At 59.6% G+C, this 55,902-nt stretch carries 53 protein-coding genes and 5 pseudogenes (1 of these 58 only partly in view); 24 read left to right on the top strand and 34 right to left on the bottom strand.

The genetic code is table 11. From position 1 onward, the window contains the following. Nucleotides 1-140 precede the first annotated feature (140 nt). The 11 genes and pseudogenes from JBE38_RS24170 to oxdA form a co-directional block, all read right to left on the bottom strand. Nucleotides 141-704, bottom strand: a complete 564-nt coding sequence (locus JBE38_RS24170) for a TetR/AcrR family transcriptional regulator (protein ID WP_090372384.1) — start codon at nt 702-704, stop codon at nt 141-143. Nucleotides 705-726: 22 nt separating this feature from the next. Then, complete coding sequence (locus tag JBE38_RS24175) at nt 727-2,367, bottom strand: AMP-binding protein (RefSeq protein WP_205345305.1); 1,641 nt, start codon at nt 2,365-2,367, stop codon at nt 727-729. A 77-nt stretch (nt 2,368-2,444) separates the two neighbouring features. Next, nucleotides 2,445-2,729, bottom strand: a pseudogene (locus JBE38_RS28095) (methyl-accepting chemotaxis protein); the annotation flags it as partial. Further along, nucleotides 2,730-3,728: pseudogene (locus JBE38_RS27845) on the bottom strand (PAS domain-containing protein); the annotation flags it as partial. It lies immediately after the preceding pseudogene. Nucleotides 3,729-3,745: 17 nt separating this feature from the next. Beyond that, a complete protein-coding gene (locus JBE38_RS24185; protein ID WP_090370429.1) occupies nt 3,746-4,990 on the bottom strand; it encodes a GTP-binding protein in 1,245 nt (414 codons plus the stop codon). Further along, complete coding sequence (gene nthB, locus JBE38_RS24190; RefSeq protein ID WP_205345307.1) at nt 4,987-5,649, bottom strand: nitrile hydratase subunit beta; 663 nt, start codon at nt 5,647-5,649, stop codon at nt 4,987-4,989. Before nthB ends, JBE38_RS24185 begins: the two co-directional genes overlap by 4 nt. Before the next feature lie 41 nt (nt 5,650-5,690). Then, entirely contained in the window at nt 5,691-6,293 is a 603-nt protein-coding gene (gene nthA, locus JBE38_RS24195) for a nitrile hydratase subunit alpha (protein WP_205345308.1), read from the bottom strand. Nucleotides 6,294-6,370: 77 nt separating this feature from the next. Beyond that, on the bottom strand, nt 6,371-7,885 hold the full coding sequence (locus tag JBE38_RS24200; protein ID WP_090370433.1) for an amidase: 1,515 nt from the start codon (nt 7,883-7,885) through the stop codon (nt 6,371-6,373). A gap of 234 nt (nt 7,886-8,119) precedes the next feature. Next, nucleotides 8,120-8,644: a group I truncated hemoglobin gene (locus JBE38_RS24205; protein ID WP_060752484.1), complete on the bottom strand. Its 525-nt coding sequence runs from the start codon at nt 8,642-8,644 to the stop codon at nt 8,120-8,122. A 123-nt stretch (nt 8,645-8,767) separates the two neighbouring features. Next, nucleotides 8,768-9,634, bottom strand: coding sequence for a transporter (locus JBE38_RS24210; RefSeq protein WP_205345309.1), 867 nt, complete (start codon nt 9,632-9,634; stop codon nt 8,768-8,770). 87 nt (nt 9,635-9,721) lie between these two features. After that, the gene (gene oxdA / locus JBE38_RS24215) at nt 9,722-10,780 is read right to left on the bottom strand and encodes an aliphatic aldoxime dehydratase (RefSeq protein ID WP_205345310.1); all 1,059 of its coding nucleotides are present in this window, start codon (nt 10,778-10,780) and stop codon (nt 9,722-9,724) included. Between the two features lie 559 nt (nt 10,781-11,339). On the opposite strand from oxdA, the gene JBE38_RS24220 reads away from it, so the two are divergent. Both JBE38_RS24220 and JBE38_RS24225 read left to right on the top strand, forming a co-directional pair. Continuing rightward, a complete protein-coding gene (locus tag JBE38_RS24220; RefSeq protein ID WP_090370440.1) occupies nt 11,340-12,275 on the top strand; it encodes an AraC-like ligand-binding domain-containing protein in 936 nt (311 codons plus the stop codon). A gap of 152 nt (nt 12,276-12,427) precedes the next feature. Then, nucleotides 12,428-12,631 (top strand): hypothetical protein, encoded by a 204-nt coding sequence (locus tag JBE38_RS24225; protein WP_090370443.1) that lies wholly within the window; start codon nt 12,428-12,430, stop codon nt 12,629-12,631. A gap of 15 nt (nt 12,632-12,646) precedes the next feature. Here the strand turns inward: JBE38_RS24225 and JBE38_RS24230 are convergent, their stop codons facing one another. The 3 genes from JBE38_RS24230 to JBE38_RS24240 form a co-directional block, all read right to left on the bottom strand. Further along, nucleotides 12,647-12,892: a hypothetical protein gene (locus JBE38_RS24230; protein ID WP_205345311.1), complete on the bottom strand. Its 246-nt coding sequence runs from the start codon at nt 12,890-12,892 to the stop codon at nt 12,647-12,649. Between the two features lie 74 nt (nt 12,893-12,966). Further along, nucleotides 12,967-13,260 (bottom strand): superinfection immunity protein, encoded by a 294-nt coding sequence (locus JBE38_RS24235; RefSeq protein WP_126851400.1) that lies wholly within the window; start codon nt 13,258-13,260, stop codon nt 12,967-12,969. A 131-nt stretch (nt 13,261-13,391) separates the two neighbouring features. Continuing rightward, nucleotides 13,392-14,339 (bottom strand): helix-turn-helix transcriptional regulator, encoded by a 948-nt coding sequence (locus JBE38_RS24240; protein WP_205345312.1) that lies wholly within the window; start codon nt 14,337-14,339, stop codon nt 13,392-13,394. 172 nt (nt 14,340-14,511) lie between these two features. Between JBE38_RS24240 and JBE38_RS24245 the strand changes: the two genes are divergently transcribed. The 4 genes from JBE38_RS24245 (at nt 14,512) to JBE38_RS24260 (ending at nt 18,941) form a co-directional block, all read left to right on the top strand. Beyond that, nucleotides 14,512-14,940, top strand: coding sequence for a hypothetical protein (locus JBE38_RS24245; RefSeq protein ID WP_060752492.1), 429 nt, complete (start codon nt 14,512-14,514; stop codon nt 14,938-14,940). Between the two features lie 3 nt (nt 14,941-14,943). Next, nucleotides 14,944-16,260, top strand: coding sequence for a M48 family metallopeptidase (locus JBE38_RS24250; RefSeq protein WP_162843527.1), 1,317 nt, complete (start codon nt 14,944-14,946; stop codon nt 16,258-16,260). 3 nt (nt 16,261-16,263) lie between these two features. Further along, complete coding sequence (locus JBE38_RS24255) at nt 16,264-16,932, top strand: hypothetical protein (protein ID WP_235863251.1); 669 nt, start codon at nt 16,264-16,266, stop codon at nt 16,930-16,932. A 155-nt stretch (nt 16,933-17,087) separates the two neighbouring features. Continuing rightward, nucleotides 17,088-18,941: an ABC transporter ATP-binding protein gene (locus JBE38_RS24260; RefSeq protein WP_205345313.1), complete on the top strand. Its 1,854-nt coding sequence runs from the start codon at nt 17,088-17,090 to the stop codon at nt 18,939-18,941. A gap of 47 nt (nt 18,942-18,988) precedes the next feature. Here JBE38_RS24260 and JBE38_RS24265 read toward each other — a convergent pair whose 3' ends face one another. Next, nucleotides 18,989-19,630: a TetR/AcrR family transcriptional regulator gene (locus tag JBE38_RS24265; RefSeq protein ID WP_090370454.1), complete on the bottom strand. Its 642-nt coding sequence runs from the start codon at nt 19,628-19,630 to the stop codon at nt 18,989-18,991. A gap of 122 nt (nt 19,631-19,752) precedes the next feature. On the opposite strand from JBE38_RS24265, the gene JBE38_RS24270 reads away from it, so the two are divergent. Further along, on the top strand, nt 19,753-20,970 hold the full coding sequence (locus tag JBE38_RS24270) for an MFS transporter (protein WP_090370455.1): 1,218 nt from the start codon (nt 19,753-19,755) through the stop codon (nt 20,968-20,970). Nucleotides 20,971-21,007: 37 nt separating this feature from the next. Here JBE38_RS24270 and JBE38_RS24275 read toward each other — a convergent pair whose 3' ends face one another. Then, nucleotides 21,008-22,069 carry an SDR family oxidoreductase gene (locus JBE38_RS24275; RefSeq protein WP_090370457.1) on the bottom strand — a complete coding sequence of 354 codons (1,062 nt, stop codon included), beginning with the start codon at nt 22,067-22,069 and terminating at the stop codon, nt 21,008-21,010. 74 nt (nt 22,070-22,143) lie between these two features. After that, complete coding sequence (locus JBE38_RS24280) at nt 22,144-23,211, bottom strand: alpha/beta hydrolase family protein (protein ID WP_205345314.1); 1,068 nt, start codon at nt 23,209-23,211, stop codon at nt 22,144-22,146. Between the two features lie 381 nt (nt 23,212-23,592). On the opposite strand from JBE38_RS24280, the gene JBE38_RS24285 reads away from it, so the two are divergent. Beyond that, complete coding sequence (locus JBE38_RS24285) at nt 23,593-24,519, top strand: DHH family phosphoesterase (protein WP_205345315.1); 927 nt, start codon at nt 23,593-23,595, stop codon at nt 24,517-24,519. A 405-nt stretch (nt 24,520-24,924) separates the two neighbouring features. Here the strand turns inward: JBE38_RS24285 and JBE38_RS24290 are convergent, their stop codons facing one another. Then, on the bottom strand, nt 24,925-25,794 hold the full coding sequence (locus tag JBE38_RS24290) for a GyrI-like domain-containing protein (RefSeq protein WP_205345316.1): 870 nt from the start codon (nt 25,792-25,794) through the stop codon (nt 24,925-24,927). A 472-nt stretch (nt 25,795-26,266) separates the two neighbouring features. Between JBE38_RS24290 and JBE38_RS27760 the strand changes: the two genes are divergently transcribed. The 7 genes from JBE38_RS27760 (at nt 26,267) to JBE38_RS24330 (ending at nt 34,999) form a co-directional block, all read left to right on the top strand. Then, nucleotides 26,267-28,486: a hypothetical protein gene (locus JBE38_RS27760; RefSeq protein ID WP_240202600.1), complete on the top strand. Its 2,220-nt coding sequence runs from the start codon at nt 26,267-26,269 to the stop codon at nt 28,484-28,486. A 430-nt stretch (nt 28,487-28,916) separates the two neighbouring features. After that, a complete protein-coding gene (locus tag JBE38_RS24305) occupies nt 28,917-31,334 on the top strand; it encodes a DEAD/DEAH box helicase (protein ID WP_104996154.1) in 2,418 nt (805 codons plus the stop codon). 178 nt (nt 31,335-31,512) lie between these two features. Beyond that, on the top strand, nt 31,513-32,586 hold the full coding sequence (locus JBE38_RS24310) for an NAD(P)/FAD-dependent oxidoreductase (protein ID WP_205345317.1): 1,074 nt from the start codon (nt 31,513-31,515) through the stop codon (nt 32,584-32,586). A gap of 452 nt (nt 32,587-33,038) precedes the next feature. Continuing rightward, on the top strand, nt 33,039-33,539 hold the full coding sequence (locus JBE38_RS24315) for a GNAT family N-acetyltransferase (protein ID WP_205345318.1): 501 nt from the start codon (nt 33,039-33,041) through the stop codon (nt 33,537-33,539). A gap of 55 nt (nt 33,540-33,594) precedes the next feature. After that, the gene (locus JBE38_RS24320; protein WP_104994048.1) at nt 33,595-34,074 is read left to right on the top strand and encodes a hypothetical protein; all 480 of its coding nucleotides are present in this window, start codon (nt 33,595-33,597) and stop codon (nt 34,072-34,074) included. 12 nt (nt 34,075-34,086) lie between these two features. Then, nucleotides 34,087-34,329 (top strand): hypothetical protein, encoded by a 243-nt coding sequence (locus tag JBE38_RS24325; protein ID WP_205345319.1) that lies wholly within the window; start codon nt 34,087-34,089, stop codon nt 34,327-34,329. Nucleotides 34,330-34,504: 175 nt separating this feature from the next. Further along, nucleotides 34,505-34,999 (top strand): hypothetical protein, encoded by a 495-nt coding sequence (locus JBE38_RS24330; protein ID WP_244383292.1) that lies wholly within the window; start codon nt 34,505-34,507, stop codon nt 34,997-34,999. A gap of 240 nt (nt 35,000-35,239) precedes the next feature. Here the strand turns inward: JBE38_RS24330 and JBE38_RS24335 are convergent. Then, nucleotides 35,240-35,377, bottom strand: a pseudogene (locus JBE38_RS24335) (IS3 family transposase); the annotation flags it as partial. Nucleotides 35,378-35,443: 66 nt separating this feature from the next. On the opposite strand from JBE38_RS24335, the pseudogene JBE38_RS27890 reads away from it, so the two are divergent. Together JBE38_RS27890 and JBE38_RS24340 are read left to right on the top strand one after the other, a co-directional pair. Next, nucleotides 35,444-35,656, top strand: a pseudogene (locus JBE38_RS27890) (hypothetical protein); the annotation flags it as partial. A gap of 70 nt (nt 35,657-35,726) precedes the next feature. Further along, nucleotides 35,727-36,836 (top strand): tetratricopeptide repeat protein, encoded by a 1,110-nt coding sequence (locus tag JBE38_RS24340; RefSeq protein ID WP_205345320.1) that lies wholly within the window; start codon nt 35,727-35,729, stop codon nt 36,834-36,836. A gap of 309 nt (nt 36,837-37,145) precedes the next feature. On the opposite strand, the gene JBE38_RS24345 is transcribed toward JBE38_RS24340, so the two are convergent. The 3 genes and pseudogenes from JBE38_RS24345 to JBE38_RS24355 form a co-directional block, all read right to left on the bottom strand. Next, complete coding sequence (locus tag JBE38_RS24345) at nt 37,146-38,069, bottom strand: hypothetical protein (RefSeq protein WP_205345321.1); 924 nt, start codon at nt 38,067-38,069, stop codon at nt 37,146-37,148. A gap of 130 nt (nt 38,070-38,199) precedes the next feature. Further along, nucleotides 38,200-38,538, bottom strand: coding sequence for a DUF6124 family protein (locus tag JBE38_RS24350; RefSeq protein WP_205345322.1), 339 nt, complete (start codon nt 38,536-38,538; stop codon nt 38,200-38,202). A 389-nt stretch (nt 38,539-38,927) separates the two neighbouring features. Further along, a pseudogene (locus tag JBE38_RS24355) lies at nt 38,928-39,059 on the bottom strand (fructose-bisphosphate aldolase); the annotation flags it as partial. Nucleotides 39,060-39,141: 82 nt separating this feature from the next. On the opposite strand from JBE38_RS24355, the gene JBE38_RS24360 reads away from it, so the two are divergent. Beyond that, a complete protein-coding gene (locus JBE38_RS24360) occupies nt 39,142-39,843 on the top strand; it encodes a hypothetical protein (RefSeq protein WP_205345323.1) in 702 nt (233 codons plus the stop codon). A gap of 26 nt (nt 39,844-39,869) precedes the next feature. After that, a complete protein-coding gene (locus JBE38_RS24365; protein WP_205345324.1) occupies nt 39,870-40,571 on the top strand; it encodes a hypothetical protein in 702 nt (233 codons plus the stop codon). Nucleotides 40,572-40,962: 391 nt separating this feature from the next. On the opposite strand, the gene JBE38_RS24370 is transcribed toward JBE38_RS24365, so the two are convergent. Further along, nucleotides 40,963-41,331, bottom strand: coding sequence for a hypothetical protein (locus tag JBE38_RS24370; RefSeq protein ID WP_205345325.1), 369 nt, complete (start codon nt 41,329-41,331; stop codon nt 40,963-40,965). A gap of 400 nt (nt 41,332-41,731) precedes the next feature. Here JBE38_RS24370 and JBE38_RS24375 point away from each other — a divergent pair, with 400 nt between their 5' ends. After that, nucleotides 41,732-43,294, top strand: coding sequence for a methyl-accepting chemotaxis protein (locus JBE38_RS24375; protein WP_446731256.1), 1,563 nt, complete (start codon nt 41,732-41,734; stop codon nt 43,292-43,294). 65 nt (nt 43,295-43,359) lie between these two features. Here the strand turns inward: JBE38_RS24375 and JBE38_RS24380 are convergent, their stop codons facing one another. Beyond that, nucleotides 43,360-44,775: a purine-cytosine permease family protein gene (locus JBE38_RS24380; protein ID WP_060752509.1), complete on the bottom strand. Its 1,416-nt coding sequence runs from the start codon at nt 44,773-44,775 to the stop codon at nt 43,360-43,362. 255 nt (nt 44,776-45,030) lie between these two features. Here JBE38_RS24380 and JBE38_RS24385 point away from each other — a divergent pair, with 255 nt between their 5' ends. Further along, nucleotides 45,031-45,942, top strand: a complete 912-nt coding sequence (locus tag JBE38_RS24385; protein ID WP_060752510.1) for a LysR substrate-binding domain-containing protein — start codon at nt 45,031-45,033, stop codon at nt 45,940-45,942. A gap of 48 nt (nt 45,943-45,990) precedes the next feature. Here the strand turns inward: JBE38_RS24385 and JBE38_RS24390 are convergent, their stop codons facing one another. The 7 genes from JBE38_RS24390 to JBE38_RS24420 all read right to left on the bottom strand — a co-directional run bounded on the left by JBE38_RS24390 (nt 45,991) and on the right by JBE38_RS24420 (nt 51,360). Continuing rightward, entirely contained in the window at nt 45,991-46,371 is a 381-nt protein-coding gene (locus tag JBE38_RS24390) for a hypothetical protein (protein WP_205345326.1), read from the bottom strand. A 54-nt stretch (nt 46,372-46,425) separates the two neighbouring features. Beyond that, nucleotides 46,426-46,809 (bottom strand): hypothetical protein, encoded by a 384-nt coding sequence (locus tag JBE38_RS24395; protein ID WP_205345327.1) that lies wholly within the window; start codon nt 46,807-46,809, stop codon nt 46,426-46,428. A 241-nt stretch (nt 46,810-47,050) separates the two neighbouring features. Beyond that, nucleotides 47,051-48,196, bottom strand: a complete 1,146-nt coding sequence (argE, locus tag JBE38_RS24400) for an acetylornithine deacetylase (RefSeq protein WP_205345328.1) — start codon at nt 48,194-48,196, stop codon at nt 47,051-47,053. Then, nucleotides 48,193-48,870 carry a DUF1028 domain-containing protein gene (locus JBE38_RS24405; RefSeq protein WP_060752513.1) on the bottom strand — a complete coding sequence of 226 codons (678 nt, stop codon included), beginning with the start codon at nt 48,868-48,870 and terminating at the stop codon, nt 48,193-48,195. The genes argE and JBE38_RS24405 overlap by 4 nt, the downstream gene beginning before the upstream one ends. 11 nt (nt 48,871-48,881) lie before the next feature. Further along, a complete protein-coding gene (locus JBE38_RS24410) occupies nt 48,882-49,292 on the bottom strand; it encodes a RidA family protein (RefSeq protein ID WP_060752514.1) in 411 nt (136 codons plus the stop codon). A gap of 25 nt (nt 49,293-49,317) precedes the next feature. Further along, complete coding sequence (locus JBE38_RS24415; RefSeq protein WP_446731255.1) at nt 49,318-50,649, bottom strand: flavin-containing monooxygenase; 1,332 nt, start codon at nt 50,647-50,649, stop codon at nt 49,318-49,320. 108 nt (nt 50,650-50,757) lie between these two features. Then, nucleotides 50,758-51,360: a LuxR C-terminal-related transcriptional regulator gene (locus tag JBE38_RS24420; protein ID WP_090370502.1), complete on the bottom strand. Its 603-nt coding sequence runs from the start codon at nt 51,358-51,360 to the stop codon at nt 50,758-50,760. Between the two features lie 111 nt (nt 51,361-51,471). On the opposite strand from JBE38_RS24420, the gene JBE38_RS24425 reads away from it, so the two are divergent. Then, nucleotides 51,472-53,085: an ATP-binding response regulator gene (locus JBE38_RS24425; protein ID WP_205345330.1), complete on the top strand. Its 1,614-nt coding sequence runs from the start codon at nt 51,472-51,474 to the stop codon at nt 53,083-53,085. Here the strand turns inward: JBE38_RS24425 and JBE38_RS24430 are convergent. Then, nucleotides 53,078-53,410, bottom strand: a complete 333-nt coding sequence (locus JBE38_RS24430) for a hypothetical protein (RefSeq protein WP_060752518.1) — start codon at nt 53,408-53,410, stop codon at nt 53,078-53,080. The genes JBE38_RS24425 and JBE38_RS24430 overlap by 8 nt on opposite strands. A gap of 178 nt (nt 53,411-53,588) precedes the next feature. Here JBE38_RS24430 and JBE38_RS24435 point away from each other — a divergent pair, with 178 nt between their 5' ends. Both JBE38_RS24435 and JBE38_RS24440 read left to right on the top strand, forming a co-directional pair. After that, complete coding sequence (locus JBE38_RS24435) at nt 53,589-54,059, top strand: GNAT family N-acetyltransferase (RefSeq protein WP_205345331.1); 471 nt, start codon at nt 53,589-53,591, stop codon at nt 54,057-54,059. 136 nt (nt 54,060-54,195) lie between these two features. Beyond that, a complete protein-coding gene (locus JBE38_RS24440; protein WP_205345332.1) occupies nt 54,196-54,525 on the top strand; it encodes a DHCW motif cupin fold protein in 330 nt (109 codons plus the stop codon). 327 nt (nt 54,526-54,852) lie between these two features. Here JBE38_RS24440 and JBE38_RS24445 read toward each other — a convergent pair whose 3' ends face one another. Further along, entirely contained in the window at nt 54,853-55,320 is a 468-nt protein-coding gene (locus tag JBE38_RS24445) for a copper chaperone PCu(A)C (RefSeq protein WP_060752521.1), read from the bottom strand. Beyond that, on the bottom strand, nt 55,320-55,902 hold the 3' portion of the coding sequence (locus JBE38_RS24450; RefSeq protein WP_060752522.1) for an SCO family protein. It continues 26 nt past the right edge of the window; 583 of the gene's 609 nt are visible here — the last part of the coding sequence; its start codon lies beyond the right edge, outside the window — the gene reads right to left on this strand; its stop codon occupies nt 55,320-55,322. The genes JBE38_RS24445 and JBE38_RS24450 overlap by 1 nt, the downstream gene beginning before the upstream one ends.

A 55,902-nucleotide genomic window follows, 5' to 3' on the forward strand; every position in this document is an offset into this window, starting at 1 on the left:
GGGACTCTTGGTTCCAGGGCATGATCAGTTACCTCCTGATCATGCGTATTAGCCTGTAAACCATGTCCCCGGTTAGAAATGTAAACGATGTCCCCGGTTTGTACCGGGGCAAGCCCGCTCACTACAACCGAGAACGAGCTTCAGGGCAGCGACTTGATAGCGCGCACTACCGCAACGGCGATGGTCTTCGTAATGATTCTGCGCTGGGAATCTTCAATCATCGGGCTCAACCACGTAGGCAGGCTGTTGAGCATCGGCAAGAGGGTCGTGAGTGCACTGTTGCGCAAGGCGCCGCAGGGTTCAGGGCCTGGCTGTGCGACCAGGCCCAGTATCTTGGCCTCATAGGCTGCTCTGAGTCCTCGCACGCAGTCTTCCATCGGCGCGCTCAGGCAGTTGGCGTCCATGACCGCCAGCTTGAAGTGCGCGCCCATGGTTTCATGCAATTGAAGATGGCCTTCGATGAGTGTCGTCAGGCGTTGCGCAGGCGTCAGTCGTTGCTTGGTGACCAGCTCGACGTGCGCCAGCAACGCCTGATACAGCTCCATCAACCACTCGAACAGCAGCGCTTCCTTGCTCTCCACATGGTGATAGATCGCGCCGGGGCTTATGCCGATGTGCGCGGCCAGTTCACGCATGCTGACCTGGCTGAAACTGCGCTCCTTGAACACCTCCAGCGCCCGGCGCTGAAACTCCGAGCGGCTCAGCACGCCAGCCTCCACCGCCGGGTCATGTGGCGAGTGCCTGCTGCTTGGCGATTTCCTGGTTGCGCAGGATGAATCGCTGCAATTTGCCGCTGGGGGTCTTGGGCAGTTGCTCGACGAATTCGATTTCCCGAGGGTACGCATGCGCGGCCAGGCGCTGTCGGACATGCAGGCGCAGCACCTCAGCCAACTCGGCGCTGGGCAGGTACTCACGGTTCAACACGATAAACGCCATGATCAGCTCTGTACGTTGCGGGTCGGGTTTGCCGATGACGGCAGCCTCAACCACGGCCGGGTGTTCGATGAGAGCACTCTCCACATCAAACGGCCCGACGCGATAGCCCGAGGTGGTGATCACGTCGTCGTTGCGGCCGACGAAGCTGATACTGCCGTCGTCATTGAGCTCAACGATATCGCCGCTCAAGTAATAACGGCCGACAAACGCCTGGGTCGGCATGCCGAAGTATCCATTGAACCAGCACAGGGGCGAGCGCTCGCGGTCCACCGCCAACACGCCAGGCTGGCCGGCCGGCAGTTCCCGGTGCTGATGATCGAGCACGACAATCCGATGGCCCGGCATCGCGTAACCGGCCGAGCCCTCACGAACAGGGTGCTGCAGCCCATGGTGATTGCACAGCACCATGCCGATTTCGGTCTGGCCGTAATGATCATGGATGACCACGCCGGCCTGTTCGGCAAACCAACGGATGACTTGAGGGTTGAGCGGCTCGCCGGCGCTGCTGACCACACGCAGCTGACCCCGCGCAGCGTCGGCGAACTCCGCGCCCGCCGCGATCAGCAGGCGATAGGCCGTAGGCGAGCCGGCCAGGTTGCTGATCGCGTATTTTTTGATGATCCGGCAGGTGGTGTCCACCGAGAAAGCGCCGTCATAGAACAGCGTGGCGTGGCCGCACGCCAAAGGGCCGGTGACCGCGTAATACAAGCCATAGGCCCAACCCGGGTCGGCCAGGTTCCAGAAACGGTCGTCTTCGCGCAGATCGATCGCTTCACGCATGTAGCCCTTGAAGGCCAGGATGGCGCTCAAGGGCACCTCCAGCGGTTTGGCCGGCCCCGTGGTTCCGGAGGTGCACATCAGCAAAAACGGTGCGCTGGCGTCCAGCAATTGCGGTGTGCATTGCGTCGAGTACTGATCCAGCGTACGCCAGAAGTCGTAATCGCTCGGATGCGCCGGGGCACCGTCGGTCACGATGATGGGCGGGCAGTCGCTGACATCATCCAGCTTGGGGCGGTTGAGGGCATCGGTCACGATCCAGCGTGCCTTCGAGCAACCCAACCGCTGCTCGATGGCCTTGGGACCGAAGGCGGTAAAGAGCGGCTGGTAGACCGCGCCGATACGCCAGGTCCCCAGAATGGCGATCAACAATTCAACCGTGCGCGGCATCAGGCCCGAGACACGATCTCCCGGTTGGACGCCTTGCTCGCGCAGGAAATTGCCGAAGCGCGCCGCGTGGTCCTGCAGTTCGCGGAAGGTGTGGCGCGTGGCGCGGCCATCCCGCGTTTCGCAATACAACGCGACGGCATCGCCCTCGGCGTGCCGGTCGCAACATTCGATACAGGCATTCAAGGCATTCAGCTCGCCGTGCAAATCCCGGGCGGCCAATTGTAGAAAGTCGAAAGAGTTCACTGCTGAGGTGTAATCGCGCATAACGCACCCGATTGTTATTGTTGGAATAGGTTGTGTGCCCACGCCTGCCGCGTGGGCTGTTCATCTGATCAGTTGTGCATCATCTCGGCCGCTTGCTGGGTTGCCTGGCTGGTACGGGTGGCGAGTTTGCGTACTTCATCGGCGACCACCGCAAACCCGCGCCCGGCATCGCCGGCGCGCGCCGCCTCGATGGCGGCGTTCAACGCCAACAGGTTGGTCTGGCTGGCAATGCCCTGGATGGTGGCGACAATCTGCGTGAGCTTGTTGAGAGTGTCCTGCATTACCCGATGCTGTTGTGCCTGCGCCTCGCGCATCGTGCTTTCTTCATGGCGGGCGTGGATATCGGTGATCGCGCCGACCACCCGCTGCGGGGAGCCGTCCTGCGCCCGACGTGTTTGCCCGCGGCCACGGAACCAGCGGTAAGTGCCGTTCTGGTGTTTGAGGCGATAGTCCACGTCGAAAGGGGTCTTGCCGCTACGGTCTTCAACATGGGCGACAAACGCTGCAATGGCCCGCGCGCTGTCCTCGGGGTGCAAGCGCGAGGTCCAGCTTTCCAGGGTGTTGGGGAACTCCTCGACGGTGTTGCAGCCCAGCAGCCGGCGCATTTGTGACGACCACCAAATGGTGTTTTTCGGGTTCGCCGGGTCGCCGGCCACCACCTCGATATCCCACAGCCCGTCATGCAGCATCTCCCGGGAAATATCGAAGCGGGTGGCCGCCAGCTCGAGGCCCTCGTGATGCAGGTGCTGCTCGTGAATATCACGCACGCTGCCGCCGATGGCCAGCGCCATGCCTTGTGCATCACGTCGCGCCACTCCGCTGACCCGGCACCAGCGATAGTCGCCGTCGCCGACAGGCTTCATGCGTACGTCCAACGCAAACGGCGTGCGCCCACTGCGATCGGCCAGGTGCCGGGTGAGCGCATCCAGATGCACTGGCTGGTCTGCCGGGTGCAACTGGTCGCTCCATCGGCTCAGTTGGTCAACCCCCTGCACCTGGACCGACGTCGGTCCCGCCCACTGCATGGCAGAGGTCGGCGCGGGGGCCGGGGTGCCCTGCAGTTCCAGGGCCCAGAACAGTTCATCCGCGCCTTGGCTGACCAGGTCCCAGTACGCCTCATGTTGGCGCGTCTGTTGGTTACGATCGGCCAGGTGTGCTTCCAATTGGGCGACTTGCGCAGCCAGCGCACGTGCCTGTGCCTTCAGGGTTTGCCGCTCCTGCAGCAGGTGGTCGACGCCGGTCAGCAGGCGGCGCAGTAATGGGTTGTTCGACGACACGGGCGCGCTGGCCTGGTCAGGTTGCTCCAACCTGTCGGCGAGCGGCGCCAAGACCCAGCGGGCGGTGCGGCTGAAAAAAAGCATAAACACCTCTAGCTCGGTTAAATGGAAGCCGTCGGGCTGGCCGACAAGGCACGGGTGTCAAAGGTCGTCGCCCCCGGCAGGGCGGGCCAGGCCGCCGGGCCCGCGGCGATTTCCTCGGGGCTGAGCAGGCAATGGTCGAGTTCGCGCTGCAACGCCTGGGTATCGAGGTCCTGGCCGATAAAGACCAGCTCCTGCCGACAGTCGCCGACCACGCCGTCCCACTTGGCCATGATGCCTTGCAAGCGGTATTCGTCCTTTGGCCATTGCGACGGCGCTATGAAGCTCCACCAGTGCCCCACATAGTCCCACTGGAACTGCTTGCCGCTGTGTACCAGCAAGCCGGTTTCCAGGTGTCGGCTGGCAAGCCAGAAGTAACCTTTGCTGCGCAACAGACGCCCGTTGCTCCAGGGACGCTTGAGAAAGTCGAGCAAGCGCTGGGGGTGAAACGGTGCGCGCTCGCGGTACACCCAGGAGGTCACGCCGTAGGTGTCCGACTCGGACGCCGTTGCGCTGTCAGGCTCCAGCTTGCGCATCCAGCCCGGCGCTGCCGCAAGGCTGGGTAAATCGAACAGACGGGTATCGAGGATGCTGGCCAACCTGACGTTGCCCTGGGTCATCGGCAGGATCCGCGCGGTCGGGTTGAGGCCCGCAAGGATTGCCCGCACGGCCTGGTAAGCCGGCTCGTCGATCAGGTCCAGCTTGTTGACGAGGATCACGTTGGCGTACTCCACCTGCTCAATCAGCAGGTCCGCCAGCGGGCGTCTGGGCGCGTCTGCCTGGGCGTCGTCGCGGGCGACGCTGTCCGGTGACTCCAGCAATGCTTGAAAACGGCTGCCGTCGACCACCGTCACCAAGGTATCGAGCCGCGCCAATTCGCTGAGGCTGAAGCCCTCGGCGTCAAGGAAGGCGAACGTCTCCGCGACCGGCATCGGCTCCGAGATCCCGGTGGACTCGATAAGCAGGTAATCGAAGCGCTGTTGACGCGCCAGCGCGCTGATCTGTTCGAGCAGATCGGCGCGCAGCGTGCAGCAGATACAGCCATTGCTCATCTCGATCAACTCATCGCGGCCACGGTGCAGCGACACATCGCGCTGCACCTCTGCGGCATCGATGTTGATCTCGCTCATGTCGTTGACGATGACCGCGACTCTCAGGCCCTCGCGGTTGCGCAGGATGTGGTTGAGCAGGGTGGTCTTGCCGGCGCCGAGGAAGCCGGAAAGCACGGTCACCGGCAGTCGGCCCGCCTGGGCGCCGTCCATCACAGGTTCACCGCTGGACGGCCCTCGGCCGGGTCCAGGTAGCTTTCGAACAGGTCGACCACCACGAAACCTTCATCTGCCGCGTCGCCCCACAGGTCTTTGCTGTGGAACTCGACGTGGTAGGTCGGCTGATGTGCCGCGCTGGTATCGCCGTGACCGATGGCATCCGGGAAAGGCCATTTTTCCGAGGTGCGATGCAACACCACGCCCTGCTTGCCGCGTACGTAGGCCGGCATGCGGATATGCCCCGCCACATATTCGTCGCGCACCACCACCCGATCGCCGACCTCAAACGGTGCTCGCCCGGTGATCGCCGCACGGCCTTCTGCATGCGCCGGGTTCGCCAGCTTGAAGTGGCTACCCAGCGCCTGGTCGAGTTCGGCCTGGGTGAGCACGCCGGTTTCGACCAGCAGGGTAGCGGTCGCGATGACATAGCGTTCGTAGTACTGGGTGCCGACATGTTGGCGAACATCCAGGCGTTCGACAGCGTGACGCACTTCGTCCACGCTGAACTTCTTCAACTGATCGACACCGATAAACATCAAGCTGTAGGCCAGGTGCTCCCAGTCCTGCTTGAAGACCTTTTTGTAGTCCAGGCTATTGATGGTGTGAGGGACTTTGCCAAAGCCTTGGAAACCGCCGAGATCGTGGAAACCATCCATAATTGAAACTCCGGTAATTGAACGATGGGGCGTTGTTTGTCTCAATCAACGCGGGGCAGGGCGACGCCGATCAGCACGTCTTTGGTCACCAGGGCCTGAAGCTGCTCCTCGCTCATGTGCTCGGTGCCTTCGGGCCGTACCGGCAGCACCAGGTAGCGGCTTTCGGCGCTGGTGTCCCAGACCTTGACCACCATGTCGCTCGGCAGCTCGGTGCCCAGCTCTCGCAGGACGGTGCGGCCCTCTCGGACCAGGCGCGCGCGGAACTCGAAGCCCTTGTACCACTCAGGCGGCAGGCCGAGCACAGGCCAGTTGGTGCAGGAACACAGGCTGCAGACAATCACGTTTTTCAGCTGGGGCGTGTCTTCCAGGGCGACGATGTATTCGCCCTGCGGGCCGGTGTAGCCAAACTGGGCGCAGGCGGCGGTGCCGTCCTTGAGCAACAGCGCCCGGAACTGCGGATCGACCCAGGCCTTGGCGACCACGCGGGCACCGTTTTCCGGGCTCCAGCCGTGCTCCATCAGTTGCGTGAGCTGCTCGACGTAACCCTGTGGGATGAGCTCCTTGCTCTTGAGGACTTGAAACAATGCCCAGGCTCGTTCGCCGGGTGTCGAGGTGCTCGCGGAGGTGGGCGTAGATGAACTCATCGAGGTATCTCCTATCAGTCAATGCGGTGGTGGAGTGGTTGAAACGTGTCGTTCTTATTGTTTTGCAGGGTTGAAACTCAGAGCGTGCGCCAGTCCACCGCGGCTTCGAACGCCGCCGCCGCCTGGTAGATGGTGCCTTCGGCGTAGTGCCTGGCGATCAGCATCAAGCCGACGGGCATGCCGTCCACCGAGCCGCACGGAATCGACATGGCGGGATGCCCGGTGATGTCCTGAGGCGCGGTGTTGCCGATCATTTCCAGGGCGCGCGCCACGTATTCGGTTATCGAGCAGTGCGCTGGCGGGTGCGGTTGGGCCGTGATGGGAGTGGTCGGCATCACCAGCAGGTCATAGGACTGCAATGCCTTGTCATAGCCTTGCCGGGCAAAGCGCGCCAGGTTCTGGGCCTTGGCGTAGTAACGCCCGTTGTAGTGCGTCAGGCCGTATTGACCGACGAACATGCAGAGCTTGAGAGACGCGGACAATTGGTCGGCCTGTTCGCGCCAGCCGGCTTGTTTGTCCAGCAGGCCGATGTCGTACAGGCCTTTCCAGTTAAAGCCGGCGCCGTTGCCATGCATCATCTGCATGGTCAGACCTTCGCAGCCGATGGGGTGCCACAGCGATCCCGCCAGGTTGTGTTCGGGAATGGACACCGGCTCGACCTGCGCGCCCAAGGCCTCGAGATGGGCGATGGCCTCGCGCACCTTGTCCGCCACACGCGGGTCTTGATTGGCCAGCGCGAACCCTTCCTGCACCACGCCGATTCTGAGACCGCTCACGCCCCGCCCCAGGTAGCTGCCATAGTCATCGACCTGCGGCGCTGCCTGGCGTGGGTCGAGGCCATCGGAACCGGCCATGGCCTGCAGCATCAGCGCGTTGTCGCGCACGTTGGCGGTAATCGGGCCGACGTGATCGATGGTCGCTTCAATCGCCATGATGCCGGTGTAGGGCACCAGGCCATGGGTTGGCTTCATCCCGTAGGTTCCGCAGAAAGCCGACGGGATGCGGATGGAACCGCCTTGGTCGCCGCCCACGGCGATGTCCACCTCGCCGGCGGCGACCAAGGCAGCGCTGCCCGATGAGGAACCGCCAGCGGCGTAACCGTGACGATGAGGGTTGTGCACCGGGGCTGGGTCAGAGGTGTGGCTGCCCCCCGAGAGGCAGTAGTGCTCGCAGGTGGCTTTGCCGAGGATGGTCGCGCCGGCATCGAGCAAACGCGTGACCACGGTGGCGTCGAACGAAGGTACAAACCCCTCCAATGGCGCGGCGCCGTTCATCATCGGGACGCCGGCCAGGGCGATGTTGTCTTTGAGAGCGACGGTCTTGCCCGCCAGCGTGCCTGAACTGGCGCCCATCACCTCCGTCTTGTAGTACCAGGCGTTAAGCGTGTTTTCAGTGTTCGAGGGGCGGTAACCCGCGCTGCGCTCGTAGCGCACCAGCGGTGTGAAATCGGGCAGATCATCGACCAGGTCGTACGCATCGAAACTGGGTTGCATGAGCGCCAGATATTCGCTGGCTTGTTCGCGTGTCAGCTGTATATGCAGGCTGGTGGCGAGGTCCTGCAGTTGTTCGACAGTCGGGCGGATGATGGCCATGAGACGTCCTGTTTCCTGAAGTGGGCTGGCAAATGTCTGTGCACATGTCTCGCGGCGAGGTCCTGCAAAGGTGTCCGCGTGACTGGGGTCTGTGACTAAGCTATCTCTGGTGATCGAACGGCGCTTGGTTGAGCAAGACAGCCATTTGGTTGAAAGGGACGGGTGTGTCCCGTGAGCTTCAGCTGCCAGGGCGAACCCCGGCAGCAGGGCGTATGCCCTGAAGATCCAAACGGCTTATTTCTGGGGATCAGGCGTTGCGTCTTGCGCAGATGACTTCTCGTGTTTGGGCCAGATAACGCCGACGCTTTTCATGCCCTTGGCGGGGTCCATTTCAGGGTGGGCGAGTACGACGTCCCGATAGGAGGGGCTACCTATCACCGCCGGCTTGAACTTGATGAGAAAGTCATTGACCTCTTTGCGCAGGTTCGCCGCCAGGTCGTAGTCGTTGTAGCACTCCTCGAGACAATCGAGCACGGCTTGCCAGTGCACTTCGGTAAGCCCCATGCCCCGATGCGCGGTGACCATGTCTCGCCCCCGGTATTTGGCGCTGCCTCCCCAGTGCTCGGAGAGGAAATCGACAAAGTTGATGTGTTCCTTCTGGAACGTTGATTCGGACATATGCGCCCAGATGTGCCCGATGGCGGGGTGGCCCATTGTTTTTCTCAACACGGCGCCGGCGAACTGATAGATAACGTCGTAGCCCCCGAGGCGCGTGTAGAGGGAGGGCTGTTGTTCCAGGGCGGGTTGTTGGTCGGTCATGTGTGATTTCTCCGTTTCAGTGGGGACAATCTCATTGGCTACGGCTGGCGGGTTCACGTTAGATCTGCTCTCGCGCACACGCTTGGCTGGTGAAGACAACCGTTTGATCCAGGCGGACAGGGGTCAGAAAACCCGTGCGTAACGCAGGTTCATGCGAAAGTTTTCCTTTGGCCCGTTCTCCACGGACAGGTCGCGGCCCAGTTGCAGCTGAAGCTGGTCCTTGGCGGTGACGAACTTGGTGGCGGTGACGCGAAAGTTGGTGGTCTGCATCTTGTCGTCCTGGTTGACACCCGCGACCTGGGTTTCGCCGCCCCAGTTGTGGCCAAAGCCAATGGCCAGCGCGGTGGTCGGGTCAGGCATGTAGCGGCCCATCAACTGGGTTTCGTAGGAAACGTCCTGCTCCCTGCGGGCGGAGTTGGCGCCGAAGTCGTTGTTGTCGCCATACCAAATGGCATCGCCTACGAGGTCGACGGCCCACTTTTCCGAGAAGTGCTTGATGTAGGCCGCCTGGAGGTCAACCTTCCAGCGGTTCTCGCCCAGGTTGAGCGCGTCGTTCTTGTCGTAGTTGCCGCTAGGCACATAGAGGTAAGCGGTGGCGCCGAGGACGTCTTTGGCATCGTTTAGCGTGTATTTGAGCGGCGCGGTGAGAATGAGGTCGCCCACGCCACTGGTGTTGCCCAAGGCGGAAGCGTCACCGCCGCTTGAGACATGGCCGAAGGGCAACAGGAGTTGTGGCGAGACGGTGAGTCGCTCGCTCAGCTGGTAGACGTGCAGCAGTCGCAGAATGCCGACGTCGGAAGTCAGGTTGAAATCGGAACTGATTTTGTGGCCTTGGGCGTAGGCACTCTTCGTGGTGGAGTGCTGGTAGTAGAGCAGGCCAAGCGTTGCATCAGCGGGTAACTGCTCGTAGTCGCCAGGGGCTACCTCGACCGCGTGGGCGCAAAGGCTGGGGAGGAGGGCTGCAAGCGACAGGTAACGAAACTGTTTCATGGTCGAGGATCCTTTTTGCGGGCAAAAAGAGCCCCGCTATCGCCAGTCAGGCAAAGCGCAGGGCTAAAAGTGGAGTCAGGGCTGGCGTCAGGCGGGCGATACTTGCGCGTCGCGCAACATGCCGGTCTGCGGATGGCAGTTGATGTACTCGAAGATCTGGCTCTTGGCGTCCGATACCGATACTTCGTGGTACAGCCGCAACTTCTTCAAGCCCGCGGCCACGCGAAAGAAGGTCACGAAAATACGCAGGTGGGTCGGGTGGGATTCGGCCCAGCGTTCGAGTTTCTCCACCGAGCGCCAGTGACCGATGTTGTAGCTGACGTCGAGAAAGTTGCCGTCCAGGTCGATATTGCGCACGAACCGGTTGCTGTAGCAGCCCAGCGGTTGGCCGTTGTCGCGCAGGAAGTCCATGCCGTCCTGCAAGGTCGGCAGGATTTCGTCGAGGTACAGCGAGCGCTCTTCAGCCTCGGCATCCGCCCAGTCCTGGCCGGAGCGGATCAGCGTGAGGTTGTCATGCCCCAGCACCACCACGCGCCCACCTTGGGCCGGGTCACCGGCGATCACTTGCAGCTCGCTCGTCGGCTTCATCCAGTCCGTCTGCGAGATCGGGAAGCGGTCGCGCATCGAACCCCAGTAACCGTGCTCTTCGATTTCGCCACTGATGTTATCCATGACCGCGCCGACACCGGGCAGGTTGTCCTGGAAGGCGTACAGCGTCTCGAATTGCTCGGCGCGTGGTGCGCTGATTTCGCGAAAATAGCCAAGGCCGTCGTTGAGCCTGTCCTCTGATGCCCACCAGTCGTTGACCGGTGCCGAGCGCAGCCAGCGGCAGTGAGCCGCCGGGTCCTTCCAGTAGCCGACCACAATCAGGTTATCGAAGCCGCTGTTGTCGGTGTGGTGGGTCAAGTCATGGGTCTGCGGACCATCGGCCAGGCTGAAACTTTCGACGATATGACGCATCGCCTGCAGCGCGGCTGCGCGCTGCGCTTCGCCGCGATACTGCACGCCGAAGTAAGCCATCACCACCTGTTCCAAATGCTCGTCGGCGCGTGCCACCCACATTGCAAAGGGCGGCTGGTACTCATCGGGCACGCGGCGAGACAGGGTGCGTGGGCATTTGAGATGTGTGTCGATTGCAGATTCCATGTTGGGCTCCTCGTTATTTTGGTTCAGGCCTACGGTTGGGCATCAGTACTTGGGCGGCTGGCCGCGCTTGGCGGTCTGTCGTCGGTGCAGCAGCTTCATCGCCCCCCACTCGATCAACCAATACGCCGACTCTTCAGGCACGAGGTCGCGCCTCTGCAGGAGCCAGGAGGTGTCAGCCAAGGGGGGTGAACAGGGTCGATGCATGGCGAGCCTCATCAGCGGGGGTTGAGTTGCTGTGAGGTGGAAATTAGGCGTGACGACGCGCAGCCGCTTGGTTCGTCGAGACAACCGTTTGGTTGGAAAAGACAGCGTAAGCAGGCGCGCGCGGGCATGATCGAGGTTGGTGCACCACCGCTGTAAACACACGGGGCCGTGCCTCTTAATGGGTAGGGCGAGGTCGTCACCCGGCATACGGGCGGGGGGAGACAATGTCGGTGACAGACGCATGTCGATCACTCACCTGCGCCCGTGAAGGCGCCTGGCCTGTTAATTGCTAGCGCTGAAAAGCCGGTAACACCTTTTCCAGCTCTTACTGCATTGCTGTACCGAGGTCAGTGTCATGAATCCAAGCACTCAGTATTCGACCCTCGCTGTCGCCGCACCCCGTCGCTTTGAATACTGGAAAGAAGTGGTCTGTCGCCATTGCCTGGCGGCCGACAGCAAACCCCTGTCCCAGAGCAGTTTCGATGGCGCGCTCGCGGTCAATGCGTTAGGCGCTCTGGACATCTGTTCGCTGTCATCGCCACTGCATTACTGGGAGCGTTCCGAGCAGCATCTGCGCAGCGGTCCGGCCGACGATTTATGGTTGGGGTTTGCCCGAAACGGTCATGGCCAGATTGAACAGGGCGGCAGGAAAGCCAGCCTGGCAACCGGTAATTTGTTTCTTTATGACGCAACGCAAGCGTTCCGATTCAGCCTCGGTGGTACCGAAAACCACCTGGTGCGCATCCCGCGAGCCCTGCTCAGTGAACGCCTGCCGCGTATTGCGGATTACACTGCGATGGTCCTCGATGATCGACGGCCTGGCGTGATCCCCTTGCGTGAAATGCTGCGCCACGCGGCCAATACGCCTGCTGCATTCCAGGATGAAGGCATCTCCAGTCGTTATTCAGAAGCGTTGCTCGACCTGCTGGTGATCAGCCTGGAACTTCAGGACCTGAAGGCCGTTCACCAGGAACTGGACCTCTACGGCCGCATCATGCAGTACATCCAACGCCATCTGGCCGAGCCGGACCTGTCGATCGAGGCCATCGCCCAAGCCCACAATGTATCTACCCGCACCGTCACGCGTGCCTTTGCGCGCTACCAGAAAACCCCAGCGGCGGAGATCTGGAGAGAACGGCTGAATGCCAGCCGGGAAGCGATCGAGCGTGGCCAGGTGCGCAGTGTCTCGCAGGCCGCGCTGGACTTCGGGTTTTCTGACTTCTCGCATTTCAGCCATGCGTTTCGCAAGGAGTTCGGCGTCGCGCCCAACACGCTTTTGCAGCGAAATTGAGAGGGTGTGCCATTTGAAAACACCGAGCGCAACCTGCGCGGTATCGATATCGATAATGGCCTCGCGCCACCGTTGGTCGGATCTCCCCTCGCACTACTGAACGATTTTTGAAGGGCACCGCTCTATCTGCGCGGACATAATCAGGTGCTCACATGCAACATCCAATGCGGCGTTCCGCTGTGCAAAGCTGGGCTGAAATGTATGCCCAGGCCGTAAACCACGAGGATATTGAGGATCAATATTTCAAGTTGCTGAGCAAGGCCGACGATATGGAGAGCACCGGCCTCATCAATGGGAGAGAGTGGAGGAAGCTTGTTCGCCGAGCCGGCGAATATCTCGCCAGCACTGCAGAATAAGTCGATAGGGGAGCGCTAGCCGGCGCTCCTGTTCCTGGACATATCAACCTCAAACGTTATCTCGTCAGCGAGTTGCTGAACGCTCGAGCTGTCTGCCAGCTTGGCGAGGTTGATACCCGTCGTGCAAAACATCGATTCATCTTCTGGCTGCCTGACAAAAACGGTGGCCGTCCAGCCGTTGATCAGCACGCAATCCACCGTATGCCCCGGCAGACTCCGCTCCAGACCCTCAGTCAACGATATTTTCTTCCAGCTGTGCATGATGACGTACTAGCGTAAGTAGTGATGCACGATTGACCCGTGCGCGTGCAAAAAGTGCCAATAGGCCATCACTTTCAATCTTTGCGCTTGAGTACATTGGCCTCCTGCTCATGCAGTTCGGCAAGCGCCCAACGATAGGCCTTGACCCAACCGAATACGGTCCACCCCGCGAGGAGATTGATCTTGAGCAAGGCACGCGGAGGGTTCGGATGGAGGAGGGCGACGCAGATCGATGGGTACATGTAGAGCAAAACGGCGCTGAGATAAAACAGGAAACTGGCCGCCAAGGCGATCGCCGTGTCACCCGTACAGATCAGAGAGCTGACGGCGCAGGTTGGGACAAGTACTGCCAGGCCAAATACCCTCATCGCCAGCTCTCCAGGCCAGCCGCTTTGGATCGCGGCTTTGAGAGCAGTGATATCACAATGCCTTGTCCTTGAACAGGCAAGCGCAAAAAATGGTCAGGCCACGATTTTCAAGGGCTCAGGCGCAGCAGGCATCAGGATTCAGCCCCCGGCGGATGGCCGAAATACGCTTTATAGGCATGGCTGAAGTTGGCCGGGTTGGCATAGCCCACGCGGTGGGCAATCTGCGCCACGTGCCATTTGCGCTGACGCAGCAGGGTGCGCGCCAGTTCCAGGCGCTGGTGGCGCACGTAATCGAGCATCGACTGGCCATACACGCGGTTGAAGGCCCGTCTCAGGGTGGTTTCGCCCACACCCAACTGCCGTGCCAGCGCCTGGGTGCCGGGCAGGTTCATCAGGTTGGCGTCGAGGTGAAAGCGTGCTTCGTGTGCCAGGTCCGAATGGCTGCGCAGCGTGGCCGCAGGCTCGACCGGCGGCGCAGACAGATGCGCGGCCAGTTCGACCAGCACGGCCAGGCTCAGGCTTTCCTGGTTCAGCCGCTCCAGCGTGCCCTCGTAAGGCGAGTGATAAAGCCGCTCGAGCAAGCGCCCAACGGCGTGGCAGCCGTTCAGCTCTGAAAAGTGCATCCCATCACCGAGCAGCGTGGACAACGGTTGCAGTGCCGGGTCTTCTTCGGCCATCTCGCGCAGGTAGTCGCCACCGATGCGCAGCCCGGCCATGCGTGCACGGCTGCCTGCGGGCATCTGGTCCATGGCTTCCATGCTTTCGCTCAAGCCCAGCACATGGGGTGCGCCGGGCGTGTAGTGGTTCAGCACGCCGTCCACCCGATGCTGCCACTGCCCACCCAGCACTTGCACGATGCACACGCTGTCGGGCAGCACTTTATGGATGCTCAACGGCTCGGGGAACAGCAAGTCACAGTCGAAATACTGCAAGTACGGCTGCACCGTCTGCGCACGGTAATGCCCGATTGCGCTGCCCATGACCTGCCGCGCACTGTCATCGAATACGCCGGCCTGGGCCAGGGCTTCTGGATGATCAAAGCAGAATTGGGTATCGAGATACGGGTTGCGGCGGTCCATTGGATAAAGCGTCCGTCAGAGCTGGTTGGCAGCGTTGCATGATACCGACATCGGGCAACCGGATCAGTTGTTGTGAACCACGGCCTAATTGTTGTGCGCAGCGGCCGACCTGCTTGGCAGACCCCCGCGTGTTGATTTCAATGATCGGCTTTGAAACTTTGAGGAAGCGGATATGTTGATTTATCGCAAGTGGGCGGCCCTGCTGGGCCTGGTGTTGGCCGTGATGGCGGGGCTTGCCCACGCTGACAATCGCCCGGAAGTCGCGGAGAAAGTGCTGGCCTATGCCGGCGCGGGCGGTGTGAAGGTCTGGACCCTGCGCATCGGTGCGCGCAGTGACAACCAGGCGTTGGTGCAGGTGGAGGGCGTGGATCACGACTGGAACCTGAAGATCCAGAAAATGACCGTGGAGAAGACCGCCAAGGACACCCGCTACTCCACTCGCGTGGACGGCCAGAAATTCGTGGTGCTGGTGCTGCAACAAAGCTGGGGTGAGCTGTACTTGCCCGGCGAAGCCCAAGCGCTGAGCATTGGCTATGACGAGTCGCTGTCCAGCCAAGGCAATGCGCAGGCGTTCCTGACCGATTATCTGCAGGCCAACTGAGCCATGGGCCGATTCGGACGCGGGTCATGGGCGCTGATGCTGCTGTTGTTACCGCTGGCGCTGATGGGCTGGGCCAGTGTGCAGGGCTGGCGCGCCGATGAGGTGCTGCGAGAGGCGCAGGTCATCGACCCCGTCTGGATCCGTGTACGTCAGGCCCTGGCGGCGCTGGCGTACTGGCTGGCCCTTGCCGCGCTGGTGGCGGGGCCCGCGACGTGGCTCAAGCTGCGGCTGGACGCCTGGCGCGCGCGGCAATCCAGGGACTTTCTCTACGACCGCCTGCTCCTCTGCTGGCGTGCCCTGGGGCATTGGCTGGTGGCCTACACCGCGCTGCTGGTCGGCGCGCTGGCGCTGAGCCTGGCGTATGAACTGAGCTGGGGCTGGAGCCATTTCAAGGCTGGCGGCTGGTTCATGCTGCTGGTGGCGGTGCCGGTGCTTGGCGTGCTGTGGGCGGGGTGCCTGCTGATCAAGCGGCTGCGCCAGCAATGGCATGTGCTGGAGCGCCCGTCCTCGGCATTTCTGGGGCAACCCCTGGGGCGCGACAAGGCCCCGGCCTTATGGGCGTGGATTGCGCAACTGGCGCATGCCGCCGGCGCGCCGGTGCCCGACCATATCGTAGTGGGCATCGACCAATCGTTTTTCGTGACCAGCGTCGATGTGGCGCTGCAACCGGCCGGCGAGCGGCTCACCGGACGTACTCTTTACCTGCCATTGACCTACCTTTCGACCCTGAGCCAGGCCGAGACGGCGTCGATCATCGGCCATGAACTGGGCCATTTCAGCAGTCGCGACACCGAGCGCGGCAGCGCAATCGGCGCGCAGTTCAGCCTGATGTGCCGGCACTTTTCCTCTCTCAGTGCTGAGGCGGCCGACCCTGCGTGGATCGAGCGCCCGGCACTCTGGATGACGCAGCGTTTCCTGCACCACTGGCACCTGGCGGTGCATCACTGGGGCCGTGCTCAGGAACTGGTCGCGGATCGAGTCGGCGGCAACATCGCCGGTGAGCGGCTGTTCTGCCAGGCGCTGCTACGCGTGATTGCGCTGGACACTGAAATCAACCGGCTGCTCGCCGAACACCACCCCAACCTGATCCAGGCCCTGGCCGACCACCTGCGCCACACCCCGTTGCGCTTGAACGACGCGGTGCTGGATCACGCCATCGCACACCCTTTTGATACGCACCCGCCAACGGTATTGCGCCTGCAGCAACTGGGCATGGTGCTGGATGACGCGCTGCTGGCCCAGGCCACCCGAGTGCCCACCGAACACGACCGCCACTGGTTCAGTGAACTCACCCGTATAACAAACCCTCAAGGAGAATGATCAATGACCCAACCCCGCGACCCGCTGTCGGAGCTTGCCAGCGCACTCAGCCAGGACTATGCCGACTCCCGCGAGGCTCAGCGCGAGCGTGCGATAGCCGAACTGGAGCAGGTCATCCAGCGTGTACCCGAGCAGACCGAATTCACCAACTCGCGCCGCTACAAGCTGTGCGGCCCGCTGTTTTTGCTGATTGCGCTGGGCTTTCTGGGGTTCGCCCTGCACCGGGGCTCCACCGGCCTGGCCGTGTGTGCTGCGGTGATGGCGGTGGTGTTCGTGCTACTTACCTGGCAGCACCGCAACGCCGGGCAACACGTCTTTATGCGCCTGACCCGCCGCCAGCTGTTTGTCGACACCCTGAGCGCGCCGATCGAGCTGGCCGACATTGTCGATCTCGAGGTCAGTGAGCCAGGCTGGCTGACCGTGCAGAAACTGCTGTTGCGCGCGGATGCGCCCCTGCCTGTGCACCGTTCCGCGCGCCAGCTGTTCGGCAACCAGGCGCTGGCCCTGAAAAAGCCCCAGCCGCACGTCCTCATTCAATCCGCCGGCCTGATGCATGACGGCCGCACCCTGGAGTGCGACCAGATCGCCGAGATCCTCAACGCCTACAGCCAGGCTGCCCACGCCCAACAACAGCTGGATGCCTTGCGCCAGGGCGCCCGGCACGATTCCTGAGTAGTTGAACCGGCTGCTGAGGATCAGCCCTGAGCGCATGCGCATCCGCTCGGGGCTCAAACCTGCCATTGCGCTATTTCTGCGGAACAGATGCAAACCCCGCAAAGTCTCCTTTAAATGCCAGAATCACTGCTGGAACGTTTTTGGAGAGTTTCATGCTGCGCACCTTTGAACAACGTCTCGACCCTTTCCCGCCTGACGAGGTACCGCCGCCGCCGGAAGGCCTTGCGCGGTTCCTGTGGGCCTGCACGCGAGGTGCACGCGGTTACATCCTCGCGCTTGCGCTGCTCAGTGCCGGTGTGTCGATTTACGAGGCCTGGCTGTTTTCGTTTCTCGGCCAGGTTGTGGACCTGCTCTCGACCTGGCAGGCCGGCGGCGAGGCGGCAGGGCAGGAGAGCCGCGTGGTGTGGGGTATCGCTATCGTATTGGTGACCAGCATCGGCTTGGTGGCCTTGCGCACGATGGTGCAGCACCAGGTCTTGGCGATCAATCTGCCGCTGCGGCTGCGCTGGGATTTTCACCGGTTGATGCTGCGCCAGAGCCTGTCGTTCTTCTCCGATGAGTTCTCCGGCCGCGTCACCACCAAAGTGATGCAGACCGCGCTGTCGGTGCGCGAGGTGCTGTTCACCCTGATCGAAATCGCACCCGGTATCGGCGTGTACTTCATCGCGATCATTGCGCTGGCCGCCGGCTTCGACCCCAAGTTGATGCTGCCTTTCATTGCCTGGCTGGCGTTGTTCGGCCTGGCCATGGCGTACTTCGTGCCGCGCCTTGGCAAAGTCGGGCAGGAACAGGCTGATGCGCGCTCATCCATGACCGGACGGATTTCGGACGCCTACACCAACATCACCACCGTGAAGCTGTTCTCTCACTCCAAGCGCGAAGCGCATTTTGCGCGCGCGGCGATGGAGGATTTCAAGCAGACCGGTTTTCGCCAGATGCGCCTGGTCAGCCAGTTCGAGATCGTCAACCAGGCCCTGGTGGTCGGGTTGATCATGGGGGCCGGCGGGTATGCGCTGTGGTTGTGGCACCAGGGCGAAGTCGGCACCGGCGCCGTGGCGGCCATTACCGCCATGGCATTGCGCATCAACGGCATGTCTCACTGGATCATGTGGCAGATGACCGCGCTGTTCGAGAACATCGGCACCGTGCAGGACGGCATGCAAACCCTGACCCGCGGCCCCAAGGTGCAGGATCTGCCCGACGCTCCCGCGCTCATCAGCACAGCCGGTGAGGTGACCTTCGACAATGTGAGCTTCAATTACAACGGCGAACGCCAGGTGCTCGATGGCCTGAACCTGACCATCCGCCCCGGCGAAAAGATCGGGCTGGTGGGGCGCTCCGGCGCCGGTAAATCGACGCTCATCAACCTGCTGTTGCGTTTCTACGACGTGGACAAGGGCGCGATTCGCATCGATGGGCAAAACATTGCTCATGTCACCCAGGAAAGCCTGCGCAGCGTGATCGGCATGGTCACTCAGGACACCTCCCTGTTGCACCGCTCGATCCGCGACAACATCGCCTATGGCCGCCCCGACGCGACCGACGCGCAGATTCGCAGTGCCGCAGCCAGCGCCCAGGCCGATGAGTTCATCAGCCAGCTCAGCGACAAACAGGGCCACTCCGGCTACGACACGCTGGTGGGCGAGCGGGGCATCAAACTCTCCGGCGGCCAGCGTCAGCGCATCGCCATTGCCCGGGTCATGCTCAAAAACGCGCCGATCCTGCTGCTGGACGAAGCCACCAGCGCACTGGACTCGGAAGTCGAAGTCGCCATCCAGGAAAGCCTCGATGAAATGATGCAAGGCAAGACCGTGATTGCCATTGCCCATCGGTTGTCGACGATTGCGGCCATGGACAGGCTTATCGTCATGGACAACGGACGCATCATCGAGCAGGGCACGCATACCCAATTGCTGGAAAAAAATGGCACCTATGCGCGGCTCTGGCATCACCAGAGCGGGGGCTTTTTGGGGGAGGATCAAGGCGTGGTCGAGGGGGTGGAATAAGAGGGGTATTGGCCGCCGTGAAATTTTTTGCGCGCTGCTTGAAATTGTCAGCCCGAACCTTTACCCACAGGGGCGGCGATGGACGCGGCGACGTCCCAGGTCATCAAAAGTTGGCTGATCGCGGCGTCGAGTGTGGCGTGGGGTACGTTGTCCCGCGCGAGGATTGAAACCCCCTGCAAGAAGCTGTCAAACACACTCGCCATCACCGCAGGCTGAGTATGTTGCGGCAACTGGCCGCTACGCACTGCGCGCTCCACACACGCGACAATCCCTGCCCGTGTGCGCAGGCGCGACTGGGTCAGCGCATCCGCCACCCGCGCATTTTCCGGGCTTGGCGCACTCATCACGCCCAGCGCGACCATGCAGCCCTTGGGGTGTCCCTCTTCGCACTGCATGCGGACTGACTGGCGCAGCGCAGTCTCGACGGCCTGGCGCGGTGGCAGGCTTTCGTCCCACAGGCATTCGGTGACTTGGGCGTAGGTTGTCAGATAGCGCTGCACGCACTCCTCGAACAACGCCTCCTTGGAACCGAACGCGGCATAGAAACTCGGCGCGGAGATTCCGCCGCCCAGGCCGGCCTTGAGCTGGGCCAGAGACGTGGCGTCGTAGCCGTGTTGCCAGAACAGGTGCAAAGCCTGTTCCACGGCGTGCTCACGGTCGAAGGTGCGGGGGCGGCCCATTTGTGCCATGTCAGGTCTCCGGTGGCAAGGTGAGATAAATACTAGTCGATACATAAGTAATTGACAACGCGCACCGGTCGCCTTTAATATTTATATCGATCAGTATATAAGTGTTGCCAAAGGAGTTTCCCGTGACCGCCTCACTCACCGTATCGGCCGCATCCGAGCGCTTGCCTATCGGCGCCTTGCTCGCCCTGGCCATGACCGGCTTCATCTGCATCGTCACCGAAACCCTGCCTGCCGGCCTGCTGCCGTTGATCAGCGATGGCCTGGCGATCTCGCCATCAATGGCTGGGCAGATGGTCACCGCCTATGCACTGGGTTCGGTGCTGGCGGTGATTCCCATGACGATTGCCACCCGTGGCTGGCGTCGGCGCAATGTGCTGCTGCTGACCATCGTCGGTTTCCTGCTATTCAACTCGATCACCGCACTGTCGTCCCACTATGGCGTAACGCTGGTAGCTCGTTTCTTTGCCGGGGTGGCGGCGGGGTTGGCCTGGAGCCTGTTGGCCGGTTACGCGCGGCGTATGGTTGCGCCCCACCAACAGGGCAAGGCACTTGCGTTGGCGATGGTCGGCACGCCGATTGCGCTGTCGTTGGGGGTGCCTTTGGGCACCTGGCTCGGTGGACTGGTGGGCTGGCGTACCACGTTCGGCCTGATGTCGGCGCTGAGCCTGGGGCTGATCGCCTGGGTACTGGTGAAAGTCCCGGACTACGCGCCGCAGCCCGCCCACCAACGCGTGTCCCTGCGCAAGGTGCTGACTACGCCGGGCGTGCGCCCGGTGTTGGCGGTGGTGATCAGCTGGATGCTGGCACACAACATTCTGTACACCTATATCGCGCCGTTCGTGGCGCCGGCGGGGTTGGCGGAGCGTGTCGACCTGGTGCTGTTGGTATTCGGGATTGCCGCGCTGGTGGGGATTTGGATCACGGCTAAATTGGTTGAACCGTTACTGCGCAAGACCGTGTTGGTCAGCCTGGCAAGCTTTGCGCTCATCAGTGTGGTGTTCGGTTTGCTGGGAAATGTGCCGCAGGTGATCTACCTCGGCGTAGCGGTATGGGGCTTGAGCTTTGGCGGCGCCGCGACCTTGCTGCAAACCGCCCTGGCGGATGCGGCGGGCGATGGCGCGGACGTGGCGTTGTCACTCAACGTGGTGGCGTGGAACAGCGCGATTGCCGGCAGCGGCGTGGTGGGGGGCGTGTTGCTGGACACCTGGGGTGTGGCGGCGTTTCCGTGGGCGATGCTGGCATTGATCGGCGTTGCGCTCCTGATTACCGTGGCGGCGCACGCCCATGGCTTCAAGCCGGGGGCGCGTAGCGCAGGCAAGCCAGCCGTGGCCGGCCATTGAGAGAAAAGCGGCCGCCGGTGAATGGCGGCCTGTTTCTTCAAGGGATCAACCGCGCTTCACGCAACTGATCGAATACCTCAAAAAACGCCTGGTCGCTGGCCTGGTAGGCGGTAAAGCCCATCTTCCGGCTCTTGGACATATCGGTGACCACCTCGATCGGGCGCCCCAGGTCGGCATCGGTATGCCAGGGCGAGACCAGGCGGCTGATGTCGGTTTCCTTCAACCCGTGTTTGGCTGCGATCTCGCTCCAGGCCGCCTGATCATCGGCCATCTGGCTCTCAAGCGGCGAGGGTTTGGCCGGGAACGCTGCGGGTACAAGGCCAAAATAATCGGCGATCTGCGCCCACATCCATTTCCAGCGGAACACATCGCCATTAGTGATGTTGAACGCCTGGTTGGCCGCCGCCGGCGTGGTGGCCGCCCACAGCTGCTGCTGGGCCAACTGGCGCGCATCGGTCATGTCGGTGAGGCTGTCCCATTGCACGCGGGAACCGGGGAATACGAACGGGCGTGCGGTGTGCTTGCAGACACTGGCATAGACGGCGAGGGTGGTTGCCATGTTCATGGCGTTGCCCACCGCCACGCCGGTGACGGTATGGGGGCGATGCACGCTCCAGGTGAAACCGTCCTTTTTTGCGGCGGCGAACACTTCGTCTTCCTGGGCGTAGTAGAAGTTCTCCACGTCCAGGCGACCTTGTTCTTCGCGGAACGGCGTTTGCGGCAGGCTGCCCTTGCCGTAGTTTTCGAACGGCCCGAGGTAATGCTTCAAGCCGGTGACCAACGCCACATGCTGCACGCTTGTGGCGGGGCGCACGGCGTCCAGCACGTTGCGCACCATGGCCGCGTTGACACGGATGTTCTCGGCTTCGGTGGCCTGGCGTGACCAGGTGGTGATGAACACATGGGTGGGTTTCAAATCGGCCAGGGCCTGTTGCAGCGATGCAGGTTCTTGCAAGTCGGCGGCCACCGGAATCACGCCGGGTACTTGCGAGGGCTGGCGGGACAGCGCTGCGACCTGCCACTGTTGGTCGAGCAGTAACTGGGTGATGGCGCTGCCAACGATACCGCTGGCCCCGACGACTAATGCAGTCTTGGTCATAAAATTCTCCCGAAGATGTAGGGTTCTGAGCCTCTACGTGTGGGAGAGGTTCAACCTTATCCGCCAGTCTCGTCCTAGATGCTTAAAGGTCGATACCGGCTTCTAGGTCGAAACGATTGGCGTAAAAACTCGCTGATCAGCCCCACCACCTGTTGCTGAATCACCGCCCTCGACCGAGCCCCTTCACCATCGCGGCAAATCATGCCGTCGCCCGGCGAGCTCTCCTCAATCAACGCCATGCCGCCCGGCTTGCAGATCGACATAAAACTGAAGTGGGTGGCATCGGCGATCTGCACATAGTTCGTGGTTGCTTCAGGCAGGCGCTTGACCAGGGCGGCGGACTCCAGCTGCGGGTCCATATCCTCTGACGGCACGCCCCCTGCAATCACCAGCGCCGGCACCGGCAGCGTCGCCAGGCTCACGTCGGTGAAGCCGCGTGACAGGCCCAGGTCCAAGGACACTATGGCGCTGACGCGTTTGTCGCTCAAATCGGCGGCCAACCGAGCCTTGCCGGCTGGCGTGCCGGCGGGGTTCATCGCCTGATAGCCGATGCAGCCGCCGAGCTTGGGGTGGGCGCTGCAGTCACGGCTGAACAGGTCGGGGTCGAAGCGTGCCCCGGCGATTTCCAGCACGGTCCAGCCGCCCAGGGAATGGCCCACGGCAGCAATCTGGCCAGCCGCGACCGCGCAAAATGCCTTCGGCTGAGCCAGCACCGCATCAATCGCGCGGCTCAGGTCGGTCGGGCGTAACCACAACTGCGCAGCGGTGTGCGGGTTGCGATCCTTGGAGGTGGTGCCCGGGTGGTTGGGCGCCGCCACGATGTACCCCTGATGCGCCAGCGCGCTGGCCAGCCACACCTGATTGCCCCAGTTACCGCCATAACCATGGGAGAGCACCACCAACGGATGTTCACCGGCCGCCGGCGGGGCGTCGGGCACGGCGAGGGCACCGATGAACACCGCGTTGTCGGCGATCAGTGTGGGGGTGGCCGTGGTGGTGGCGGGGTACCAGACGGCCAGTTCGAGTGGCCGGTTGTTTTGTGCGTCGGGCAGGGTGACGGTGTTGAAACCGACGGGGTTTTCGGCGGCGAAGGCGGCGGCGGTCAGGCACAGCAGGAGCAGGGCGTGCAGGGCGGTTTTCATTGTGGTTATCGTCCTTGATTGGGGGGGCATCATGCGCTGAATTCTCCGTTCAGTGCCATGAGCGGCGCGCCGTTTTTCATCCATACCCGTAGTAGCCTGGCTGAGCGCGCGCTCGGGCTGGCGGTCTAGATTTCGTCATATTTTTGCAATGAAAAAATGCGATTTTTTCCGCGGCAAGAGGACGTAACATTGTGTTAAACAAATCTAAGTGCATGTTTTAGTTATGTAAAATTGATTTTAAGGAAGGCCGATGTCGGTGTGTTGTCAGAAAAGCCGGGAAGCGTTTGAACGTACGCTGCAAGCGCGGATTCCGGAGGGTATCGCCCATGCGCTGAAGCTGTCTTCGAACGTCTCGGCAGCTCACGCTGTGACCCACGTGTCATGAGGGTGGTGACCTCGGGTTCGGCGTACCTGGACATCGACGCGTATGCCTGTTGCATTGCGTACGCCGAGCTGTTGAATCACCAAGGTGTTGATGCTCGGGCCGTCAGTAGCGCCCCGCTCAATGTCAGCATCTCCAGAACCGTGCTCGGATGGCAATCATCTCTGGACGATTATCTGCCGAGAGCGGGTGATGAGTTCGTGTTGGTGGATGTCTCCGATTACCACCACTTCGACCCGCTGGTGGTTCTTGAGCAGGTGGTGGAAGTCATTGACCATCACCCAGGCTTTGAAAACTATTGGGCGCAGAAGCTCGGATCTGCGGCAGACATCCTGCCGATCGGCGCGGCGGCGACTCTGATTTTTCAGCGTTGGGAAGCGGCAGGGCTGTTGCCGCTGATCAGCCAGAAAAGTGCAGCGTTGCTGGCCACCGCGATTCTGGACAACACCCTGAATTTCACAGGACAGTCGACAACCCAATCGGATATCCGGGCTTATGAGGTCCTCGCACCTCGGGCGAAACTGGAAGCGGATTGGCCTGAGCGGTATTTTTCGGAGTGCCAAGCCTCTGTCGAGTCAGATCTGATTGGCGCCTTGGCGGTTGATATGAAGCGGCTCAGAGCCGATAGCAACCTGCCGCAGGTTTTTGCGCAGATTGCGGTGTGGGACGCCAGTGCGCTCATCCGAACGCATCGTTCAACGGTCGGTCACTGGCTGGCGGCGCAGGGTGGAGACTGGCTGTTAAACGTCATCAGCATCCGCGAGTGCAAAAGCTATTTTCTGGCTGAGCCCTTGGTCAGCCAACAAAAGTTGAGCGATTTGCTGTTGATCGAATGGCAGGCCGGAATGGCTGTGCTTGAGCATTCGCTGCTACGTAAGGAACTGTTGAAGCTGGGGTTGGCCCGCATCTGCATTAAAAACGGGTAGCGTCGCCAAAGCCCGCATCATGCAAAAGCCGGCCGCCTCATAATGGAGAGGGCCAACACCTTTTCGCTACTAAACGAGAGGGCGGCAGCTGTACGCAGGTTAGTAGACCGGGGAAACACACAAAGCCGGCGCGCCCGAGGGCGCCCTGCGCACAGCCACCATCAAGTACAGACAAGAACATCTGATCGATGAGGCTCATGCACTTCATGTTGTCACGCGGGCTACTAAACCCGATCACTGAGTTGTCAGCGACCAGGCCACCTTAGAGACGCCCACTCAAGCGCACAGGCCGGCGGATTCTGACGCAACTGTAGGCAATGGAGCAAGGCGCCGAGGCTTCTAACTGGGCTTGAGCGAAAAGGGGGCGGGATTCCTTCAGAAGTAAATCCGTCCCCTTTTCGGACGCTATTTCAGCGGAACATACACATCGGTCTGCCACTGATCCTGCGGCGTCTCGGGGTAAACGCTCAGGTAATGGAAGAACAGCGGATGGTCGCGAAGCTCCTCGCCACTGGCAGGCAACCAATCGCGATAAATCGGATAGATCGTTTCGCCGATATGATCCGGCGACCCCACATGCCGCACCACCACGCATCGCCCACCCGGAATGACGCGCTCATGCACGCCAAACGCATTCGGCGCTACAGCCTCGTCAATCTCGCCACAGATGACAAAACGGAATGCCTCCGGCGGAGTGGTATCGGGGTTGTTATAGGGAATGCCAAACGTGCGGCTCGACGCCACCGGCGACTGGCCGCTGTGCTTGCGCCATTCGATAAACCGGCTGGTCGTCTGATTGACAAGCCCGGCGGGCCCGCGATGCTCAAGCGCGGCGACCTGGGTTTCAGTGAACACTACGATGCGTAGTTGCATGATGATCGTCCTGGAAAAGTGAGGGATGGCGAACACCGCATTCCAGGTCTGCCAGTTCGGCGCCTTCCTGAACACACTCGGCGCCATACCGAACGCCCGCCGAAACGCCCGGCTGAACGCCTCCGGGCTTTCAAAACCGGCACTGAGCGCGGCATCCAGCACCGAATACTCGGCAAGGCCCGCCAAGCTATGGGCCGCACGACGCAGACGCATCAGCTGCACATACCGTGACACCGGCACGCCGACAAACGCAGTGAACTGTCGATGGAAGTGAAACGCCGAAAAGTTCGCCACCTGGCTCAATGTATTCACCGACAGGTCACCTTCGAGATTGGCTTCGATATAGGCGAGGACGACGTTGAAACGTTTAGTGTAGGCGAGGTGGCTGGGCGTTTCGGGCACTGGAAGAAACTCCTGGAGGGGCGGTCGGCGATAGAGTCGCCTACAGCGAGGGGGGCGTGCCTAGCCGGGTTTGCTCAGGGTGCGGTTGGGCCATTCAACAAAACCAGAAAGCCCGTCAAGGCGGGCTATTTCACAGCTTAAATCACATCAGGCAACAGTGGGCGAAGCAAACCTGCGCTTCTAATCGAAAAGGGGGCGAATTTATTTTGGCTTTTTTGACCGGCAGAAATCGGCCAGTAGCGGTCATTCTGCCCCTACTTTGTCCTGATACGTCTCGATGTAATGCGTATCAGGCAACCCGCAAGCGTTGGCCCTGCGGACAAGAAATTATTGTTCTGGTGGCTGTTTGCCTTTACCCATAAGGTCGCTATGGATAATGTGACGGACGACACAGGCCACAAACCTATGAGGCAGTGCCAACGCTATACGACACGATTTGTGAAAGGCTGTGCTGTGTCATCACGGAGTCGGTATGGAAATGGATTGGGAAGCGCTGTTAAACGAACTGTGGAGCTATGCCGCATCGGATCCAAAAGAGCTGGAGACGAAGATCCGTGCGTGCTTGAAAGGCCACTCCTCGGAAGGCCTGCTCCAAGCCATTTCGCTTCTGATTGCTCAAGGGCAGCATGCCACAGCCAGGGCACTCCTTACCGAATTCCTGAGAAGTCATCAGTCAGCGGATGATATACGGCGCAGACTTGAACTAATTCTCCACCTCAAAAAGCATCGCGCACCGCAAACGTTCTCGATAAAGAGCAAGCGCCGCAGCAAAGAACTGATCATTAAAGACGTCAACGGCCTGGTCGCATCTGGCAAGTTGCAGGCTGCCGAGTCGCTCCTCCTAGAAGCGATTTATACGTTTGAAGAGCCTGATTCCCTGAATCTGCTCAGCCGCGTGTACATGATGCAAGGCCGCCTCATAGATGGGGCAAAGGCCATGCAGCGTGCTCTACTCCTGAAACGCCAACAGCAGGCCTTTGTCGAGATTGAGCCTGAAGAGTCGACAGACGGCCTGCCAACAGACAGTGACCTGGCATTCCTCAATGACTCAGCTGAGCATCTGACGCCCCTAGAAAACCCAACAGCGCCGACCAGCAAGGCGTTGACCGAGATAGTCGATGATTCGTTTACCTTCATTCAGAACACGGCGTCCCAATATCCTGCGTTGAAAACTGTCGGCTGGTGGGAGGGCCAATCAGAATCAACGCAGCCTGAAGCTTCAACATTCTTCGATGACCCCGAAGCCAGTGACGCACCAAGTGCGGCTCCAGCGGCTACAGACGAATCCTCCGATGCGCATGTGACTGGGGATGAGAATGCCCTGTCCTCCGCCACAAAAACCATTCTCAAGCTCGCCCATCCACGGAAGGAGACGGAAGCAGGAGAAGGATTAACCAAGGTCAAGGTATTCAACAGATCTGGGCGCTCACTAATCCCTGATCAACCAACAGACTTGGGCGCTCCAGAACCATCGGACTCCGATGAGTCTTCATTGCTGCCTACAACATCGTCAGCCCCGGAGGTTCCTGCTCCCCCGTCTCAAACTTACGATGAAATATCTGACGAGAACGATGAGGATGAGGATTACCCCGCGCACACCGAGCTAGCGCTAAACACCCCGACTTCACCTGAGCCGAACTCAGGGCTTGAAGATCAGGAAGATCCCATCGACCTAGATCATGACTTACAGGATCTGTCGATCTACGAGCTTGGGGCAGAGCAGGAAGAAGACATCCCAGATGTTGTGGACGACTTCCGCGATCTGGGTGACGACTATGCGGCATACGCCTTTGACCCGGATGAGGTTTTCGATAGCGAAGATCCTGAAGCTGATGACAAGGCTGATGGGTTAGCCGACAAACTCTCACGCGAAGATCGTGCGCTACAGAAAGCCGCCGAGTTGATCGGTAGAGCCAACTGGTCAATCAGCACTCTCCCTCTGGTTCAGCAGATTTTTGTCATGAGCGGCTGGGGAGCAACTCGTCTTGCCTTGGAGAGAGAAATCGATAAAGGGCTCACCCCTGACGAGTTAATCCTCGCGGCGCATATCAAGGTGATCTGGGCCGAGAACGATATTTATTGGATAGCTTTTGATAAGACCGGTAGTAGTCGCCTTTCTCACCAAGTGCTGTCCTGGCCTACAGCCTTGCTGATCGTGCGCTCATTTGAGTCACTACCGCAGGTGGAAGAAATTGAGGTCTTCCTCGAAAGCCTCTTTGCTACTTGGTATGAGAACAACTCCCTACGCCGCGCTTTTAGGGCCTTTGCTCGATACCTATGGTTCAGATTCGCCAATCTGCAAGGTTGCTTACCCGCCAACCAGCACTTTGACTTCTGTAACCCCCGCGAGCTACCTGCCGAGGAATACAGCGATTTAGGTCTGTACGACACATTGGAGTGTGAGAAAACCGAAATTCTTAGAGCCTATGGCGTGTTTCAAACCAAACATCCGCAGGAGCCCAGCTGCTATTTCAGTGACAAGCCAGCAGTAGAGGAAACGCCGTCGCTCAATGCAGAAAAACGCTCGAAGAAACAGGCCGATGATGCAGATATGCCTAGCGACATTGAGACCGAGGAAGAGAGCAGTGACGATGATGCTGATGAAGCAGCGCCTCAATGGTCAGCAGCGCCTCTTGCTTCCACCTTGCACACACAAAATACCGACCAACCCTCGCCAAGCATTGATCCGTAAGGACTAGCCCATGAAGCCCCTCAGACTTACCCATGTTCCAGGTTGCTGGGTCAGCCAAACACTACCCAGCGGCCAGAATGAACGCCGTGGCGTGGTAAAAATGGCCATTGCTAAAGAGGCCGAAGATCAGCTTCAGGTTCACTGGTTCAGTCCGGAGAAGAAGCTGGCCTATGTCGATGCATCTGCCGTGCGCTCGGGCTTTAAAAATGGCATGGACGTGGTCGACGAAACCCCTGGTAGCGGTGTTCGCTCACTAGGGCAGGGTGTGATCATGCAGCAGCGCACCTTGGCAGGCAGCGAGCAGGTATTGGTCGATTTTCCTGAGCGTGGTGAGCGCCATTGGCTACCCTATCAATACCTGCGTCAGGTAAAGGGCGTTAAACATCGCTTTGTCACCGCCAGCAAAGGCGAAGCACACGATGCCGAACGCATGCGCCTGCGCATGCTGGCCCATGCCATCAAAGTATGGAATGAAAACACTGGCGCCCTTTCTCACCTTGAGATTGAGCCGCTTCCTCATCAGATTCATTTGGTGCACCACATCCTCGCCTCCGGCAACTTCAACTGGTTGATTGCGGACGATGTTGGCTTGGGTAAGACCATCGAGACCGGCATGCTGCTCCATGCACTGCGACAACGAGACCTGGTCAAACGCATCCTGCTGATTACCCCCGCGGGCCTGACCAAGCAGTGGCAAGAAGAGCTGTATCACAAATTCAAGCTGGAAGACTTCGAGATCTATGGTGAGGACTTTTTCATCAATGAACCCCGCCAATGGAAGATGCACGACTGTGTCATCGGCTCCATGGATCGGCTCAAGCAGGAGGGTCACTTGGAAAGCCTGCTCCAGGCCGAGCCTTGGGATCTGGTGATTTTTGACGAAGGCCATCGACTCAGCCGCCGCCAGTACGGGCAAAAGCTGGACAGCTCTGAGCGCTATGACCTGGCGAAAAACCTACGCAGCCAAACCAAGCACATGCTGTTGCTGAGCGCGACTCCTCACCAGGGCATGCAGGACAAGTTCGTCGCACTGCTAGAGCTGCTTCGTCCTGAACGCCGTACCGAACTGATGGCGCTCAACCTGAAGCCTGAAATCCTGCATGACATGGTATTCCGCAACCACAAAGCCGACGTAACGGACGCAGAAGGGAACTTCATATTCCAAGGTAAGATCACCAAGGCTTTGCAGGTGCCCAGCAGCCTGGAGTCCGTCGAGTTCGATAAAACGCTTCAGGACTATCTGCGCAAAGGCTACAGCGCAGGCGAATCGCTAGGCCGTAAAGGCAACGCCATTGGGTTCGTCATGACGGTTTACCGCAAACTGGCGGCCTCCAGCGCAGCGGCCATTCACCGAGCCCTGTGTAATCGCCTCCAGCGCCTGCTCGACGATCAAGCAAACGGTACGTCTGCTGAAGACCCCAGCGATGAGCGCTACCTGGGAGAATGGGAAGAACAGTTCACCAGCGACGCTCGCGAGTTCTTTGCGGGCGAGGTGCAGCTGCTGAAAGATCTGATTGCTGAGGCCGCCGCACTAAAGGCGAATGACCTTAAACTGAAGCTGTTTATCGAAGAAATCATCGGCAAAATTCACGCAACAAATGCTGACGAGAAAGTGCTGATTTTTACCGAATACCGCACCACCCAGAACTACCTGCTGGATGCCTTGGCTGAGCACTATGGCAGCGGCCAGGTCGAGCTAATCAATGGCTCCATGCAGCATGCTGAGCGACGGGAGGCCATTAAGCGCTTTGAGGAACAGGGGCGCTTTCTGATCTCGACTGAGGCCGGTGGAGAAGGCATCAACCTCCAGAGCAAGTGCCACATCATGGTCAACTATGACTTGCCCTGGAACCCCATGCGCCTCGTACAGCGTATTGGCCGCCTGTATCGCTATGGACAGAAGAAGAAGGTTGTCGTGTTCAACATCCAGCAAACCGACAGCCTGGATCAGAATATCGTCGACCTGATGTATGAGCGAATCGACAGCGTGGTGAATGACCTGGCCGAGGTTCAACAGCATGAATTCAATGATGGCCTGAAAGACGAAATCCTCGGTCAACTGGCCGAGTTGATCGATGTGGAAGATATCCTGCAACAAGCCACAAAACTTGGCATCGACCGAACACGAGAGCGTATCGATGAAGCGTTGAAACAGGCTCGCAGCGCTGCCGCCAAACAACGAGAACTGTTTGCCCACGCCGCCACCAGCGACCCAAATGAGCTACGCGACGAGCTGGAAATCACAGTCGAGCACCTCTACAGCTTCGTCCTAGGAATGTTCGAACAACTGGGTATCGAGGTCGTGGAGCGCAGCCACAAAGAGCGGCTTTTGCGTATTCGATTGTCCGAGCAAGTGATGCGCGGTATGGGGCTTTCCCCCAAAGCCTCCCAACGTATGGACGTGACCTTAGATCGCATGCTCGCCGCAAATCGCCCAGACACCCACATTCTCGACCTCAACTCCAAGCTGATGCAGTACTTGCTGAGCAAAGCCTGCGAGCACGACTTTGGCGGTCTGGCTGCAATGCTCAAAGCACCAGAACTCGGCGAGGGAGCACTCCTTGGAGCCATGCTGCGCTGGCAAGGCCCACAAGGCAAACGCATGCGGCAGGAGTTTGTTGCCATTCAGGTTAGCGGTGGCAAAGCCAAACTGAACCCTGCAAAGGCCAGCCAATGGCTCCTGAGCCCTGCCGAACACAGCAGCCTTATCCCCGACCCTGAAGCCTCCAAAGGGCTTTTCAAGGTTGCAGAAGAAACGGCTAATCAGAGACTGGCCGATGCCAGTAACCGCTACCTGATACCCGAAAATTTGGACTGGGCTGCCGCAGGCTGGATGCAATCGCACTGAGGTCATCCAATTTAGCCTACGCGCCGCTCCGCTTTCAGCTAGGAAAAAGGGAGGGTTTCAGAATGACCGCTTCTGGCCGAAAGTGGCCGTTCATGAGCCTCCGCTTTGGGCCAGCAGCAGACATTCAAAAAGCATCCAGCTGTCGTACCATCGGCACGTCGACAAAACGGAGGTTGATATGGGAAATGGCCAAGGTAAACGAGTCGTTGTCATTGGTGCAGGCATCGTAGGCGCGTCACTTGCGTATCACCTGGCTGGTAAAGGTGCGAAAGTCATCTTGGTCGAGGCGCAAGGTATAGCGTCTGGAGTAACTGGGAGTTCATTCGCCTGGATCAATACTACACACCCCGAACCTGACCCAATTGCGCAACTGCGCGCTTCTGCCATCAAAGAGTACCGCCGACTCGAAACACAGTTGCCTGGCATGGAAATACGATGGACAGGCGCCTTGTCATACAGCGTGATGCCGAATGCGGCGCTGTCGACTTCGGGTAAGCAGGCATCGGATCACTGGGTCTCTCGATCGCAGATTCTCGACCTTGAGCCAAATCTTAAGAATCCTCCGGAGGCTGCTTTATTTGTGGCGCAAGAAGGGGCGCTCGACGCAGTGGCAGCTACGCATGCGTTAATCGCGGGCGCCGAGGCATATGGGGCGAAGATTCTCACTCAGACGCGAGTTCTCGGTTTTGTAACGCAGGGTGCAAAGGTGTCCGGGGTTGAAACAACAATAGGCAGCATCGATGCCGATATCGTCGTATTGGCAGCCGGGACAGGCATAACGAAGCTGACAGATATGCTTGAGGTGTCCCTACCAATAGAGGCCTCGCCTGCCATTTTCATCCGCTACAAACCACAACCCAACCTCGTGCATACCCTGATCTCCGGCCCCGAAATGGAAGTGAGGCAAAGCTCGGACGGTGCGTTGCTGGCGGCAGAAGATTACCTGGACGAAGCCATGGAGAACCAACCGTTAGCGATCGCACTTCGAACTGCCAAGGCAATCCGGAACGAACTCCATGGGGTCAATTCAATAGAGGTGGAGAGCGCTTGTGTCGGACTCAGACCCATACCTGCCGATGGTATCCCCATTATCGGTTATCTACCCAAGGTGGTCGGCGCGTATGTTTGCGCAATGCACCCCGGAATTACTTTGGCGGCGATAGTCGGGCGCCTTGCCAGCGAGGAAATCATTGACGGCGTGGCGTCCAGTGCCCTTTACCCATGCCGGCCCGATAGATTTTTCCAAGCTTAGTGGCTGCTCCTGTGAGACAGCTATCGGCCAAGAGCAGACCTTCCTTAAATCTCCAAATAGGTTTACAAACCAGATACGTTCACAAGCTTAGGCGAGGCGGTATGACCCTTTCCAAGGGCAGTATCATAAAACTGATCACTATTGACCGGGCAGCGGTGGTACTCAGGGACTGGATGAACTCTCGGGAGGCGGCTCCTGGAGATATCGCCGTGGTGGAAAGGGTTTCAATGGGGGAGGCTGGATGTACCGTTCTCTTGTTGTGCGAGCCAGAAGTAGGATTCCTTGAGTGGAGAGCGTCATATTTTGAGGCTGGGTTGACCTATGAGGTGCTTAGCAGTCCCACTGACGTCGCCTCTTGAATGTCTGCTCAGGGTCGGTTGTAGCCCTTCACGGAAGGCAATAGTCGGCTAAAAGCGCGCATTGAACATCTACGAATTCAGGATCGATTCGATATGCCGATCAAACCCAATCAACACTTCCCAGTGACGTTAGTCCGCGCTCAACAAAGCGACTTGAACGATCTTGTTGCCATTCGAATTGAGGCCATGCGCGAAAGTTTGGAGCGCATCGGGCGATTTGATCCAGTGCGGGCGCGCGAGCGGTTTGTTCGCTGCTTTGAAGCCCACAACACACATTACATTGAGCTTGCTGGAGAAAGGGTTGGCTTTGTAGTGGTCAAACACCACCCCACTGAACTTGTGCTCGACCACTTATACGTGAGGCCGAGCGCGCAAGGTTCGGGGATCGGCTCTGCTGTGCTCACTCACATTTTCAAAGCTGCGGATGCGGCTGCACTCCCGATCAAAGTAGGTGCTCTCAAAGAAAGTGCCTCGAATCGTTTTTACACTCGCCATGGCTTCCAGTTCGTCGAAAGCAGTGAGTTCGACAATTACTATGTCCGTCAACACCTTACGGCGGGCATCGCACCTTGCCAGCCAGGTGAAATGATTTGAATCCCGCGCACGCCTTCTAGATAATTCCCGCTTTTGGCTCGAAAGGATGCGTGCGATGAAGTTCGAAGGGACTTTCCAATACATCGGCAATCACGGGATCGTGTTCAACGTCTCGCAGATCACCCTCACCGACAGCGAACGCGGACGCCTGCGCGAGTTGCACTTTGGAGAGGCGAAAAGCGCCCACTACGAGGTCAACCGCAAGGTGGTCGAGGTGTACGACAAGATGCTGGCCAAGAACCTGCCGTGCCTGATGATGATCGGCATTTCCAAGCCGCTGACCCGGCAGCAGGGCGATGTTCTCAACGCTCAACGCACCAAAATCGCCAACCTTGCGGCCTCGGCGTTCGCTGGCGCCACTTCTTATGTTGCCTCCCCCTATGTGGGGGCCCCGGTCGGCGCCGGTGTGCGCATGTACGTGAATGAAACCCTGCCCACCTATCATGCAGGCGACGTACTGGTGAGTATTGAGGCGCAGGTGAATGGCGGCATCGGCCCGCAACGTACCGCCTCGACACTGATCATCAAGACCTGACGGGAGAAACACATGCCTGATATTACCCAACTGGTCGTTGCTCTGGTGCTGTTCTTTCTGATCGATCGGTTTCTCAAATCGTACCCGCTTCGCAAATGGTTAGGGGTACTGCTGGTAGTGATGGGGGCGGTCGGCTGCGTTGCCGCGAGCCAAACCCGCTGGTTTGGGTTTGACCTGGGGTTGCTGTCGGTTTTTGCCGTTGCACTGGGGGTGGGGTTGTTCCTAAAGCGGCGGCGATTCGAGCAGAGGGGGTGAGGGTGGCAGGCGTTTTCATTAATTCGCGCTCTGAAGCCCTGTCTAGTGCTCGCTGAATACGCCTTTTTGTTGATTTCGTTACCTCCTCCTGAAAACAGATCAGAAGGTATAAACCTATTTTAGAACTAGACATTGTTCAGGAATAAATCCATCCCCTTTTCGCAAAGGAATTTACGTGTTCAAGATTTTCGCTTCTGCACTTGCCTTCACGTGCCTGTTCGGCTGCAGTCAACAACCCCTTGTTCATACCGAAAAGCCCCTCTCCACCCTTCAGGAACAAGAACACGCCCTGATGATCGGTAAATGGTATGGCGAAGCAACAACCCTCGACGGTAAACGTATGCAGCAACTGAGTGAGCGTCGAGCCAATGGCACCTTCATCGTGATGTTTCGCGTGACCGACAAATCCGGCCAATGGTTTGAGCAACAGGAATTCGGCCTATGGGGTGTTTCCGGCAAGATCTACTTCACCATCACTACCGGGAAAAAAGTGGGGGATCTGATTGCTCCCGCCAACCCAGGAAACCCTCATCTGAATGACGCGTATGAAATCATTGAGCTAACAGCCACTACTTATCGGAGCAAGGCGCAAGACGGCGGTGACGACTTCACCCAAAAAAGAGTGGATGACGGGTTTCAGCTGCCAGCTATTCCGGTGGTCAATCCTTGATAATCGCTACCGCGCTCCGCTTGGGTAAGCAGCACTAGACGCGTTGTGTCCGGCCGTCGGGAAGGGGACAGTATGTAGAAGATCGCGCGCCGACCTTAGATGTAAGAGGTCGCTGGGCTTTTGCATAAGGTGGCAGCTCGGAGATCTTTTTTTGACCGGCAGAAGTCAGCCAAAAGCAGTCGTTGAAATTGGCCTAAGTTTGTTGTCTAGTCCTGAAATAGGTCTACACCCATTTCAGACTCAAAACGCCCGATGCACCGCATTGGGCGTTTTGTATTTCTGGGACAGATGTGGCCGTTCCCCGTTGTAGATCAGCACCGACTCATCCACCATTTTCACTGCGTCCGCCAAATTTTTAGGGCGATACAGCAGGAACTCGATTTCCGTAAATGCTGACCGACCGCTATTGGCCGAAAGCTTCCATCCGGTAAGCGATTAATCAACCTAGGTTCGAGTAATCCGAAAGCGATCCTGATCTTCACTGCATTCCTTGCGCAATCAGTGATCCCCAACCACCCACATGCCGCAATTTTCCCTTTGGGATGGATGTTCAATCGATGCTGTGCCGGATTGTTGTCGGCGACGACGGTGTTGTTGATGGCACGCCCGACTTGGGTCGACGCTTTTCAGCGCCGAGTGAGGTTAAACCTGTTGTAAAAAGGCACCTATGCCCCCGCTCACGAGCGTCGCTACAATGCCCCCCCACACTTCACGAATGGATTCGAATTTGCGCCGGTTTGTCGTTCCTTTGGTTGCGTTGCTCCTCGGCTGTCTGGCCTATCTTTTAATCACGCTCGCTATCACCGTATGGCGCAGTCCGTATAGCGTCACGTTGATGATTGGGGCTTTTTACGACGAAGGCCTGGTGGTCGATAAAAACCCGGTCAAGGCCGCACAGTGGTATTTGCGCGCCGCTGAAAACGGCGAACCCGTCGCTGAGTATAAAACCGGTTTTTTCACTTACTACGGGCGCGGCGTAGCGGTGAATCATTCCAAGGGCCTGGAGTGGATCACTCGGTCGGCTGAGCACGGAAACCCGGATGCCCAGTATTTCCTGGGTATTTCCAATCTCGCAGGCACGGATCAACCCAGGAATTTTGCCCAGGCCGCCATGTGGTTTCAAAAAGCCGCCGAACAAGGGCATGCAAAAGCACAAGGAGACCTCGCCAGGCTTTACTACCGAGGTGATGGCGTTGAGGCGAGCGATCAACAGGCGTTCGCCTTGGCAAGCAAAGGCAGTGCTCAAGGGGATGCCGAGTCACTCATACAACTGGCAACTATTTACGCACATGGCAGAGGCGCGCCGGTCGATCTTGAACGCTCGGTCAAGCTACTTGCTCAGGCAGCCGACACCGGCAGTGGCAAGGCTTACGAATTGATGGGCGCCGCGATGCTCAGTGGCAGCGGCACACCCAAGGATGTACCCGCCGCCCTGCAGTGGTTTACCCGCGCCGCCGAGCAAGGCCGGGCCGATGCACAGTTCATTCTCGGCGTTCTCTACAGCAAGGGTGATGAAATACCGGTCGACTACCCGACAGCGAATAGGTGGTTGCTCAAGGCTGCTGCGCAAGGCCATGCCTTTGCAACCGCGATCCTTGCAGTGCAGGTAGATACCGGTCGAGGTTTCGAACGTAACAAGCTCAAGGCGTGCGGGCTCTTGCGCGTAGCTTTGAAACGCAAACTGCCGAAAAATCAAGATGAAATGCGCGACCAGCTGGAGCATGAAGAAAGGGAGCTTTCGCCAGGCCAATTGGCTGAGGTTGCGGCACTGGAAAACCTCTATTCAACTCCGGAAGGGCTCGAACAACTGTTGGCAGATATAACGAGCGTGCAGTAGGCATATGGAAGTGGAACAGCGTTCACGAGCGAGTTACGTGAACTATGGAGAGCCACGTGAACGCATACATAATGTGATCTAGGAAGAAGTCGAGTTCGCTTGCACAGTTGCACAGTTGCACAGTTGCACAGTTGCACAGTGTCGCGCCCAGTGCCGGAGAATTCGGTGATGGGCAATATGAAGGTTACGATGACCCGTCTTTTGCCGTTTCCAGCTTCTCGCGAATATACAATCGTGGTCGGGTTCGTCGAATTGTAGCGTGTTACTCCGGTGGAGATTCAGCCACAGAAGGAGCACCCACAAGTTGGTCTAGAGGGCTGCTTCTGGCCGATTGCTGGCTGTCTCGTCCGGCCGGGGGCCGACGCTGGCTTGCGCCTTGTCCGCCAGCCGTTGCACCCACTCGGCATCCTGCTGATTGACCACGGCGTAACGGTCCGGGGGCAAAAAGGCCCAGTGATGGGCCACCTCGACAAGGCGCTTGAGTTCATCGGCAGACAGCCAATACGGCGTGTCGACCAATGGCATCGGCGCACCGCTGAAACGCCTTCCGAGAGAGAGGTTGGTGCCGGGTGCAAAGGCGATCGTCAGCGCCTGGCAGGGCTGCATGTGCTTGTCCGGGGTGGGCATTTTGCCAACCCGTCCATAGTTGAAGTTGCCCGCGTATTCTTCCTTGAGCACCAGCCAGTGGCCCGCAGTCGTCCTGGCCAGGACCCATTGCGTCACACCGCTGTGTTGCACGCATTCAAGCTTGCCGTTTGTCCATTGCATGAGGGTGTTGCAGTCCGGATCATAATCGGAGGACCACAGGCTGGTGCCGGATACCAGGCGATGGTGCTCAAGCTCGGCCAACCCTTGCTCCGGCATGGACCGCCAGTAGCGTTTGGTCGGGTCGCGGGTATCGCGCAAGAAGTTGCGTAACCCCCAGCCCGCCATGAAGAGCAATGTCGCGAGGGCAAGCCAGCCAAAGGAGGCTCCGACGATCCGGTCAATATCCAGGTCGGGGGCGAATAACGAGCGATAGAGCAACAGGCCCAGTAAAAACGCGATACCCGGCAACACAGGGCCAAAGCACAGCGGCGGCACCAACACTTCGATCCAGCTGAAGCGGTGCCTGCACGCGTGCTCCCGCGCCCAGGCTTGCTCCTGGGCGAGCATCGGCGCCTGTTCGCGTGGGGCAATGTCAGGGTCGGGTGTCTGAAAGCGCATGAACAGTGTGTAGGGGGTATCTCTCATGGATCAAATCATGCTCTGAGGTCGCAACGGGGACAGCCTGTAGAAGATCGTGCGCCGGCTATATATGCAAGAGGTCGCCGGGTTTTTGCATAGGTTGGGACGACTCGGCGACCTTTTGTGGGTAAAGCGTCTAGCTGATAGCCGCCTCGTGCGTCATCAACTTATCCATCAGCAATACGCCCAACTCGCTGAGTTGGTGAATCGCCAACGCCACATCTCGCTGTTTTCCCGTCAGTTCATCCGACAGGTCAAGCAACAACGCGGTCACCGAAGAAAAAGTCTCATAGCTATTGGCAATCAGCATTTCACTGTTGGCATCGTCGGCGACGCTGAACAGGGTCTTCGAAGGTGGAGGAGGGGGTTCTGGCCGTTCGGTGCGTGCGTTGAGGTAATGATCAATTGCGCGGTGCGCCGCCTGATTCAGTTTCAGGTCGGGTCCGTTTGGAGGGTTGGGGGTGACTTTGAACATGTGTGTTGTACCTGTGTTAGGGCCAACACCTTTTCGCTACTAAACGAGAGGGTGGCAGCTGTACGCAGGTTAGTAGACCGGGGAACACACAAAGCCGGCGTGCCCGAGGGCGCCCTGCGCACAGCCACCATCAAGTACAGACAAGAACATCTGATCGATGAGGCTCATGCACTTCATGTTGTCACGCGGGCTACTAAACCCTATCACTGAGTTGTCAGCGACCAGGCCACCTTAAGGCGAGGACAACGTGAAACGTTTGGCGTTTCGGACACTGGAAGAAACTCCTGGAGGGGCGCGTGCCTAGCCGGGCTTGCTCAAGGTGCGATTGGGCTGCTCACCAAAAATCAGAAAGCCCGCCAAAGCGGGCTTTTTCCACAGCTTAAATCACATCAAGCGACAGCGGGCGAATCAAGCCCGCGCTGCTCATTCACGGTAGACACATCCGTCACATCCTGCACCATGATCCGGGCGGAATTGGTGACGATATTGATATCGTGCTCTTCACCATCAGACAAGGGAGTCAAAATCCGGGAAAGTAGTTTTTAGCGAAAACTATCGGTAGGCTGCGCTGCTCTCAAATGATGTGCTGCAAGGAAGTAAACAATGTTTCTTAATCGCTGGAGCTACACCCTGGCAGGGTGCCTGCTATCGCTTTCGTGCATGGCCAACACATTTCATATTGACCCTCGCGGTGAGAGCCTCTATCAGCAAGCTGTCCCGTATTTACAACAGGCGAATAGCAAGCTCGAAGCAGTACAGGCTAACACCCCAACGGCAAGCGCAGAGGAGAAGAAGCGCTCTTTGGCCCTGATCGATGAAGCCGGCGCCTTGTTAAAGCCAGCGATCACTCTGCTTGAGCAGGCAGCCGCCCTTGATCATCCCGTAGCCCAATATCGTCTCGGGCTGATCTACGTGATGCTGTATCCGGGCGAAGTCATTAAAGAGAAAGCTTGCCCCTTGTTTGAACAAAGCCTTGCTCATGGCTTTGCTCCACCGGCACTTGAGATTTCGTCCTGGTGTTTTGCATACACCGACACGCCTCTGTACCAAACAGCATTACAGGCCATAGAGACTACAATGCCAATCTATGAGAAGTACTTTCCACAGCCTGTTGTGAAGCTTGAGTGCAAGCGGGAAGATCCTGTGGGCCTGGCCATGCAGTGGGGCAGCAGTCGTGACTACCAAGCGGAAATTTACCGGTTACAGGGGGACAGTAACCGTGCACAACGCTCGGAATATTATCAAAAGGCGCTCGATATCAATGACTGTTACAGGGTGAAAAGGCGTATGGGGAATGGCAAGTAACCTCAAGCGTGACACTCGAAAAGGGGATGTCTCCCTTTGAAGCAAAGGTTCGTGTCTGGGCGATTTCTGCCCTTGGTTACGGGCAGCGATCGGCCAAACGCTGTCAGTCTACAGCCCCGGGCAACTCCGGCCTTTTCGTTCTTAGGCATTCCTATCCGTCATTGATGAAACCGTTGATTTTGCGCCTGGCGGTCAGTAACCGACCCAGAACGGACCAGGTCAATGGAACGCATCATCAACTGGTATCGGTTAGAATCTGCGGCCCTAGCTACGTACGAGTAAATTTCATGACAAGGATGGCCGCTGTTTTCACTTTACTGAGTTGCATGGGGTCGGCCTCGGCATTGGCTGAGTCTGATTGTCCGTTTCCGCAGGGAATGCAGGCATCCATCAGCGCGTCGAAGCAAGCTATTGAGGCCAGGCAAGCGGGCGTCGCTAAAGATGAACTGCTCACGAGGATTTCCCCCGCAGCCAACGGGCAGATGTCCCAGATGCTGAAGAGTATCGTCGACGAAGTTTACGATTATCCGGCACTTCGGCCCGAGGTGTATGCCGCTTTCCGGTTCGAGCGCTGCTTTGTTTCGCAGCAGCACGCCGAACAGGTGGCGGCTATGAAGTTTGCCGATGCCTATCCGCTGCTGAAAAAATGCGAACAGCTTGACCCGGAAGGGGCGCGACCGCCTTGTGCAATGCGCGTAGTGCATACGGTGACCGGAATTCCCGAATAAACGATCAGTTTTCAGGCTAGACGGTATAACCCTTTTCAAGGGCAGTATCATAAAGCCGGTCACTATTGATCGGGCAGCGTTGGTACTCACGGACTGGATGAACTCGCGGGAGGTGGCTCCTGGAGATATCGCCGTGGTGGAAAGGGTTTCAATGGGGGGCTGGATGTACCGTTCTCTTGTTGTGCGAGCCAGGGGTAGGATTCCTTGAGTGGAGAGCGTCATATTTTGAGGCTGGGTTGACCTATGAGGTGCTTAGTAGCATTCCCACTGACGTCGTCTCTTGAATGTCTGCTCAGGGCCGATTTCTACCTGCCGCCACCGTCAGCTTTGGGTCGATAACGGACACTTGCGAGTGCCTGCTTTTGGCCGATTGAAGCCTGTCAGAAGCGTCCTAAAGTTGATCGGTCTCTAGCGCCAGTACCCAGCGGTTGAACGGCGCTGAGCCAGCCAAACCCAGCACGTCAAAGAACACCCATTTCCGGGTCTTTACCGAAAAAGACTGAACGGCTTGTCCGGGGCTAACCCTCTGTACATTGCTGGTCGAAATGAGCTCACCAGACGTGCTTCCAATGTAAGGCGAGTTTCTGGGGTCGAGCATACCGACTTGCAACGTCCCGCAAGCGTCCGGAAGGTCCAAAGATAATGTTTCACCCGTTTCCAGGCGGCCCACAATCGCGCCATCAAACAAGATTGCCAGCGGGATAGCCTGGCCATAGGCACTGTCAAACGTTCCCTTCTTGCGCTGAATAGTGATGTCCATGTGCTGTCCTTAAGTTGCTCACTACACAGAGTGTAGTTGCATGCTTACGACGCACTGCAAGCGCGCACCGAAGTCTGAAACGCCCTAATTTGGCAGGCAGGTGGAATGATCGCTTCTGGCCGATAGCCGCCTAAGTCTTTCACCGCTTTTCAACTGCCACCATTTCCCCCCTTGCCCATCGCACACGCCGAGATCACCGCCCAGCCTCTCGGGCAAAAAATCCATCGCTAAGCAACGGTTTGTACAAGCTCGTTACCCGACCACCCACCACCCTCAAACTTTCCCCCCCAAAGTCGATACAGTATTGAACGCCACCACCCCCCTCGAAAAACAGGTATCCCGCATGCGCCTCAGAAATCTCAACGTAGCCCCACGCGCTGCGCTTTTTTTCGCGTTAATCATTGCGCTTGTCTTTGTGCAGGGCGTATTCGCAGTCATGCAGATGGGCAAGCTGAAGGATTCCGAAAAGGACGTCGAACTCAACTGGATGGCCAGCGTCCGACAAACGGCGTTGATGAACAGCACGGTCCTGCGTTTGAGGCTTGAAACGCAGCGGGGTCTGGCTGACCCCACGTCCATTCAAAAAACTCTTGAAGCCTTCCCGGGTTACCGTAAGGCGTTCACCGAAGCCGTGGCGAATTACGAGCCTCTGGTTGGGGGCGATAAAGAGCGCTCGTTATACACGGCGGTGAAAACCAGCGCCGAGGCGTACATCCGTCAACTGGATCTGCTCGAGCCATTGATGCGCCGGGGCGACCTGGAGGGAGCGGCCGGCCTGGTGAAAAGTGGCATTCGGCCCCTGACTGATGCGATGGAGACGCAGATCAATGCGTTGACCACCTTCAACAATGATGGCGCAGCGGAGGCGGGGTTGTATTCCACCAGTGTCTATAACAACGGGTTTTGGCTGATCGTGGGGCTGATTGCCGGGGTTATCGTGCTGACGGTGGGGTTGGCGCTGTTGCTGACCCGAAGCATTACCTCGCCGATCAATGATGCCTTGACGGTCGCGGAGCGTATCGCCGGCAGTGATCTGTCCAAGGAGGTTTTGGTCAGCGGCACGGATGAGGCCGGGCGTTTGTTGAAGGCGCTTGCGCAGATGCAGGCGAACCTGCGCAGTACCATCATGCAGATTTCCGATTCGTCTACTCAGTTGGCCTCGGCGTCTGAGGAGATGACGGCGGTCACGGAAGAGTCGAGCCGGGGCCTGGTGGCGCAGAATGATGAGGTCAATCAGGCGGCCACGGCGGTCACCGAAATGAGCGCGGCCGTGGATGAGGTCGCTCGCAACGCGGAGTCGGCTTCCGAGGAGTCCAAGCGTACCCAGGGCTATACCGAGGTCGGCCTGGCACGCGTGGCGCAGACGCTGCAATCGATCCAGAAGCTCAACGGTAACGTTGAAAACACCAGCGAACAGATTCAGGGGTTGTCGGATCGTGCGCAGAGCATCACCAAAGTGGTGGATGTGATTCGGGCGATTGCCGAGCAGACCAACCTGTTGGCGTTGAACGCCGCGATCGAGGCGGCACGCGCCGGTGAGCAAGGTCGTGGTTTTGCGGTGGTGGCTGACGAAGTCAGGGCTTTGGCCCATCGCACCCAGGTGTCGACCCAGGAAATCGAGCAAATGATCGCCGGCATCCAGAGCGAATCGGACCTGGCAGTGAAGGCGATGAACACGAGCCGGGACCTGGCGACTGAATCACTGGGTGTGGCGCAAGAGGCCAGTACTTCGCTGGATCAGATTTCCACGGCGATTGTGCAGATCAACGAACGTAACCTGCTGATCGCGACGGCCTCCGAAGAGCAGTCGCATGTTGCGCGTGAAGTGGACCGCAACCTGGTCAGTATTCGCGAATTGGCCACCCAGAGTGCCGCGGGTGCCAGCCAGACCGCGAGTGCCTGCGGTGAAATGTCAAAACTGGCGATCAACCTGAATCAGTTGGTCAATCGCTTTGTAGTGTGACGAGGTTTTTGAATGAGGTGTAAGCAGGCTTGGCGACAGGTGATCTATCGCCAAGCCTGCGCACGTCAGACCCCGCTGACCAACTTACCCCCCTCCATGCGGCGCTTATACGCGCTGTCCCGGCTCGCCAACCAGAAGTACAGCGGCGACGTCACCAGCAATCCCACCACCCAGGACAGGTCCGCGCCATTGATGTGCTCGGAAATCGGGCCCACGTACAGCGGTGTGTTCATGAACGGAATCTGCACCACGATGCCTACCGCATAGGCCAGCAGCGCCTGTGGGTTGTACTTGCCGTAGATGCCGCCGTCCACGCGGAAGATCGAGGCAATGTCGTACTTGCCCTTGTGGATCGCATAGAAGTCGATCAGGTTGATCGCCGTCCACGGCACCAGCACCACCAGCAATACCAGCACCATGTCGACGAAGTGGCCGATGAAGTCTTTGGAGGCGAACACGGCGGCAATCGCACACGCGGCCAGCACCAGCACCGAGATCACCGCACGGCTTTTGGCGGTGGGTATCCAGCGGTAAGCGAAGGTCTGCACCAAGGTGATGATCGACAGCACCGCGCCGTACAGGTTGAGGGCGTTGTGGCTGATGACGCTGAGCAGGAACAGCACCAGCATCAATGGGCCGATGGCGCCGGTGGCGAGCTTGACGGCGTCCATGGTGTCCATGCCCACCGGGGTGGCGAGCACGGCCACGGCGCCGAAAATGAAGGCCAGGCTGGAGCCCAGTGCGGAGCCCAGGTAGGTGGTCCAGAAGGTCGACGCCACCGGTACGTCGGCCGGCAGGTAGCGGGAGTAGTCCGACACATAGGGGGCAAAGGCGATCTGCCAAAGCGCCGCCAGCGACACGGTCGCCAGCCAGCCGGACAGGTTGAATTCACCACGGGTCAGAAAGTCTGCGGTCTGCACATGGGTGAAGATGTAGCCGAAGCCCAGCACGATGCCGGCGCCGAGTACCCAGGTGCCGATGCGGTTGAGCACGTGGATGAAGCGGTAGCCGATAATTCCGATCACGCCGGAGCCAATCGCGCCGATCACGATGCCCACCGGCACCGGTACGCTGTCGACCACGCCGTGCAGGGACTTGCCCGCCAGCACGATGTTGGAGGCGAAGAAGCCGACGTACATGACGCCGGCAATCACCACCACCAGCAATGCGCCGAGCGAACCGAACTGGGCGCGGCTCTGGATCATTTGCGGGATGCCCATCTGCGGGCCCTGGGCCGAATGCAAGGCCATCAACACGCCGCCGACCAGGTGGCCGACGAGGATGGCGACAATGCCCCACAGCAGGTTCAGGTGAAACAGTTGTACGCCGAGCGCACCCGTGACGATCGGCAACGGCGCGATGTTGCCGCCGAACCACAGGGTGAACAGGTCTCTTACCTTTCCGTGGCGATCTTCCGGGGGCACGTATCCAATCGTGTGTTTTTCGATAAGCGGGGCGGAGGATGTTGCAGTGGTGACCATGACGAGCTCCAAGGCAAGGTGAGTACGTTGACGTACTTCGCTGTGCGCCGCACGGAGAGGCGCTTTCTTTGTTGTTGGAGGGATCATCTGCAATGGGCGCAGGGAGGTAAATTAGTAAGTTTGTTGCTATAGACCTTAAAAAATATAGCTCGCGGCGGATTCTGCTCCGGTATGTTGCATGCACTTGAATCCTCGTAAAAAAGCCGATTTTCACGCACTTGTTTGGGGCGAAATCCCACGTTTCTGGAGGTTCTGATGGCTGCTTACAATCTGCGCCAGCTCAGATATTTTGTAACCACGGCCGAATGCGGCAGCGTCGCCGAGGCCTCGCGCAAGCTGTATATCGCGCAACCGTCGGTGTCCACCGCCATCAAGCAGTTGGAAGACAGCTTTGGCGTGCAGCTGTTTATCCGCCATCACGCGCAGGGGGTGTCGCTCACACCCAGCGGCGCGCGGTTTTATCGCAAGGCGCTGGAGCTGTTGCGGGTGGCCCATGAGTTCGAGCAGAACGCCCTGGCGGACAATGACGTAGTGGCGGGGCAGATCGATATCGGCTGCTTTGAAACCGTGGCGCCGTTGTATCTGCCGCGCTTGATCGCAGGCTTCAAGGCGCGTTGGCCGGGGGTGGAAATCCGCATTCGCGACGGCGAACAACAAGAGCTGGTGCAAGCGTTGACGGCGGGCAGTATCGATATGGCGATGCTGTTCGAGCATGACCTGGGTGGCACCATCGAGACGACGCCGTTGATGCCGCCGCAACAGCCGTATGCCTTGTTGCCGGCCGATCACCGCTTTGCGCAGCAGGCCAAGGTGTCGTTGGCGGACCTGGTGCTGGAGCCGATGATTTTGCTGGATGTGCTGCCCAGTCGGACCTACTTCGTGAGCATCTTTGAAGAACGTGGGCTGACGCCGAATATCGTGTTCAGCTCGCCGTCGATCGAGATGGTGCGGGGCATGGTGGGCAGGGGGTTCGGCTTTTCGATCCTGGTGACCAAGCCGTATTCGGAGTACGCCTATGACGGGCAGAAGGTGGTGTGTGTGCCGTTGGCCGAGACGGTCACCGGGTCGGGCTTGTCGGCGGTATGGCTGCGGCGGGCGCCGTTGACCAAGCCGGTGCAGTTGTTTGTTGATTACTGCCGTGAAGAGCTGGCGCGGCTGCTTGGCTGACAGGATCGTTCTCGCGCCAGGCGCGGGAACGATCAACAGCGCTGGCCGTTATTCAGGCGCGTAGTTCCTGATGCATTCCACGCGCATCCAGTCTTCAAACAACTGGTTGGTTTTGTTCACGCTTTCCAGATAGTGGGGACTATAGGTGCCATCGGCTTGGTCAGGGTGGAAGCTGAAGGTGAAGGTCTCTGATTCAATTGCCCCATCGCCATAATCCAGTTTGCTCGACTCCGGCTGCCCGATGGTCACTTGGGTGCCGTGGCGCCTGGCGGCTTCAGAGAGCAGATCGATGACCCTCGCGAAGTCTTCTTTTCTTACGGTGATGCGGTTGGATTCTTTGTCCGGCGTATTGGGTTCGGGGCGCATGCGCAATGCTTCCGGCGCCGCTTGAAGGGTGTTTGAATAAGGGGAGGATTGAATGTTGTTCATATTGGTACTCATGGGTTACTTGGGGTGGGTTAAAACTTTCAGATAACTAATGTGTTACTCGACAGGGGCGTAGTTAGTAATACCCGCACTACTCATTCTGCCTTTAAACATGAGTGTTGCCCTTTCGGTTTTGTCCAAGTACTCGGGGCTGAAAGTGCCGTCCGCCCGGTCCGGTATGAAACTGAATTTGACCGTATGGTAAGTGCCGTGCCCGCCGCCAAAGTCATTCACGGTCGCTTGATTGAATTCCAGTTTGACTTTGACCCGATTCCAGCTGACGGCATCGTAGAAAAAGTCCATGACATCAGCCAGGTCTTCTTGTTTTATGGTGAACTGAGGACTAGTTGGTTTAGCCTGCGCTTCACTTGAGCGCACAGCACGCACTTGGGTATCTGGATCCAACTGTGGGGCTGAAAGCGAAGATGAAATACTACTCATGATAAGTACCTGTAAGTTGATCAGGGTATAACCCGTCAAGTTTGATTGCCTTCATGGGTGGTCTTTAAGTTCCTTCGGTTCCAGGCGATAACTCACCAAATGTGGCGGAACATTTCATCTTTGCAGGAGGATAAGTTTTTACAGCGAAAGCGCCGGACAGCCACAACATAGTAGGCAATATCCGGCGCCAGGCCTGTTCGAATGTGTCAGGCCGGGAAGGGCGGTGAGGGCTGTGTCCGGCTCAAGCGCGGATCGAGTCCAGCATCCGTTGCAGCATTGCGTCGCAGCCCGCCAGTTGTTCCAGGCTCACGAATTCATCCGGCTTATGCCCCTGGTCCATGCTCCCAGGCCCGCACACCACGGTGGGTATGCCCACGGCATCAAACAACCCACCTTCGGTACCAAATGCCACGGTGCCGAAGGCCCGTGAACCGCAAAACGCGGCAATCAACTCCGCCGCCTGGCTGCGCTCATCGGTGACCAGCCCCGGATAAGCCGACAGCGCGGTAAACCGGATGTCACTCTGCGCGCTCACCGCCTGCATGCGTGGCAGCACCTGTTGCCTGGCGTAGGCTTGCAGGGCTTGTGCGACCTCGGCCGGATCCTGGGAGGGCAGTGCGCGAACCTCAAAGTCAAACCGGCAGTCGGCCGGTACGATATTCAGCGCCTTGCCGCCGCTGATCACGCCGGCCTGCACGGTGCTGAAGGGCGGATCAAACCTTGGGTCTTGTTGCTCGCGCAGGCGTTGCCCGATGCGTCCCAGTTCGCCAATCAGGTCGGCGGCATGTTCGATGGCATTCACGCCGTAGGGCGCATACGCCGAATGGCAGGCTTCGCCGTGCACATCACAGCGCATGGCCAGCTTGCCCTTGTGACCGAGCACCGGTTTCAGTTCCGTCGGTTCGCCGATGATGCACAGCATCGGTTTGACCGGCCGCTGCTCCAGTAGCGCCAGCAGCGAGCGCACGCCCAGGCAACCGACCTCTTCGTCATACGACAGTGCGATGTGCACCGGCCTGCGCAATGTCGCCTTGACCAGCGCCGGAACCAGCGCCAGCACGCAAGCGATATAGCCCTTCATGTCGGCCGTGCCCCGGCCAAACAGCTTGCCGTCGCGTTCGGTCAGCGCAAACGCCGGCACGCTCCAGGGCTGGCCATCCACCGGCACCACGTCGGTATGCCCCGACAGCACAATCCCCGGCAGTTCCACCGGGCCGATGCTGGCGAACAGGTTGGCCTTGCTGCGTTCGTCGTTGTAGATCAACTCACAGGCCACGCCAAAACCGGTCAGGTAATCACGTACGTACTCGATCAACTGCAGGTTGGATTCGCGGCTGGTGGTGTCGAACCCCACCAGCGTTTGCAGCAACGCGCGGCTGTGGCTCATCGGTCATCTCCGGCCACGCCGTAGCCGGGTGAGCGATCAGGGGCGAGCGCACGGTCGATGTAGTCTTGCACCTGCGGGCGGTACGCGTCCCAGAGTTTTTGCAGCTCAACGATGGGTGCTTCATCGGCCCAGTCCACGCGCAGGTTGATGATCGGCCAGGTCAGCTCACCCACCACCACCAGCGCAGCGGAATGCACCGGGCCGGCTTCGCCACCGGCAGCGATGGCCGCGTGCATCGCCGCCAGCAACCGGTCCGCCAATTGACCTTCGCTCTGTTCAAAGGCCATGACCATCGCCTCGATCACACCGCGATCGGCGAGCATATTGCCCGCCGCCACACACTGTTCGCCTGACACGGCATTGTGCGTGCCGAGGGTTTCGCTGCCGCTGAAATGTACGCTGCGCCCCAGGTGATCAATGGCCGTCAGTTGCCGGTACTGGCTGTAGCCGTTGCTCGTCAGGGCCTTGTCGAGGGCGTCGGCCGGTGCGAGGCCCTGTTCCAGCAGGTCGAGTACGTCCGGGCCGAGGGCCGGCAGGGTGATGTTCTGGGTCGACACCGCGCCGACACCGGGCCGCAGCCACGGGCAACGGGCGCCTACGGCGATGCTCGAGGAACTGATGGCGATCCCCAGTTGGCCGGTGTCCGCGCAGCGGGCGACGATGGAAAAGGTCATGGGCTGCCTCCTTACTCTGGGATAACCGCGATCACGTCAATTTCCATCAACCACTGTGGCTGACCCAGGGCCGACACCACCAACCCGGTGGAAATCGGGAATACTCCTTTGAGCCACTTGCCGACTTCCTGGTACACCGGTTCGCGGTAGCGCGGGTCGATCAGGTAGGTGGTGGTCTTGACGATATGCGACAGGTCGGAGCCCGCTTCCTCAAGCAGCTGCTTGACGTTACGCATGGCTTGCTCGGCCTGGGCACGCGGGTCGCCGAGGCCGATCAGGTTGCCTTCGAAATCCGTGCCCACCTGCCCGCGCACATACACGGTGTTGCCGGCGCGCACGGCCTGGCACAGGTCGTTGTCCAGGCTCTGGTTGGGGTAGGTTTGCTTGGTGTTGAACATGCGGATGCGAGTGTGGGTAGGCATCAAAAAGACTCCGGCAAAAAAGTGATCAGGCGCTGACAGGGGACGGGCGAGCCACCGGGGCGGCTTCGCGGTATTCAAGGTATTGGCGCTGGATGGCGATGTGGTCGGCCACGTATTTGGCGTCGTGCCACACCCCCCAGATGAACGACGAACCCCGGCGCGACTGCCACGGCAACCCGAGGAAATAGATACCCGATTCGCTGGCCACACCGCGCTGGTGCTGCGGCTTGCCGGCGGCGTCGAACGCGTCGACTTTCAACCAGCTGTAGTCCACGGCAAACCCGGTGGCCCAGATGATCGAGGTGATGCCGGCCTTGGCCAGGTCCAGTTCCAGGATCGGCTGCTGGATGCACTCGGCGTCGGGGAACACGCGGCGGGCTTCGGGCTCCTCCGGCAGGTCGAGGCCGTTGCGCTCGATGTAGGCGTCCGCCGCATCCAACAGGGCCAGGTAGTTCTCATCACCACGTGCGAGGTTTTCCACCAGGTTGGCCTGGAAGCGGGCGACGTTGCCGTCGAAGGACTGGGTCAGGCCGACCAGGGTCATGCCTTGCTGGGCCAGCTCGCGAAAGTCGATGGTCTTGCCGCCGTGGGCGCCGCTGACGGCAATGGTCACGTGCTCGCGGCCGGGTTTCATCGCCGCCTGGTCCCACTCGCCCAACACGCCCAGCCACCAGCAGAAATCACGCTTGCGATAGGCACGCGGCGGGCGGTCGTGAGCGCCGACCGACAGGTACACCTGGCGCCCGGAGCGTTGCAATTCATCGGCGATCTGCACGCCGGACGAACCGGCCCCCACCACCAGCACGGCGCCTGTCGGCAGTTGCGCAGGGTTGCGGTAGTCGGCGGAATGGATCTGATGCAGCTCGGTGTCCTTGGGCGCAATCGCCGGAATCACCGGCTTCTGGAACGGCCCGGTCGCCGCCACCACACGGTTGGCTTCGATCACCCCTTCGCTGGTGTGCACGGTGAAGCCGGGGCGGCCCACATTGCGCACCACAGAAAGCACGTCGACACCGGTGCGTATCGGCGCATTGAACTTGCGGGCATAGGCTTCGAAGTAGGCGGCAACGCGTTCCTTCGGGGCGAAGCCGTCGGCGGCCACGTCATCAAATTCCAGCCCGGGAAAACGGTCATGCCAGGCCGGCCCGTTGGCCACCAACGAGTCCCAACGCCCGGTGCGCCAGCGCTCGGCAATGCGGCTGCGCTCCAGCACCAGATGCGGCACGCCTTGCTTGCTCAGGTGCTCGCTCATGGCGACGCCGGCCTGACCGGCTCCCACCACCAGCGTGTCTATTGTTGTTATTGCTTGAGTCATGTGTCTGTCCTTGCGTAATGCAGTTGGATTCAGCTTGGGCATGACTTCAAGGCTAGGGGGAGGGCGGTTTTTAATAAAATATTATTAAGCTGGGAATTGAGCATAAATATCGGATGCAGCCGGTGGGCGCGGCTGTGCATCGTCAAGCGCCTAGAACTCCCCCGAATACTTCACCGCTGCGGCCGCACGCGACGGCACATCCAGTGCGCGCAGCAGCGACGACACATGAATGCGCACGGTAAACGGCGAGATAGCCAGGGCTTTGGCGATTTCCTTGTTGGTCTTGCCCTGGGCGATCAGGCGCAGCACTTCCTGCTGGCGCGGGGTGAGGGTGTGGGTGTCCAGCGGCAGCAGGCCGGAAGGGGCGAACTTGACGAGCACTTCGCCTTCGCGGATCGCCAGCAACGCCTGGCCGATTTCATCCGGGGCAATGTTCTTGCCGATAAAACCGTCGACGCCCAGCGCCATGACCTGTTCGATCAACTCACGGTCATCCACCATCGACACCACCACCAGGGTGGTGCGGCGCAGTTGCTGGCGCAGCTTGGCCAGTTGGCTCATGCAGGTCAGGCCGGGGAAGCGCAGGTCGAGGATCAACGTATCGACCTCGCCGGGATCCAGCAGCAAGGCTTGCACCGCGTCCAGGTCGCCGGCTTCCTGGATCACGGCGCCGGGCAGCAGCCGTTGTACCGTGCGCGCCATGCCTTCGCGAAACATCGGGTGGTCGTCGGCAATGATGATCCGGCCTGTCATGGTGGGCTCCTTCCTGGGGCACGACGTTGCTGAGGCATGTTACTTTACCACCGGGCGGGATGCCCGCTCAGTCCCCTTGATACGCTGAACGTGACGACAAGGACGTAGAGCATGAGTCATGAGACCAACTCCGAACTCGACCAGGCCAACCTGCGAATTGTGGTTGCCAGCATCGCTATCGTGTACATCGGCGCGCTGGGCTTCCTGCCCGGGCAGTCGGTGGACACCTACCTGCCGGTCATTCTCTACATCCTTGTGTTCCTGCTGGCATCCATCGCCTTGCGCCAGGTCATCGTGCGCTGGCCCGGGCATTACCCGGCGCGGCGGATCTTCGGCATGGTGCATGACTACACCGGCACCTCGTTCGGCATGGTGGTGGGGGGCGAGGCGGCGCTGCCGCTGTATGCGGTGATGGTGTGGGTCAACCTGGGCAATGGCATGCGCTATGGCTCGCGCTACCTGGCGATCGCCACGGCATTGGCGTTGCTGGCGCTGCTGATCGTGTATCGGCTTACGCCGGTATGGCAGGCACAGCCCTTCATGGTGCTGATGCTGATGATCACCAGCACCGTGATCCCGGTGTATGCGCATATCCTGCTCGAGCGCACGCGCAAGGCGTCTGAACAGGCCATCGCCGCCAACCTGGAAAAATCCCGCTTCCTCGCCCAGGCCAGTCACGACTTGCGCCAGCCGATCCACTCCATCGGCCTGTTCACCGCGTGCCTGCGTGAAGCGCGCCTGGGCGATGAAGAGCGGCGGCTGGTGGATAACATCGACCGTTCGCTGCTCAACGTCTCGCAATTGTTCCGTTCGATTCTCGACCTTTACACCCTCGACAACGGCCGCCTGCTGCCCAAGTACCAGCCGGTGAACCTGGGCGATTTTCTGGCCGACCTGGTGCGCCAGAATGCCGAGGCCGCGCGTTGGGCCGGCGTGGAACTGCGCTTGCGGCCGTGTGCTCACTGGGTATTGGTAGACCCTGCGCTGTTGGCCACGATGGTGCAGAACGTGCTGTCCAACTGCTTCAAATACGGCGCGCATCGGCCAGTGCTGATCGGCGTGCGCATTCGTCAAGGTGGCTTGGCGGTGGAGATTCATGATCGGGGCCGGGGGATTGCCGAGGAGCATCTGTCCAAGGTCTTCGAGGAGTTTTACCGGGTGCGCCACCGCCGGGACAAAGACGTCGAAGGCGTGGGCCTGGGGCTGTCCATCGTCAAGCGCCTGGGGCAACTGATGGGCGTGCAGGTGAACCTGCGTTCGCGGGTGGGGCATGGCACCTCCGTGAGCCTGTACGGCCTGACCCTGGCGACCGCACCACAGACCCCGGCACCCCGTGATGATGCGCGACAGGTCGGTCTGCTGACCGGTTTGAAAGTGTGCCTGGTGGAAGATGACCAGAACGTGCTGCTCGCGACCCAGGCGCTGCTGGAGCGCTGGGGCTGCGAGGTACAGGCCGAACTGTCAGGGCGCGACCTGGTCAGCGATTGCGACATCATCGTCGCCGACTACGACCTGGGCAATCATGCCACCGGTATCGAGTGCATCGACGCCTTGCGGGCGCAACGCGGCTGGGCGGTCCCGGCGCTGATCCTCACCGGGCACGATGTGGAGAAAATCCAGGCCGCGTTGCACGACCGCCAGATCGCGATTCTGTCCAAGCCGGTACGCCCCGCGGAACTGCGCGGCGCCCTGCGCGACCTCAGCCAGCAGGCGGTGATCAGTTGAACGGCACCAAGCCATTGCCGCGAGCCCCTTTGGGCTGGCAGTAAGCGGCCGGCTTCATCATGCCGAAGCTGGCCACGGCGAACATGCCGCCGCTGGCACCGCTGGGCACGGAGCAGTTGTAATCACCGCTGGCGGTGCTGGCGATGTAATAGGTCGTCATGGAGTCATTGCGCACATTGGAGATACGCTTGACCGGCTCACCCAGGTTGGTTTCCGACAGCGTCTTGAGATGGTCTTCGGTGGGCTTGATATTGCTGCAACCGGCCACACCGATAATCAACGTACCGAGCAGGGCGAGGCGGGTCAGGGGAGCGTGGAGTTTCATGATGGATCTTCCTTGGGGTTGTTATGGCTTTTCCAACGCGCAACGAGCCCTCGCGCCCTGGAGGCACGGTGTTGGAGGAGCGTTGGAAGTGCCGGGGAATATAGCGCCGGGGGCCGGCAGGGTCGATTAGCACAAATGGGCTAGTGGCAATTTGAAGTCATGGAAGGAGGCAGTACGGTTGGAGATAAGACGAGCCACGCCAGACGATGCTGACCGCGCGTTTGAGATTCGCCGCGAGGCCATTCGCGGTCAATGCATCGGTGCCTACAGCGCTGAACAAATGGCGCTCTGGACCCGAGGTCGCGCAAGCGACGGTTATAACGCCCTGATGGAAAAACCGTTTTACCTGGGGTGGGTGGATGGTCAGCCTGTCGCCACCGGCATGCTCGACCTTGGCAACAATGAAGTCGGCGCGTTGTTTGTACTGCCGGCCTTCACCGGCCGAGGGTACGGCAAGGCAATGCTCGATCATCTGGAAAGCGTGGCGCGGGCATTGGCGATTGAAGAAGTGGTGCTGGACGCCACGCTGAATGCGGCAAGCTTCTACCGCGCCTGCGGATATGTGGGCGAGGAGCAGGCGGTCTATCACTCGCCGTCGGGGCTGACGCTGGCGTGTGTGCCGATGGTAAAGCGGCTGGCTGCGGTTTGAACCCTGCAGAATCCCCGCATTTGATTGCCTGACAAGCGAAGGCACCTGTATCCCGCAAACCCGTCGGATCTGTGTCTATCGCCAACGGCCTCGGCCCGGTAGTTTCATGCCACGCTAACTGACGACCGAGTGTTCCATGGATCTTACCGCTGTCCCGTTTGGCACCACGGATTGGGCCACCCTCGAACCCACAACCCATCCTGGCGTTACCGGCAATGCCTTATGGCGTACTTGCCATTTCGGTACCACCCGCGTGCGCCTGGTGGAGTACACGCCCGGTTACCTGGCGGATCATTGGTGCTGGAGAGGGCATGTGCTGTTGTGCCTTGAAGGCGAGTTGCACACGGAGCTGGAAGATGGCCGCCAGTTCATTCTGACGGCCGGGATGAGTTATCAGGTGGGCAATGACATGGAGGGCCATCGCTCCTCGACGGCCATCGGCGCGAAACTCTTCATCGTCGACTGATCTGTAGTGAGCGGGCTCGCCCCGCGCTGGGCTGCGAAGCGGCCCTAACCCAGGCCCCTCGGTTTCACTGAAAATACTGTGGCGTTCTTATTGGGGCGGCTACGCCACCCAGCGCGGGGCAAGCCCTAATGCCAGTCAGTTAAGCGATAAAGCGGGTGATGAATAAATTGTGGGAGGGGGCTTGCTCCCGATAGGCCGCGCAGCGGCCTCAAAAATGGGCCTGCTACGCAGTCCATCGGGAGCAAGTCGAATCGTCGCACCGCCCCTCCCACAGTGACCGCGTTAATCCTTAACTGACTGGGATTAGGGCGAGCCCGCTCACTACAGTCAGTGCATCTTGCTGTGGTCCATGCCGTTCAAGGCACGGACCGCTGCTTTCACTTCGATGGACTGTTTCTCGCCCTTGGCGTCCTTGACGGTCAGGGTCAGCGGCACCTGGTCGCCTTCCTTGATCTGGCCGGTGAGGCCCATCAGCATCACGTGGTAGCCGTCCGGGTCGAGCTTGACGGCTTTGCCGGCGGGCAGGGCGACCGAGTCTACCGGGCCCATTTTCATCACGTCGTCCTTCATGCTCATCTCATGGATCTGTACGTCCTTGGCCACCGGCGACGCCACGCTGAGCAACTGGCTGTCGCTGTCGGCGGTGAGGGTCATGAACGCGCCGCTGGACGGCTGGCCCGGCACTGTGGCACGCACCCAGGCATCGCTGACTTGTACCTGGGCGCTGGCGTGGGCGGCAAGGCCCAGCAGGGTCAGGCCGAAGGCAACGCGTTTGAGGTGTTGAACGGCAGTCATTAGCAGACCTCCATGACGGTGAGCAGGTCTTCTGCGCACTCTTTAGCGGTAAGGGATGCCGACAGGCCCAGGCGCAGGTTGCCGCGGGTGTCGAAGACGAAACTGGTCGAAGTGTGGGACAGCGTGTAGGTGTCACCGGCCGGGATCTTTTCATAGAAGATCCCGAATTCCTTGGCGGCCACGGCGATTTCTTCCGGGGTGCCGTACAGCGCTTCGAAGCTGGGGTCGAAGGCTTTCACGTAGCGGTCGAGCAGTTGCGGTGTGTCACGCTCGGGGTCAAGGGTGATGAACACCACCTGCATGATCTCGCCGTCGCGGCCCATCAGCTTCTTGGCCTGGGCGGCACGCGCCAGAGTGGTGGGGCATACGGCCGGGCACTGGGTGAAACCGAAGAACACCACCGGCATCAGGCCACGGAACGAGCTCAGGGTGACGGTTTCGCCGTCGGTGTTCTTGAGCTTGAAGGTGCGGCCCATGATCTTGTCACTGAGGTCCTTGCCGTACTTGAAGTTCAGCTTGGGGCTGTAGTCACAGCCGCCCAGCAGGCTGCCCAGGCCCAACAGGCCCATACCGGTCAGCACT

It is taken from the genome of Pseudomonas sp. ICBG1301 (genome assembly GCF_016918385.1).
GTDB classification, from domain to species: domain Bacteria; phylum Pseudomonadota; class Gammaproteobacteria; order Pseudomonadales; family Pseudomonadaceae; genus Aquipseudomonas; species Aquipseudomonas palleroniana.

Excerpts from the sequence above, each read along its gene's own strand:
- JBE38_RS24390 (WP_205345326.1), bottom strand. The coding sequence starts at position 46,371 with ATGAACAACATTCAATCCTCCCCTTATTCAAACACCCTTCAAGCGGCG.
- JBE38_RS24415 (WP_446731255.1), bottom strand. The coding sequence starts at position 50,649 with ATGCCCAAGCTGAATCCAACTGCATTACGCAAGGACAGACACATGACT.
- JBE38_RS24250 (WP_162843527.1), top strand. The coding sequence starts at position 14,944 with ATGGGCCGATTCGGACGCGGGTCATGGGCGCTGATGCTGCTGTTGTTA.
- argE (WP_205345328.1), bottom strand. The coding sequence starts at position 48,196 with ATGAGCCACAGCCGCGCGTTGCTGCAAACGCTGGTGGGGTTCGACACC.
- JBE38_RS24380 (WP_060752509.1), bottom strand. The coding sequence starts at position 44,775 with ATGGTCACCACTGCAACATCCTCCGCCCCGCTTATCGAAAAACACACG.
- JBE38_RS24260 (WP_205345313.1), top strand. The coding sequence starts at position 17,088 with ATGCTGCGCACCTTTGAACAACGTCTCGACCCTTTCCCGCCTGACGAG.
- JBE38_RS24275 (WP_090370457.1), bottom strand. The coding sequence starts at position 22,069 with ATGACCAAGACTGCATTAGTCGTCGGGGCCAGCGGTATCGTTGGCAGC.
- JBE38_RS24305 (WP_104996154.1), top strand. The coding sequence starts at position 28,917 with ATGCGCCTGCGCATGCTGGCCCATGCCATCAAAGTATGGAATGAAAAC.
- JBE38_RS24230 (WP_205345311.1), bottom strand. The coding sequence starts at position 12,892 with ATGCACAGCTGGAAGAAAATATCGTTGACTGAGGGTCTGGAGCGGAGT.
- JBE38_RS24425 (WP_205345330.1), top strand. The coding sequence starts at position 51,472 with ATGAGTCATGAGACCAACTCCGAACTCGACCAGGCCAACCTGCGAATT.
- JBE38_RS24365 (WP_205345324.1), top strand. The coding sequence starts at position 39,870 with ATGTCTCCCTTTGAAGCAAAGGTTCGTGTCTGGGCGATTTCTGCCCTT.
- JBE38_RS24360 (WP_205345323.1), top strand. The coding sequence starts at position 39,142 with ATGTTTCTTAATCGCTGGAGCTACACCCTGGCAGGGTGCCTGCTATCG.
- JBE38_RS24265 (WP_090370454.1), bottom strand. The coding sequence starts at position 19,630 with ATGGCACAAATGGGCCGCCCCCGCACCTTCGACCGTGAGCACGCCGTG.
- JBE38_RS24205 (WP_060752484.1), bottom strand. The coding sequence starts at position 8,644 with ATGACCGACCAACAACCCGCCCTGGAACAACAGCCCTCCCTCTACACG.
- JBE38_RS27760 (WP_240202600.1), top strand. The coding sequence starts at position 26,267 with ATGGAAATGGATTGGGAAGCGCTGTTAAACGAACTGTGGAGCTATGCC.
- JBE38_RS24410 (WP_060752514.1), bottom strand. The coding sequence starts at position 49,292 with ATGCCTACCCACACTCGCATCCGCATGTTCAACACCAAGCAAACCTAC.
- oxdA (WP_205345310.1), bottom strand. The coding sequence starts at position 10,780 with ATGGAATCTGCAATCGACACACATCTCAAATGCCCACGCACCCTGTCT.
- JBE38_RS24370 (WP_205345325.1), bottom strand. The coding sequence starts at position 41,331 with ATGGACATCACTATTCAGCGCAAGAAGGGAACGTTTGACAGTGCCTAT.
- JBE38_RS24345 (WP_205345321.1), bottom strand. The coding sequence starts at position 38,069 with ATGAGAGATACCCCCTACACACTGTTCATGCGCTTTCAGACACCCGAC.
- JBE38_RS24280 (WP_205345314.1), bottom strand. The coding sequence starts at position 23,211 with ATGAAAACCGCCCTGCACGCCCTGCTCCTGCTGTGCCTGACCGCCGCC.
- JBE38_RS24445 (WP_060752521.1), bottom strand. The coding sequence starts at position 55,320 with ATGACTGCCGTTCAACACCTCAAACGCGTTGCCTTCGGCCTGACCCTG.
- JBE38_RS24320 (WP_104994048.1), top strand. The coding sequence starts at position 33,595 with ATGAAGTTCGAAGGGACTTTCCAATACATCGGCAATCACGGGATCGTG.
- JBE38_RS24285 (WP_205345315.1), top strand. The coding sequence starts at position 23,593 with ATGAGGGTGGTGACCTCGGGTTCGGCGTACCTGGACATCGACGCGTAT.
- nthA (WP_205345308.1), bottom strand. The coding sequence starts at position 6,293 with ATGAGTTCATCTACGCCCACCTCCGCGAGCACCTCGACACCCGGCGAA.
- JBE38_RS24220 (WP_090370440.1), top strand. The coding sequence starts at position 11,340 with ATGAATCCAAGCACTCAGTATTCGACCCTCGCTGTCGCCGCACCCCGT.
- nthB (WP_205345307.1), bottom strand. The coding sequence starts at position 5,649 with ATGGATGGTTTCCACGATCTCGGCGGTTTCCAAGGCTTTGGCAAAGTC.
- JBE38_RS24350 (WP_205345322.1), bottom strand. The coding sequence starts at position 38,538 with ATGTTCAAAGTCACCCCCAACCCTCCAAACGGACCCGACCTGAAACTG.
- JBE38_RS24200 (WP_090370433.1), bottom strand. The coding sequence starts at position 7,885 with ATGGCCATCATCCGCCCGACTGTCGAACAACTGCAGGACCTCGCCACC.
- JBE38_RS24255 (WP_235863251.1), top strand. The coding sequence starts at position 16,264 with ATGACCCAACCCCGCGACCCGCTGTCGGAGCTTGCCAGCGCACTCAGC.
- JBE38_RS24310 (WP_205345317.1), top strand. The coding sequence starts at position 31,513 with ATGGGAAATGGCCAAGGTAAACGAGTCGTTGTCATTGGTGCAGGCATC.
- JBE38_RS24420 (WP_090370502.1), bottom strand. The coding sequence starts at position 51,360 with ATGACAGGCCGGATCATCATTGCCGACGACCACCCGATGTTTCGCGAA.
- JBE38_RS24175 (WP_205345305.1), bottom strand. The coding sequence starts at position 2,367 with ATGCGCGATTACACCTCAGCAGTGAACTCTTTCGACTTTCTACAATTG.
- JBE38_RS24430 (WP_060752518.1), bottom strand. The coding sequence starts at position 53,410 with ATGAAACTCCACGCTCCCCTGACCCGCCTCGCCCTGCTCGGTACGTTG.
- JBE38_RS24235 (WP_126851400.1), bottom strand. The coding sequence starts at position 13,260 with ATGAGGGTATTTGGCCTGGCAGTACTTGTCCCAACCTGCGCCGTCAGC.
- JBE38_RS24405 (WP_060752513.1), bottom strand. The coding sequence starts at position 48,870 with ATGACCTTTTCCATCGTCGCCCGCTGCGCGGACACCGGCCAACTGGGG.
- JBE38_RS24225 (WP_090370443.1), top strand. The coding sequence starts at position 12,428 with ATGCAACATCCAATGCGGCGTTCCGCTGTGCAAAGCTGGGCTGAAATG.
- JBE38_RS24315 (WP_205345318.1), top strand. The coding sequence starts at position 33,039 with ATGCCGATCAAACCCAATCAACACTTCCCAGTGACGTTAGTCCGCGCT.
- JBE38_RS24395 (WP_205345327.1), bottom strand. The coding sequence starts at position 46,809 with ATGAGTAGTATTTCATCTTCGCTTTCAGCCCCACAGTTGGATCCAGAT.
- JBE38_RS24245 (WP_060752492.1), top strand. The coding sequence starts at position 14,512 with ATGTTGATTTATCGCAAGTGGGCGGCCCTGCTGGGCCTGGTGTTGGCC.
- JBE38_RS24440 (WP_205345332.1), top strand. The coding sequence starts at position 54,196 with ATGGATCTTACCGCTGTCCCGTTTGGCACCACGGATTGGGCCACCCTC.
- JBE38_RS24210 (WP_205345309.1), bottom strand. The coding sequence starts at position 9,634 with ATGAAACAGTTTCGTTACCTGTCGCTTGCAGCCCTCCTCCCCAGCCTT.
- JBE38_RS24325 (WP_205345319.1), top strand. The coding sequence starts at position 34,087 with ATGCCTGATATTACCCAACTGGTCGTTGCTCTGGTGCTGTTCTTTCTG.
- JBE38_RS24385 (WP_060752510.1), top strand. The coding sequence starts at position 45,031 with ATGGCTGCTTACAATCTGCGCCAGCTCAGATATTTTGTAACCACGGCC.
- JBE38_RS24240 (WP_205345312.1), bottom strand. The coding sequence starts at position 14,339 with ATGGACCGCCGCAACCCGTATCTCGATACCCAATTCTGCTTTGATCAT.